Origin of the sequence: Pontimicrobium sp. SW4, assembly GCF_039954625.1 — a bacterium.
GTDB lineage: Bacteria > Bacteroidota > Bacteroidia > Flavobacteriales > Flavobacteriaceae > Pontimicrobium.
Genome location: NZ_CP157199.1, coordinates 57,672 through 114,358, shown reverse-complemented (window position 1 = coordinate 114,358; position 56,687 = coordinate 57,672). Strand labels below are relative to the sequence as shown.

General features: G+C 32.5%; 63 protein-coding genes and 1 tRNA gene (2 of these 64 cut by a window edge). 26 read left to right on the top strand and 38 right to left on the bottom strand.

The window, feature by feature from the left end; translation table 11 throughout:
* The 15 genes from ABGB03_RS00605 to trxA (ABGB03_RS00535) all read right to left on the bottom strand — a co-directional run.
* Window positions 1–153: the 5' portion of a 5-carboxymethyl-2-hydroxymuconate Delta-isomerase gene (locus tag ABGB03_RS00605; protein WP_347923945.1), read on the bottom strand. Its footprint begins 192 nt before the window's first position; the window shows 153 of its 345 coding nt (coding positions 1–153); it begins with the start codon at window positions 151–153; the stop codon falls past the left edge of the window.
* 6 nt (window positions 154–159) lie between these two features.
* On the bottom strand, window positions 160–1,185 hold the full coding sequence (locus ABGB03_RS00600; RefSeq protein ID WP_347923943.1) for a hypothetical protein: 1,026 nt from the start codon (window positions 1,183–1,185) through the stop codon (window positions 160–162).
* Window positions 1,186–1,208: 23 nt separating this feature from the next.
* Window positions 1,209–2,045, bottom strand: coding sequence for an NAD(P)H-binding protein (locus ABGB03_RS00595; RefSeq protein WP_347923941.1), 837 nt, complete (start codon window positions 2,043–2,045; stop codon window positions 1,209–1,211).
* Between the two features lie 22 nt (window positions 2,046–2,067).
* Window positions 2,068–2,574: a DUF1772 domain-containing protein gene (locus ABGB03_RS00590; protein WP_347923939.1), complete on the bottom strand. Its 507-nt coding sequence runs from the start codon at window positions 2,572–2,574 to the stop codon at window positions 2,068–2,070.
* Window positions 2,575–2,581: 7 nt separating this feature from the next.
* A complete protein-coding gene (locus ABGB03_RS00585; protein WP_347923937.1) occupies window positions 2,582–2,980 on the bottom strand; it encodes a DUF5367 family protein in 399 nt (132 codons plus the stop codon).
* Between the two features lie 92 nt (window positions 2,981–3,072).
* On the bottom strand, window positions 3,073–3,927 hold the full coding sequence (locus ABGB03_RS00580; protein ID WP_347923935.1) for an AraC family transcriptional regulator: 855 nt from the start codon (window positions 3,925–3,927) through the stop codon (window positions 3,073–3,075).
* Between the two features lie 148 nt (window positions 3,928–4,075).
* Complete coding sequence (trxA, locus tag ABGB03_RS00575; RefSeq protein WP_347923933.1) at window positions 4,076–4,393, bottom strand: thioredoxin; 318 nt, start codon at window positions 4,391–4,393, stop codon at window positions 4,076–4,078.
* A 237-nt stretch (window positions 4,394–4,630) separates the two neighbouring features.
* A complete protein-coding gene (locus ABGB03_RS00570) occupies window positions 4,631–5,452 on the bottom strand; it encodes a helix-turn-helix transcriptional regulator (RefSeq protein WP_347923931.1) in 822 nt (273 codons plus the stop codon).
* Between the two features lie 206 nt (window positions 5,453–5,658).
* The gene (locus ABGB03_RS00565) at window positions 5,659–6,234 is read right to left on the bottom strand and encodes a carboxymuconolactone decarboxylase family protein (protein ID WP_347923929.1); all 576 of its coding nucleotides are present in this window, start codon (window positions 6,232–6,234) and stop codon (window positions 5,659–5,661) included.
* A 23-nt stretch (window positions 6,235–6,257) separates the two neighbouring features.
* On the bottom strand, window positions 6,258–6,977 hold the full coding sequence (locus tag ABGB03_RS00560; RefSeq protein WP_347923927.1) for a cysteine hydrolase: 720 nt from the start codon (window positions 6,975–6,977) through the stop codon (window positions 6,258–6,260).
* A gap of 206 nt (window positions 6,978–7,183) precedes the next feature.
* Entirely contained in the window at window positions 7,184–7,375 is a 192-nt protein-coding gene (locus ABGB03_RS00555; RefSeq protein ID WP_347923925.1) for a hypothetical protein, read from the bottom strand.
* Window positions 7,376–7,554: 179 nt separating this feature from the next.
* Window positions 7,555–7,628: transfer RNA gene (locus ABGB03_RS00550), tRNA-Asp, on the bottom strand.
* An 80-nt stretch (window positions 7,629–7,708) separates the two neighbouring features.
* The gene (locus ABGB03_RS00545) at window positions 7,709–8,638 is read right to left on the bottom strand and encodes a DUF58 domain-containing protein (protein ID WP_347923923.1); all 930 of its coding nucleotides are present in this window, start codon (window positions 8,636–8,638) and stop codon (window positions 7,709–7,711) included.
* Window positions 8,638–11,214 carry a M1 family aminopeptidase gene (locus ABGB03_RS00540; RefSeq protein WP_347923921.1) on the bottom strand — a complete coding sequence of 859 codons (2,577 nt, stop codon included), beginning with the start codon at window positions 11,212–11,214 and terminating at the stop codon, window positions 8,638–8,640. The genes ABGB03_RS00545 and ABGB03_RS00540 overlap by 1 nt, the downstream gene beginning before the upstream one ends.
* 89 nt (window positions 11,215–11,303) lie before the next feature.
* On the bottom strand, window positions 11,304–11,621 hold the full coding sequence (gene trxA, locus ABGB03_RS00535; protein WP_167606491.1) for a thioredoxin: 318 nt from the start codon (window positions 11,619–11,621) through the stop codon (window positions 11,304–11,306).
* Between the two features lie 224 nt (window positions 11,622–11,845).
* Between trxA (ABGB03_RS00535) and ABGB03_RS00530 the strand changes: the two genes are divergently transcribed.
* On the top strand, window positions 11,846–12,277 hold the full coding sequence (locus ABGB03_RS00530) for an SRPBCC domain-containing protein (protein WP_347923919.1): 432 nt from the start codon (window positions 11,846–11,848) through the stop codon (window positions 12,275–12,277).
* Window positions 12,267–12,593 (top strand): metalloregulator ArsR/SmtB family transcription factor, encoded by a 327-nt coding sequence (locus tag ABGB03_RS00525; RefSeq protein WP_347923917.1) that lies wholly within the window; start codon window positions 12,267–12,269, stop codon window positions 12,591–12,593. The genes ABGB03_RS00530 and ABGB03_RS00525 overlap by 11 nt, the downstream gene beginning before the upstream one ends.
* On the opposite strand, the gene dnaE is transcribed toward ABGB03_RS00525, so the two are convergent.
* Window positions 12,590–16,969: a DNA polymerase III subunit alpha gene (dnaE, locus tag ABGB03_RS00520; protein WP_347923915.1), complete on the bottom strand. Its 4,380-nt coding sequence runs from the start codon at window positions 16,967–16,969 to the stop codon at window positions 12,590–12,592. The genes ABGB03_RS00525 and dnaE overlap by 4 nt on opposite strands.
* Before the next feature lie 153 nt (window positions 16,970–17,122).
* The gene (locus ABGB03_RS00515; protein WP_347923913.1) at window positions 17,123–17,614 is read right to left on the bottom strand and encodes a DUF6252 family protein; all 492 of its coding nucleotides are present in this window, start codon (window positions 17,612–17,614) and stop codon (window positions 17,123–17,125) included.
* Window positions 17,615–17,745: 131 nt separating this feature from the next.
* On the opposite strand from ABGB03_RS00515, the gene ABGB03_RS00510 reads away from it, so the two are divergent.
* Window positions 17,746–18,258 carry a 30S ribosomal protein S16 gene (locus ABGB03_RS00510; protein ID WP_347923911.1) on the top strand — a complete coding sequence of 171 codons (513 nt, stop codon included), beginning with the start codon at window positions 17,746–17,748 and terminating at the stop codon, window positions 18,256–18,258.
* A 60-nt stretch (window positions 18,259–18,318) separates the two neighbouring features.
* Entirely contained in the window at window positions 18,319–18,843 is a 525-nt protein-coding gene (rimM, locus tag ABGB03_RS00505; protein ID WP_347923909.1) for a ribosome maturation factor RimM, read from the top strand.
* On the opposite strand, the gene ABGB03_RS00500 is transcribed toward rimM, so the two are convergent.
* Window positions 18,832–19,296 (bottom strand): DUF2383 domain-containing protein, encoded by a 465-nt coding sequence (locus ABGB03_RS00500; RefSeq protein ID WP_347923907.1) that lies wholly within the window; start codon window positions 19,294–19,296, stop codon window positions 18,832–18,834. The genes rimM and ABGB03_RS00500 overlap by 12 nt on opposite strands.
* Window positions 19,297–19,455: 159 nt before the next feature.
* Here ABGB03_RS00500 and ABGB03_RS00495 point away from each other — a divergent pair, with 159 nt between their 5' ends.
* Window positions 19,456–20,172 carry a methyltransferase gene (locus ABGB03_RS00495; RefSeq protein WP_347923905.1) on the top strand — a complete coding sequence of 239 codons (717 nt, stop codon included), beginning with the start codon at window positions 19,456–19,458 and terminating at the stop codon, window positions 20,170–20,172.
* Here ABGB03_RS00495 and ABGB03_RS00490 read toward each other — a convergent pair whose 3' ends face one another.
* Complete coding sequence (locus ABGB03_RS00490) at window positions 20,173–21,051, bottom strand: arginine deiminase family protein (protein WP_347923903.1); 879 nt, start codon at window positions 21,049–21,051, stop codon at window positions 20,173–20,175.
* Window positions 21,052–22,359 (bottom strand): amino acid permease, encoded by a 1,308-nt coding sequence (locus ABGB03_RS00485; protein WP_347923901.1) that lies wholly within the window; start codon window positions 22,357–22,359, stop codon window positions 21,052–21,054.
* Between the two features lie 78 nt (window positions 22,360–22,437).
* On the opposite strand from ABGB03_RS00485, the gene ABGB03_RS00480 reads away from it, so the two are divergent.
* The 4 genes from ABGB03_RS00480 to ABGB03_RS00465 all read left to right on the top strand — a co-directional run bounded on the left by ABGB03_RS00480 (window position 22,438) and on the right by ABGB03_RS00465 (window position 26,507).
* On the top strand, window positions 22,438–23,523 hold the full coding sequence (locus tag ABGB03_RS00480; RefSeq protein WP_347923899.1) for an SRPBCC family protein: 1,086 nt from the start codon (window positions 22,438–22,440) through the stop codon (window positions 23,521–23,523).
* Between the two features lie 161 nt (window positions 23,524–23,684).
* The gene (locus ABGB03_RS00475; protein ID WP_347923897.1) at window positions 23,685–24,863 is read left to right on the top strand and encodes an acyl-CoA dehydrogenase family protein; all 1,179 of its coding nucleotides are present in this window, start codon (window positions 23,685–23,687) and stop codon (window positions 24,861–24,863) included.
* A 6-nt stretch (window positions 24,864–24,869) separates the two neighbouring features.
* Window positions 24,870–25,553, top strand: coding sequence for a hypothetical protein (locus ABGB03_RS00470; RefSeq protein ID WP_347923895.1), 684 nt, complete (start codon window positions 24,870–24,872; stop codon window positions 25,551–25,553).
* A 57-nt stretch (window positions 25,554–25,610) separates the two neighbouring features.
* A complete protein-coding gene (locus ABGB03_RS00465) occupies window positions 25,611–26,507 on the top strand; it encodes a serine/threonine protein phosphatase (protein WP_347923893.1) in 897 nt (298 codons plus the stop codon).
* 1 nt (window position 26,508) lies between these two features.
* Here ABGB03_RS00465 and ABGB03_RS00460 read toward each other — a convergent pair whose 3' ends face one another.
* The 7 genes from ABGB03_RS00460 to trmB form a co-directional block, all read right to left on the bottom strand.
* On the bottom strand, window positions 26,509–26,847 hold the full coding sequence (locus tag ABGB03_RS00460) for a 2Fe-2S iron-sulfur cluster-binding protein (protein WP_347923891.1): 339 nt from the start codon (window positions 26,845–26,847) through the stop codon (window positions 26,509–26,511).
* Window positions 26,847–27,911, bottom strand: coding sequence for an NAD(P)/FAD-dependent oxidoreductase (locus tag ABGB03_RS00455; RefSeq protein WP_347923889.1), 1,065 nt, complete (start codon window positions 27,909–27,911; stop codon window positions 26,847–26,849). The genes ABGB03_RS00460 and ABGB03_RS00455 overlap by 1 nt, the downstream gene beginning before the upstream one ends.
* Before the next feature lie 66 nt (window positions 27,912–27,977).
* Window positions 27,978–28,220 (bottom strand): NifU family protein, encoded by a 243-nt coding sequence (locus ABGB03_RS00450; protein ID WP_347926355.1) that lies wholly within the window; start codon window positions 28,218–28,220, stop codon window positions 27,978–27,980.
* Between the two features lie 5 nt (window positions 28,221–28,225).
* Window positions 28,226–29,359 carry an Mrp/NBP35 family ATP-binding protein gene (locus ABGB03_RS00445; RefSeq protein ID WP_347923887.1) on the bottom strand — a complete coding sequence of 378 codons (1,134 nt, stop codon included), beginning with the start codon at window positions 29,357–29,359 and terminating at the stop codon, window positions 28,226–28,228.
* A 121-nt stretch (window positions 29,360–29,480) separates the two neighbouring features.
* A complete protein-coding gene (locus tag ABGB03_RS00440) occupies window positions 29,481–29,810 on the bottom strand; it encodes an MGMT family protein (protein ID WP_347923885.1) in 330 nt (109 codons plus the stop codon).
* 3 nt (window positions 29,811–29,813) lie between these two features.
* On the bottom strand, window positions 29,814–30,443 hold the full coding sequence (locus ABGB03_RS00435) for a LysE family transporter (RefSeq protein ID WP_347923883.1): 630 nt from the start codon (window positions 30,441–30,443) through the stop codon (window positions 29,814–29,816).
* 3 nt (window positions 30,444–30,446) lie between these two features.
* Complete coding sequence (gene trmB, locus ABGB03_RS00430) at window positions 30,447–31,121, bottom strand: tRNA (guanosine(46)-N7)-methyltransferase TrmB (protein ID WP_347923881.1); 675 nt, start codon at window positions 31,119–31,121, stop codon at window positions 30,447–30,449.
* A 58-nt stretch (window positions 31,122–31,179) separates the two neighbouring features.
* Between trmB and ABGB03_RS00425 the strand changes: the two genes are divergently transcribed.
* Window positions 31,180–32,241, top strand: coding sequence for a glycosyltransferase (locus tag ABGB03_RS00425; RefSeq protein WP_347923879.1), 1,062 nt, complete (start codon window positions 31,180–31,182; stop codon window positions 32,239–32,241).
* Here ABGB03_RS00425 and ABGB03_RS00420 read toward each other — a convergent pair.
* Together ABGB03_RS00420 and ABGB03_RS00415 are read right to left on the bottom strand one after the other, a co-directional pair.
* Entirely contained in the window at window positions 32,215–33,258 is a 1,044-nt protein-coding gene (locus ABGB03_RS00420) for an ATP-binding protein (RefSeq protein WP_347923877.1), read from the bottom strand. The two genes, ABGB03_RS00425 and ABGB03_RS00420, sit on opposite strands and share 27 nt — an antisense overlap.
* Entirely contained in the window at window positions 33,258–33,941 is a 684-nt protein-coding gene (locus ABGB03_RS00415; RefSeq protein ID WP_347923876.1) for a response regulator transcription factor, read from the bottom strand. The genes ABGB03_RS00420 and ABGB03_RS00415 overlap by 1 nt, the downstream gene beginning before the upstream one ends.
* A gap of 211 nt (window positions 33,942–34,152) precedes the next feature.
* Between ABGB03_RS00415 and ABGB03_RS00410 the strand changes: the two genes are divergently transcribed.
* The 3 genes from ABGB03_RS00410 (at window position 34,153) to ABGB03_RS00400 (ending at window position 36,579) form a co-directional block, all read left to right on the top strand.
* Complete coding sequence (locus ABGB03_RS00410; RefSeq protein ID WP_347923874.1) at window positions 34,153–34,494, top strand: T9SS type A sorting domain-containing protein; 342 nt, start codon at window positions 34,153–34,155, stop codon at window positions 34,492–34,494.
* Window positions 34,495–34,607: 113 nt separating this feature from the next.
* The gene (locus ABGB03_RS00405; RefSeq protein ID WP_347923872.1) at window positions 34,608–35,522 is read left to right on the top strand and encodes a T9SS type A sorting domain-containing protein; all 915 of its coding nucleotides are present in this window, start codon (window positions 34,608–34,610) and stop codon (window positions 35,520–35,522) included.
* Between the two features lie 76 nt (window positions 35,523–35,598).
* Complete coding sequence (locus ABGB03_RS00400) at window positions 35,599–36,579, top strand: acyl transferase (RefSeq protein WP_347923870.1); 981 nt, start codon at window positions 35,599–35,601, stop codon at window positions 36,577–36,579.
* A 140-nt stretch (window positions 36,580–36,719) separates the two neighbouring features.
* Here the strand turns inward: ABGB03_RS00400 and tyrS are convergent, their stop codons facing one another.
* Window positions 36,720–38,015: a tyrosine--tRNA ligase gene (gene tyrS / locus ABGB03_RS00395; protein ID WP_347923868.1), complete on the bottom strand. Its 1,296-nt coding sequence runs from the start codon at window positions 38,013–38,015 to the stop codon at window positions 36,720–36,722.
* A gap of 72 nt (window positions 38,016–38,087) precedes the next feature.
* Between tyrS and ABGB03_RS00390 the strand changes: the two genes are divergently transcribed.
* A complete protein-coding gene (locus ABGB03_RS00390; protein ID WP_347923866.1) occupies window positions 38,088–39,098 on the top strand; it encodes an NAD-dependent epimerase/dehydratase family protein in 1,011 nt (336 codons plus the stop codon).
* Here ABGB03_RS00390 and ABGB03_RS00385 read toward each other — a convergent pair.
* Genes ABGB03_RS00385 through ABGB03_RS00375 form a run of 3 tightly spaced genes read right to left on the bottom strand, consistent with a single transcriptional unit; the run spans window position 39,046 to window position 41,583 of the window.
* Complete coding sequence (locus ABGB03_RS00385) at window positions 39,046–39,516, bottom strand: DUF4296 domain-containing protein (protein WP_347923864.1); 471 nt, start codon at window positions 39,514–39,516, stop codon at window positions 39,046–39,048. The two genes, ABGB03_RS00390 and ABGB03_RS00385, sit on opposite strands and share 53 nt — an antisense overlap.
* Window positions 39,516–40,856 (bottom strand): dihydroorotase, encoded by a 1,341-nt coding sequence (locus tag ABGB03_RS00380; protein ID WP_347923862.1) that lies wholly within the window; start codon window positions 40,854–40,856, stop codon window positions 39,516–39,518. Before ABGB03_RS00380 ends, ABGB03_RS00385 begins: the two co-directional genes overlap by 1 nt.
* A 1-nt stretch (window position 40,857) precedes the next feature.
* Window positions 40,858–41,583, bottom strand: coding sequence for a polyprenol monophosphomannose synthase (locus ABGB03_RS00375; protein WP_347923860.1), 726 nt, complete (start codon window positions 41,581–41,583; stop codon window positions 40,858–40,860).
* 76 nt (window positions 41,584–41,659) lie between these two features.
* On the opposite strand from ABGB03_RS00375, the gene ABGB03_RS00370 reads away from it, so the two are divergent.
* Window positions 41,660–42,307, top strand: coding sequence for a DUF4271 domain-containing protein (locus ABGB03_RS00370; RefSeq protein WP_347923858.1), 648 nt, complete (start codon window positions 41,660–41,662; stop codon window positions 42,305–42,307).
* Between the two features lie 25 nt (window positions 42,308–42,332).
* Window positions 42,333–43,079, top strand: a complete 747-nt coding sequence (locus ABGB03_RS00365; protein WP_347923856.1) for a uroporphyrinogen-III synthase — start codon at window positions 42,333–42,335, stop codon at window positions 43,077–43,079.
* 78 nt (window positions 43,080–43,157) lie between these two features.
* Here the strand turns inward: ABGB03_RS00365 and pckA are convergent, their stop codons facing one another.
* Together pckA and ABGB03_RS00355 are read right to left on the bottom strand one after the other, a co-directional pair.
* A complete protein-coding gene (pckA, locus tag ABGB03_RS00360) occupies window positions 43,158–44,768 on the bottom strand; it encodes a phosphoenolpyruvate carboxykinase (ATP) (RefSeq protein ID WP_347923854.1) in 1,611 nt (536 codons plus the stop codon).
* A gap of 70 nt (window positions 44,769–44,838) precedes the next feature.
* Window positions 44,839–45,225, bottom strand: a complete 387-nt coding sequence (locus ABGB03_RS00355; protein WP_347923852.1) for a DUF423 domain-containing protein — start codon at window positions 45,223–45,225, stop codon at window positions 44,839–44,841.
* Between the two features lie 87 nt (window positions 45,226–45,312).
* Between ABGB03_RS00355 and ABGB03_RS00350 the strand changes: the two genes are divergently transcribed.
* Complete coding sequence (locus ABGB03_RS00350) at window positions 45,313–46,677, top strand: saccharopine dehydrogenase C-terminal domain-containing protein (protein WP_347923850.1); 1,365 nt, start codon at window positions 45,313–45,315, stop codon at window positions 46,675–46,677.
* 58 nt (window positions 46,678–46,735) lie between these two features.
* Window positions 46,736–47,206, top strand: a complete 471-nt coding sequence (locus tag ABGB03_RS00345; RefSeq protein WP_347923848.1) for an Lrp/AsnC ligand binding domain-containing protein — start codon at window positions 46,736–46,738, stop codon at window positions 47,204–47,206.
* A 45-nt stretch (window positions 47,207–47,251) separates the two neighbouring features.
* Here ABGB03_RS00345 and ABGB03_RS00340 read toward each other — a convergent pair whose 3' ends face one another.
* Both ABGB03_RS00340 and ABGB03_RS00335 read right to left on the bottom strand, forming a co-directional pair.
* The gene (locus tag ABGB03_RS00340; protein WP_347923846.1) at window positions 47,252–47,947 is read right to left on the bottom strand and encodes a zinc metallopeptidase; all 696 of its coding nucleotides are present in this window, start codon (window positions 47,945–47,947) and stop codon (window positions 47,252–47,254) included.
* Window positions 47,948–48,163: 216 nt separating this feature from the next.
* The gene (locus tag ABGB03_RS00335) at window positions 48,164–51,199 is read right to left on the bottom strand and encodes a class I tRNA ligase family protein (RefSeq protein ID WP_347923844.1); all 3,036 of its coding nucleotides are present in this window, start codon (window positions 51,197–51,199) and stop codon (window positions 48,164–48,166) included.
* Between the two features lie 134 nt (window positions 51,200–51,333).
* On the opposite strand from ABGB03_RS00335, the gene ABGB03_RS00330 reads away from it, so the two are divergent.
* Genes ABGB03_RS00330 through ABGB03_RS00320 form a run of 3 tightly spaced genes read left to right on the top strand, consistent with a single transcriptional unit; the run spans window position 51,334 to window position 53,144 of the window.
* Entirely contained in the window at window positions 51,334–51,675 is a 342-nt protein-coding gene (locus tag ABGB03_RS00330; RefSeq protein ID WP_347923842.1) for a helix-turn-helix domain-containing protein, read from the top strand.
* On the top strand, window positions 51,672–52,211 hold the full coding sequence (locus tag ABGB03_RS00325) for a DinB family protein (RefSeq protein WP_347923840.1): 540 nt from the start codon (window positions 51,672–51,674) through the stop codon (window positions 52,209–52,211). Before ABGB03_RS00330 ends, ABGB03_RS00325 begins: the two co-directional genes overlap by 4 nt.
* Window positions 52,212–52,232: 21 nt before the next feature.
* On the top strand, window positions 52,233–53,144 hold the full coding sequence (locus ABGB03_RS00320) for a DMT family transporter (protein WP_347923838.1): 912 nt from the start codon (window positions 52,233–52,235) through the stop codon (window positions 53,142–53,144).
* Here the strand turns inward: ABGB03_RS00320 and ABGB03_RS00315 are convergent.
* Window positions 53,141–54,067, bottom strand: a complete 927-nt coding sequence (locus ABGB03_RS00315; protein ID WP_347923836.1) for a 2-dehydropantoate 2-reductase — start codon at window positions 54,065–54,067, stop codon at window positions 53,141–53,143. The two genes, ABGB03_RS00320 and ABGB03_RS00315, sit on opposite strands and share 4 nt — an antisense overlap.
* Before the next feature lie 67 nt (window positions 54,068–54,134).
* On the opposite strand from ABGB03_RS00315, the gene ABGB03_RS00310 reads away from it, so the two are divergent.
* The 5 genes in view from ABGB03_RS00310 to truB are tightly spaced (at most 48 nt apart) and all read left to right on the top strand, a layout consistent with a single transcriptional unit that may run on beyond the window.
* Window positions 54,135–55,013 (top strand): permease-like cell division protein FtsX, encoded by an 879-nt coding sequence (locus tag ABGB03_RS00310; RefSeq protein ID WP_347923834.1) that lies wholly within the window; start codon window positions 54,135–54,137, stop codon window positions 55,011–55,013.
* A gap of 4 nt (window positions 55,014–55,017) precedes the next feature.
* Window positions 55,018–55,371 (top strand): hypothetical protein, encoded by a 354-nt coding sequence (locus ABGB03_RS00305; RefSeq protein WP_347923833.1) that lies wholly within the window; start codon window positions 55,018–55,020, stop codon window positions 55,369–55,371.
* A gap of 2 nt (window positions 55,372–55,373) precedes the next feature.
* Window positions 55,374–55,640, top strand: coding sequence for a DUF3098 domain-containing protein (locus ABGB03_RS00300; RefSeq protein WP_347923831.1), 267 nt, complete (start codon window positions 55,374–55,376; stop codon window positions 55,638–55,640).
* A gap of 48 nt (window positions 55,641–55,688) precedes the next feature.
* Window positions 55,689–56,483 (top strand): undecaprenyl-diphosphate phosphatase, encoded by a 795-nt coding sequence (locus ABGB03_RS00295; protein WP_347923829.1) that lies wholly within the window; start codon window positions 55,689–55,691, stop codon window positions 56,481–56,483.
* A 1-nt stretch (window position 56,484) separates the two neighbouring features.
* Window positions 56,485–56,687, top strand: partial view of a tRNA pseudouridine(55) synthase TruB gene (truB, locus tag ABGB03_RS00290; RefSeq protein WP_347923827.1) — the 5' portion only. The gene runs 493 nt beyond the window's last position; 203 of the gene's 696 nt are visible here — the first part of the coding sequence; its start codon is at window positions 56,485–56,487; its stop codon lies beyond the right edge, outside the window.

Genomic DNA, 56,687 nt, shown 5'->3' with positions numbered 1-56,687 from the left:
ATTATAATACTCAAAAGGATTTATTCTTACCTTAATATCTCCTTTATCAAAAAGATTAGTCGATTCTGCTATGTCGTAAACTTTTTTCATAATCTCATTTGGAGATTTTAATGTAATAATATTTTCTGAGCAGTCTATTATAAAGTGTGGCATATTTTTTTATTTAATAACTGTAATTATTCTATCTGCAATCTGTTTTGCAGTTGTTATTTGTGATACGTTTTTATATAACTCTCCATCTTTTCCAGAATGGTGACCATGACCGATAAGTTCCATTAAGTTATAAGTTTTAGATTCAAAATCTTTAGCAGACACTTCTGCCTCATAAATTAATGATGGTTGTCCTACTTGCCCAGAGCCAGAATAAATTTTATCCTCAGGGAATTTATCTTTTGTGTAATATTCATTCCAATCGTAAGATTGATTTAGTTCAACTAATATCTTATAATTCCCTTTGGTTATTTTACTCTTTGAATTAATAATAAAATTACTTGTTGGTGTTGCTCCTGAATACGCATCTATATCGCTAGAGTTTCCTAATGGCATATAAAGCCCATCTTCAGCTTTAACACTACGCTTGTGAGACCAATAAGGTAGAGCTTCAGGTCTTCTTACTATAGCCGACTCCCATTTACCGTCTTTTTTCTTTCCAAAATCAAATGTGCTGGAAGAAATGACTCTTGAAATGTATAAAGTTTGAATATAGTTTCCATTGATATCTTCTATCCAAATTGCAAACAATGGATATTGAAACGCACTTCCTTTTTTTAATTCAACACTAACCAGCTTATCTCCTTCTGGTTTCTTTAAATCTATAACCTGATAATCAAAATTCACCTCTTTTTTACCAAGTTGTTCATTACGAATTTGATTGCCAAAAGCATATAGATTATTTAACAGTGGAAAATCAAAATAAACTCCAATCACTAATAAAATTCCAACAACTATTATTAACAGACTTTGTAGTTTTTTGTACTTTGAAAGTCTCTTACCAATTAAATAATTCTTTAAAGACAATTTATTGTTGATAATATGAAAGACGATAGCCAACATAAACAACAAAGCAAAAAATGTATGTACTGATGCTACATTTTTTTTAAAAGGCAAAAAATACATCAAGATACCTGATCCTATTAAAACCAATAATAAAATCAATAATATATTGCCTAACAGACGTCTATTCATACCAAATAACTTAAAATTGTATGTTATTTACTTGGGTTCCAAACACCTAATTGAGCATTTTCTTTTACATACTCTGAGAAATCTTTCGGTTTTCTTCCTAAAACTTTTTCAATGTCATTTGTCACTTCAGAATTGTTAGGGTTCCCTAAAACCTCAGAGAATAAATATTCAATTAACCAAATAAAATCATTAGCAACACCTTGTTGCTTCATTACACTCGTATATGCAGGCAATGCAATAGGTGTAAATGCAATATCTCTTCCTGATGCTTCTGCTATTTCTTGTATCACTTCTTTAAAAGTTAATTGTCTTTGTCCTGTGAGCTGATAAATTTTATCGTTATGTTCTTCATGCAGTAATGCTTCAACGACTACATCAGCAATATCATCAGTATCTACATAAGGTACTTTAGCTTCTGCTTGTGGTAAAGCAACAAAGCCTTCTAAAATTGGTTCTAAAAAAAAACTCTCGCTGAAATTTTGGTTGAACCAGCTTGCACGAACAATGGTATAATCTATTCCTGAATGAATAATTACTTGTTCACACAGTTCTGCCTCTCTTTCACCCTTTCCAGATAGAAGTACCAATTTCTTTACTTTACTTTTCTTTGCAACTTTAGTGAGTTCTTCAATAGCTTCCAATGCTCCTGGGATAGCTAAATCCGGTTGAAAAGTTATATATACTTTATCCATTCCTCGAAGTGTTCGAGCCCATGTTTTAGAATCATTCCAATCAAAAATAGGGTCAACAAATCTAGAACCAATTCTAACGTTGTGTCCCGCTTCCATAAGTTTACCTGCTACTTTTCGGCCAGTTTTTCCTGTGCCTCCGATTACTAAAATGCTACTTTTATTTTCCATTCGTTTTTATGATTTATTATTTTTAAATATTATTTTTTGTGATTTGTATAAGACTAATTATCAACATTATAAAAGAAATGATTGATGATAATGTTCTAATTAAATGAAGACGATTCCATTTAACTTCAAACTTGTCTCTTAAGCTTTTTAAATCTTTACTACTTGCTAAACTTAAATCTGTTTTGCCCAATATTTCATTTAATGGAACATTCCCAAAAATGGTTACCATTAAAACTCCAAAAAGGTAAATTCCTATTGCTAAGATTAATAATCCAATTATTGGGTTTGATGTATTACTAAAGACATATATGTTGATTAGTCCTAGAAATAAAGGCCCAAAGAAAACAATGAAAAATATTGGATTTAATATTGTTCTATTCATTTGTTGAAAAGATGCTAAATACCCAAAGTCATTTAACCTTCCAATTCCAAGTGTAATACTATTAGACCAAGTGAAACACAATCCTGCAGATAGCCCAGTTAATACTATAAGTGCAATAATCCCTATATTTTCAATAGTTAAATCCATAGTTTTATTATTTTAATTGAATTTTATGAGGATATTCACGGATATACCAGTATAATGTGGCTACTATTAAAAATTCAAAAGCTATAATCCAGAATCCTAAAGATGTAAAAAAACTATAGTGATTCCCTCCATTGGGAATGACAAATACTGGAACAGTTATTAATGCATCCAAAGCAACAGCAGTTAACAACATTGTCTGACCGACTATAAACCCATGAGTTTTGCTATCACTTTTGTAATAATATGTACAACCTAACCACACTAATGGCATAACCACAACAAACAATACAACATTTGCCTGTAAATCAGGATCTTCCAAAATGGGAACATAATAAGAAGTCGAATAAAAAAGTATAGCAATAATCCATATGGCTATACCTATTAAAATGGCTCGTTTAGTTTTCATGTCTTTTCTATTTAAAAGTTACATGACAAAACTATTGCCAAGAAGAAATTATGGCTTGTCTTAAAAGAATTAAGATTTGTTCGAAAAGTAATTTACTTGATTTGGCTTGGTCTGTATCCAAATTTTTTAGCAAAAGCATTGGAGAACGAACTTAAACTATCATAGCCAACATGCCATGCAGCCTCTTGAACAGTTGCTTCCTGATTTCGCATCAATTTATGTGCCGTCGTGAGACGTTCGTTTTGAAGGTATTTAAAAACTGGTACACCAAATAGCTCCTTAAAGTCTTTTTTTAGTTTGAAGGTGTTCAATCCAATTTCCTTTGAAAGCTCCGTTAAAGAAGGAGGATTATCTAAGTTTTCCGAAAGAATTGTTTTTGCTTTAATTAGTTTTTCACGTTCTGAAGTTTTAATTTTTTCAGTTTTCATTATTGCAAGTTGACCAAAAAAATGAGAGAGTAACGCTGTAATTTGACTCCTAAAAAACATCATTTTAGTTTTTCCTTCATATTGAATATTGAATATAGAATCGACAATCGTTTGCATTTCAGGAGTCATATAAAATGCTGGTCCTTCTACATAATGGTCAGAAGGGTTTACTAATTGATTAAGCATTTCGCTAAACAACTCACCTTCATCATTAGGCAGTGCTTCAATAGCACTAATAGATGTTGCAATTACCAAACATTCCAACTGTTTTGATGCTGTAACCGTATGTATAAACTCCACGTTATCTTCGGCATAAAATGAAAGTGCTAGTCCTTTTGTATAACTAAATTCTTTCTGCTTATCACCATATTTTACAGATAAATCTACATTACCAGAACCATAAAATGCTACTGCTATAATAGGCTCGTCAAAAAAACAAGAATCAACAGTTGCTTTTTCTGCTTTGGCTTCCTCGACTAAAATTATAAAATCATTTATATTAATAACGTCTCTAGTCATGATTCCGTTTTTTAAATTTATAATTTTCTTCTTTTTAATATAAACAAAGTAATCAAATAAATTAAGACATTTACCCTAAATTTTTCATAAAAGAAACTAATCTCTTTTGAGATTAGTTTCTTAAGGATTATCTAATTAAATCTATGTATTAATCTAGTAAGGCGTCCAATTTTTCTCTCAATACAGATTCAAGTTGCAAACCATTAGTTCTATCTACTATTTTCGAGTTTTTTAAAAAGAATAATGCAGGAATACTTCTAACACCAAACTGAGCCGCCAATTCACTGTTTTTATCAATATTTACTTTTTGTACTTCAACTTTTCCTTCGTATTCTTTAGATAGCTTATCTATTGTTGGTAATAGTGTCTGACAAGGCCCACACCACTCCGCGTAAAAATCTAAAAGTATTGGCTTTTCTAGTGCAATTAATTGGTTGTAATCATCGTTGTTTTCTATAGTTCTCATATCAATATTGTTTTAATTAAATTTAAATTGAGTGATGTAAGAATTACGTCGTCTATTATTCCATAAATAACTTTTCGTATTTGTCATCAAATCCAAGTTTGAAATACTTGATTTCTTTTTGTTTTCTTTTGCTATTTCCATAAAATATAATTGTTATGTTATTATGAAGCAAAGATCTGAAGTTAAGCCTGTTAATTGTTAGGCAAGGTTTCCCTAGTGGTTAGCAATTATTCCCAACTACATGGTTTCTTTAAAAACTGATGGAGATATGCCTTCTTGTTTCTTAAAAAAACGACTAAATGTCTGAATATCATCATAGCCAATTTTATAAGCAATTTCCTGAACTTGCATACCAGTATAACGTAAAAGTCGACGAGCTTCTAGCATTTTTCGTTCTTGGATGTATTGCAATGGAGTTTTTGAGCCTAGTTTAGAGAAAATATTCGATAAGGTTTTTGGTGATTTGTTTAATAATTCAGCATATTCAGCAACAGTATGTTTTGTTTTGAAATACTGTTCAACCAAAAAGTTAAATTCTCTAACTATATCAGTTTCCATCTTTTCCTCTGGATATTGAAATTGGGCCTTAAATAAGCGTGTGCATAAAATTAAATAACGTTTTAACATCATTTGTAACATATCAATTTGTAAGTTATCTTTAGATTGCATTTCTATACTAAACATAGTCCAAAGTGTCTCAAATTGAAGGTGATCCTTTTCTGGAATTGTTATTATTGGTAATTGTGATGCACCAAAAAATAATAATCCTTTACAGCCAACTTCAGTGTCATGATCGATGACACAATAAAATGGTCTGTTGAATCTTAAGAAACGTGTAGATTCTAAATGATTTACTGCCACCTTGTGAAACTCCGTAAGAAAAACTATTTGGTTTTTATTGAAAGTATATAACTTCCCATCTATAACCAGTTCATTAGCATCACCTTGAAACCATAAAATTGTAAGGCTCCCTTCAATAATTTCTGAAAACACAGTACAATCGTGTTTTTCAAGAGTCATAAACTGTAGGTATTCATTGGTGTTTCCTATAAATTTCATAGGCGTAAACGCAAAAGCAATGATTTGTTATTAAATATTGTATGCCAAGATACTAAACTTTATGTATAACTACAGAGCAAAAAAAAGCATCAACCATAAAATGATTGATACTTTTTCGCTATTAATCAACACTTAAACACTACAATATTTAGATAGATGTTAAACTTTCTTTATCTGTCTAGATGTTCATAATAACATCTAGTTTGTTAATTAGGCTTCACCCATTTTCTACTTAAAAATGCTGTATCTACAGGAGTATCAAATACGTGGTTAAAATAATTACTCATGGTTTTTACACCTATACCAGCAATTACACCTAGAATATGATTTTCAGTATAACCAGCAATTAAAAAGGCATCGATATCTTCTTGAGATGGATTTCCACGCTTCGCAGTCATCACACGGCTGAATGTACTTAACGCTTTATATTTAGCATCTTTAATTTTTGTGTTGTCTCTAATGGCGTTAGTAACCTCAGTTGGTACTTCACTCATTTTATCTGCCACAAAACTATGTGCCGACATGCAATAGTCACATTCATTTTCAAAAGCAATAGATAAGAAAATAATTTCTTGCTCCTGAGATGTAAATCCTGCATTTTCTCTAAAGGTTTTATACGAATGGCTATACGCGTCAAATAATGCTGTATTGTTGGCCATTGTGGCGTACATGTTAGGAATCATTCCCAAACCTTTTTTTGTTGCTTCCAAAATTTTGGTAGAAATAGCATCTGCAGTTTCAATTGTTTTAAACTCTAAAGCTATTTTTGAGATAGTACTCATATCTTCAATTGTTTTAATAAATATTATTTATCTAATTTGTTTACAAGTTCTTCAGTACTATATACATGACTTGCAATAAATCTGAAATTAGTTTGAGCTGCTGCATTACCATCATGCCCTGGTATAATTGCCGATGCTGTTGCATCGCCAACTACCGCTACTTCAAAGCCGTCCTCAATAAGTTCTCTCATATGGGCTTCTACACATAAGTTGCCAGACATTCCAGCTAAAATAACTTTGTCGATTTTTTGTTTTCTTAATTGCAAGCTTAAGTCGTTTTGTTCTGGTCCAAATACTTTATGAGGCCCAACAACTGTTACAAAATCTTTTTCGATGTACTTTTTATAGCGCTCTAAGAAATCGGCTCCTGAACCCTCAAAACCTTCTGTAGATAATTGGTCATCACGATCGAACATATTAATGTTATGCATTAATGTTTCTAAGGCTCCTTCAAATTGCCAATGATGATCGTGTTTATAATAATAGTGAGGAGAGATAAATACTTTAATCCCATTAGCCTCAGCTAATTTAAAAAGTGTTTCTAAGTTTTCAACCGTGTTGTTTGCAGTCACGCTTTCACCAACAACACCCCAAGTTACTCCTTGTGGACTTAAAAAATCGTTTTGTGGATCTGTGATTACAATAGCTGTCACACTGTCGATATCGAATTCATTGTCTGGAAGTTGTGCAAATGCACTTGTAACTCCCATAAGTAGTGCTAATGTTACAATTACTTTTTTCATGTTTTTTTATTATTAATGTTTATAAATAATTTGATGTAGCAAAGATGCAACGAGAATGAAAGGAGTTGCTAGGTAGAGTTTCCCGATGAGTTGGCAGTTTTTCCCTTAATCCAACTTGGAGTTTTTAAGTGGATTTTTCTATTTCATATTTACCTTTTCCACATTACTCAGAAATGACTGCTTCTGTATCATCTTTAGTTTCTCTTTTAAATTGTACTATCATTTAGTATGGTAGCTTCTCTTTTATTGTGCTTGCTGGTTACATTAATAAAGAATTCATCTTGAATGGTAGGAGAATAATATAATCTCTGTTTTTGTGTGTAAAAAATAAACATAAAACCAGTGATAACAACTATTACTACAGCAATAAGGGCTCCATTTCTAGTCTTATCATCCAATTTTTTAAACCTACTCTCCAACATGCTCAAATATAAGTAAAAACAAAAAAGCCTCTCCAATAAAGGAAAAGCTTCTCAAAGGTCTGTTTCCAGACTACTTGCCACATCTCTGTGACACAACACAACTACTTTTAATTGCTAAAAAAAGCCTCAACTAGGTTAAGGCTTTAGCAATCTTGCGGTCTGGACGGGACTCGAACCCGCGACCCCCTGCGTGACAGGCAGGTATTCTAACCAACTGAACTACCAAACCGTTGCATTATTGCGGTTGCAAATATACATTGCATTTTTTATAACACAAATGTTTTTTAATAATTTTTCAATAAAATCGCCCTAAACAAATTTTTGTCGTTCTAACATATAGGTAGTGAGTATTTTATTAAAACTCTCATTTATATCAGCCTCAACGTATTTTATTTGATACTGCCCACACTTTAGTTTAATATCCTCAAAATAATTAGCAACTGCTTTTTCATAATTCTCTTTAATATTTTCAGCGTATAAGTCTATATGTTCGCCTGTTTCTACATCTACAAAGCGTTTAGGCGCATTATCAAAATCAAAATTGAATTCCTTTTCTTTATCCATCACGTGAAACAAAATAACTTCATGCTTATTATACTTTAAATGTCTTAATGCATCAAAAAGCTTCACTTCATCAATACCATCTTGAAACATATCGGTAAATAAAAAAATCAGTGAACGTCTATGAATTTTTTCTGCTATTTGATGAAGGTATTCGTAAGTATTAGTCATTTTTTTAATAGATTTTGAAACCACCATATTGGCTAACTGATCTAACAGCATTCTATGATGTCGTTCACTCCCTTTCTCTGGTGAATAATAATCATACTCATCGCTATAAATACTTAGCCCAACAGCATCTCTTTGCTTTTTTAAAATATGCATGATTGATGCGGCAGCTAAGGCTGAAAAACCTATTTTGTTCAACGAATCGATTGAAAATTGCTTTAGCTCAGGATAGTGCATTGAGCTACTATTATCCACTATAATATGACATCGTAAATTGGTTTCTTCATCATAACGTTTTGTAAAAAGCTTGTCTGTTTTTGCAAATAATTTCCAATCTATATGACGTGTACTCTCACCACGATTGTATATTTTATGTTCAGCAAATTCCGCAGAAAACCCATGAAACGGACTTTTATGCATCCCTGCAATAAAGCCTTCAACTACTTCCTTTGCTAGTAATTCTAGATTTTTAAACCCTGATGTTTTATTTACTTCGTCTCTTAAATTCATTATTCTTTGGTGCTTTCAAAAATAGTTTGCGCTCTAAAAATTGGATCTGCTGCTTGAAGCAATTTGTTTTTTAATATAGGACTAAAATTAGGGTTTTCGCTTAAAAACGTTTCAATAACTTCTTTTGCATACGCTGAATTATACCTTCCTATGGTACTACTAAGCCATCTTTTTGGAAAAAATATATCTCCTGTTAGCTGAATTTCCTCTAGCAACTCCAAACTCTGCTTTAAATGTTTTTGACCACTTGCTTGACGTAATGGATGGTGAATATTACCCAAGGCTCTCAACACCCAAGACTCTTTTGCTCTGTTATCAGCATCTTTAAACGATTCGAATAACTTATCGCGAGTTTCTTCATTATTTGATAAGGATGGCAATAAAAATTGAAACCTCTCTAGCTTATCTTGGTTGGTAATTTCTGCTTCAGCAGTTTTTAAAATATTTTGTGTTTCTGGATGGTTATATAAGGCTAATGTTGAAGCTAAATTAGTGTAATCGTCTTTATTTAATTTTAAATTTGAAATGGTTGCGGTCTTATTCCAAATATTGTATAAGAATCCTTGTCCTTTTTTTGAATATGCAATCGCTTTATAAAGACCGAAAAGTGTTTTTTTAATTCCTGATTCTTCTGTTCCTTCCAAACGTTGCCTTACATCAGTTTCTAATGCTTCTTGAACGCTTTCTCGTTGTCTTTGAGTTAAATATATCCAGAATATACTTTGCAATTTTCCAGAAACCAATCGAACTAGCACTTCTTCTTGTTCTTCTAAAATAGCACGCTTGAATAGATTAAAAGCTACTATTGGTGACACATCATTATTTAATGTTTTTTCATATAAGTTTATGTAAGCATACCCTCTTGCAACTTCATTTTCAAGATTTAGAAAAGCATCCAGATTTTCTTGTTGAACAGGGAAAACTCCATATCCAAATCCATTAAAATTATAAATGATATTAAGCGGTTTTGGCAACCCAATGGCTTCTTCAACAATGATATCTTGTTTTTGCATTCCCACGTTTATCACGTGTATAGAATCTGTATACACGAGTCCGATTTCAAATTGTTGCGGCCATATTTTGTCACTTTTATCTTCTGCTTTTTGAACTATTTTAAATTTAGAAATTGTATTATTTGAATCATAGGTTAGATTATCAGTGATTATTGGTCTTCCAGATTGATTTACCCAAACATCACTCCAAGCTTTCATATCAATATCTGTTTTCTTATCAAGAATAGACACTAATTCATTCCAATCGGCATTGCCATTGGCATACGTTTTTATATACTCTTGTATGCCTTCTTGAAAGGCTTGCTTTCCCATAGTGGCTTCTAATTGACGCATCATAATTGGTGCTTTGTTGTAAATAATGTTTCCATATAAAGAACCTGCGTTTTTCAAATTATCTAAATGTTGACGGATAGGTGTAGCACCTTTTGTACGATCTTCGGCGTATGCACTAGAATAATGCGACAACACAAACTGTAAGTCGTGGTTAAACTCCGGAAAACTAGGATTGGCAATTTTATCTGCCATAAAGTTGGCAAATACTTCTTTCATCCAAACATCGTTAAACCATTTCATGGTCACTAAATCCCCAAACCACATGTGAGAAACCTCGTGGGCTATCAATTTCCCTCTACCTAACTCTGAACTTTTTGTGGCAGTTTCATCTAAAAACAACGTAGATTCTCTATATTGAATAGCGCCCACATGCTCCATACCTCCATATTGAAATCCTGGGATTGTTGCAAAATCTAATTTTTGAAACGGAAATTTATAATCGGCATAATCTTCTAAAAACCTAACTGCTTCATAATGTAGTCTAAAGATTTCTGGAATACTTGCAGTAACTTTTGCCGAATCGGTTTCTCGATATAACAGATTCATTTTAAAATCATCTATAGTTTTTTGAGTCGTCTCGAAAGCACCTGCAACGAACGAGAATAAATAGGTGCTCATTTTATCGGTAGGAATATATATGTGCTTTGTTTTATTTTCTTCTTCAATAGTATCTTTCAATAGTGCACCACATAATACGTTCCAGTCTTTAGGTGCTGCAATATTTAAATGGTAAACTGCTTTTAAATCTGGTTGGTCAAAACATGGAAACAATGTACTTGCTCTATCTGGCACAAGTAAAGTATATAAATATTCCTTATTTCTGTTCAGAGATAATTCGCCAGCATTAAAAGCAACTTCAATGATGTTTTCACCTTCTATTAAGTAAGTAGCATCAATTATTAAATGCTCATTTTCATGCTTAATATCAATATCGTTTCCATTGGCATTAACGCTTAAAAGTAAGGACTTGTCTGCGTTGAAATCTAAAATAAGTGGTTGTTCTAAATTTTGAATGGTAGTTTCCAGTTTTAAATTGGAAACTACAGGTGCATCTAACGATTCTGGAATATCAAAGGTTAAATGATACTCGATATTTGAAAGCTGTTCTACTCTAAATTCTGCTAAATCCAACGATATACCTTTAGCTAATAAAGCAGATTCGGTAACTTTATCATTATTACTACATGCTACCAAAAAAAGGGCTAAAAGCCCTAAACATATTTGCTTCATAATACAACTATAAAAGTAAGAGGTACTAAAAATAGAAAAGGTTTAGCGCATTGCCAAACCTTTTCTATAAGCTTATTTGTTAAATTAATTTATAACAATGAGTCTATTGCTTCTGTGTAAGCATTTTTTGGAGCTACACCAACTTGTCTTCCTACAACTTCTCCATCTTTAAATACTAAAACTGTTGGTATATTTCTAACACCATATTTCGCTGCAAATTCTTGATTTGCATCTACATCTACTTTTCCAACAACAGCCTTGTCTGCATATTCTTCACTTATTTGGTCAATGATAGGTCCAACCATTCTACATGGTCCACACCAAGCAGCCCAAAAATCTACCATTACTGGCTTGTCGCTTTTTAAAACCGTTTCTTCAAACGTTGCATCTGTTATTTCTAATGCCATAATATTTTAATTTAATTGTGTATTACTACTAATTTATATGCAAAATTAGTCAAAAATTTTGCCAAAGCTTACAACTACACTATTTGTTTTGTTTATTTGGAAATTGATTGACACTATAATAATTAAAATAACAAAAAAATTATACGCAACTAAATAGTTGCGTATTAAATATATATGTTTTAATTTAGCAACCAATTAGTTGCGTATAAATAAAACGAATAATTATGAAAGACATTATTAAAAAGGAAGTACTATTAAATCATTCTATTGATGCTGTATGGAATGCCATAAGTAAAGCTGAAGAAATTTCAACGTGGTTTATACCAGCAGATTTTAAAGCTGAAGAAGGCTACAAATACACCTTTACTTCTCCACCAAACGAAAAAGGCTGTACGGTGATTAGCGGAGAAGTGAAAAATGCAAATCCTTACATATTAATTTATACGTGGATAGTTGGTGACACTAAAACAGAGACTACTGTAAAATGGGAGCTTGAATCCACCAAAAATGGCACGAAACTATATCTTGAACATTCAGGTATTTCAAACTATCAAGGAGATACAGCAATAGCAATATTTGAAAGTTTTAGTGGAGGCTGGGATAATTGCATCAATGAATTAACAGAATTTTTAAAAGAAAAAGTTGATGCAAGATAATATTACAAAACTATTTAAAGCAATCGCAGACCCAACAAGGCGTGATATTTTTCACGCCTTAGTGATTGCTACTTCAGCATTGTCAATTACTCAAATTTCTAACCAGTTTGAAATTACAAGACAAGGTGTAACGAAACACATTAAAACTTTGGAAGATGCAGGCTTAGTACATATTAATGCACTAGGTCGCGAACGTTTTTGTAATGCCAATGCAAAGCCGTTAGAAGAAGTAAATAAATGGATTAAATTTTATGAGCAATTTTGGGATGACAAGTTAGGTAAGTTAAGTGATTTTTTGGATAGTAAAGATTCTTAATTCAACTTATAAAACACTTGTTGACTCTCTAATTCCTCAAGTAATTCTTGCGATATTTTTACTTTTTGTTTTCTACTAGGCATTTGTAATTTAATTTGCTCTTTATTATCGTAAATCACAAAATTTAAATGATGATTCCCTTCGTGCATTCTTAACAAGTCTTTAATGCTTTTTATACGATCTTCTTGAATGTCTTTAATATCAAATTGAATAGATAGTTTCTTTGCATAACTATCCATTACATCATGCAATAATTGGAAACTATTATATTGAATTCTTGGTTCACCTTTCTTTCCTGTGTCTCTATTTACCCATCCTTCTTTAATATAAGCTCTCACATACACAAAATTACTAACCATTAAAAAGTGTCTGAATTTTAAATATTCTTCTCCAAAAATTCTAAACTCATAAGATTCCACATAATCTTCGATAGTAAATAACGCCCAGCCTTTTCCTTGCTTACTTACACGATGTTGCACATCTGTCACTACGCCACCAAAAGTCAACTCTCTATTTACATAATTTTCAAGGTCTTTAAATAAAGACACTTCAGCATTACAGAATGTGGTCATTTCAATTTTGAAATCGTCTAATGGATGTCCAGAAATATAAATACCAACTACTTCTTTTTCACGTGCCAGTTTTTCCATAGTTCCCCATTCTTCACAAGGAGGCACTTCAGGTTCCGGAATTTGAACATCACTAGATTCTCCAAACAAACTTACTTGAGCTGAATTTTCGTTTTCTTGATATTTATTTGCGTATTTAATTGTTTTTTCTAGAAATGTTATACCATCTCCTTCATCAATAAAATATTGTGCACGATGTGTTTCTTTAAAGCAATCAAAACCACCAGCATTAGCAAGATTTTCAAATGCTTTTTTATTAGCTGCACGCAAATCAATGCGTTTTGCTAAATCAAAAATGGATTTATATGGCCCATCTTTTTTCCGGTTTTCTACAATGGTTTTTACAGCTCCATGACCAACACCTTTAATCGCTCCCATACCAAAACGAACTGCATTATCTTGGTTTACTGAGAACTTATAATAGGATTCGTTCACATCTGGACCAAGCACGTTTAATTTCATGCGCTTGCATTCTTCCATGAAAAAAGTCACTTGCTTGATATCGTTCATGTTATTTGATAACACAGCAGCCATATATTCGGCTGGATAATGCGCTTTCAAATAAGCAGTTTGATAGGCTATCCAAGCATAACATGTTGAGTGCGATTTGTTGAAGGCATAACTTGCAAAAGCTTCCCAATCTTTCCAGATTTTTTCGAGTTTCTCCTTGTCCATTCCTTTTGCAGCAGCTTGCTCTATAAACTTAGGTTTCATTTTATCAAGAACCGCTTTCTGCTTTTTCCCCATGGCTTTACGCAATACATCTGCTTCACCTTTGGTGAAATCTGCCAACTTCTGCGACAATAACATTACCTGCTCCTGATAGACTGTAATACCATAGGTTTCCTTAAGGTATTCCTCCATTTCCGGAAGGTCATATTCTATCTCTTCATCGCCGTGTTTACGTGCAATAAAACTTGGAATGTATTCCATCGGCCCAGGACGATACAAGGCGTTCATTGCAATAAGGTCATCAAAAACGGTAGGTTTTAAATCCTTCATGTGTTTTTGCATCCCTGGAGATTCGTATTGGAAAATCCCTACGGTTTCTCCTCTTTGGAACAACTCATACGTCTTTTCATCATCAATTGGGAAATTGTCAGGATCTAAATCTACATTATGTTTGGCTTTTACAATTTTTACGGTATCCTTTATAAGGGTTAAGGTCTTTAAACCAAGGAAATCCATCTTCAACAATCCAGCATCTTCCACAACCGAGTTGTCAAATTGTGTGACATACAAATCCGAATCTTTGGCTGTTGCCACTGGAACATAGTTTGTAATATCACTTGGTGTTATAATAACGCCACAAGCGTGAATTCCTGTATTTCTTACAGAGCCTTCTAAAATTCTTGCAAGATTTACCGTTTCGGCCTCAAGATCCTCACCATCTGCTATATTTAATAGCTGATTAACTTTTTCTAAATCTTCAGCACGAAACATCCCTTTAAGTTTCTTTTCGTCTGCACCAAAAATCTTCCCAAGTTTAGACATGGTAGGAATGAGTTTCGCTATTCTATCAGCATCAAATAATGGTAAATCCAATACTCTAGCTGTATCACGAATGGAGGACTTTGCAGCCATAGTTCCATAAGTAATAATTTGCGCTACTTGATTAGCTCCATATTTATCTATGACATAATCCATAACACGTCCACGACCTTCATCATCAAAATCGATATCAATATCAGGCATACTTACACGATCTGGATTTAAGAAACGCTCAAAAAGTAAATCGTACTTTAAAGGGTCAATATTGGTAATCCATAAACAATAAGCCACTACAGAGCCTGCTGCTGAACCACGTCCTGGACCAACAGATACATCCATATTTCTCGCTTCTCGAATAAAGTCTTCAACAATTAAGAAATATCCTGGATACCCTGTATTTTCAATAGTTGCGAGCTCAAAATCTAGTCGTTCTTCTATTTCTTTTGTGATTTCTCCGTAACGTTTTTTAGCACCCTCGTAAGTAATATGTCTTAAATAAGCATTCTCTCCTCGTTTGCCTCCATCTTCTAAATCTTGCTCATCCTTAAATTCATCAGGAATACCAAATTCTGGCAGTAATACATCTCTAGCTAGTTCAAAAGCTTCCACTTTGTCCACGACTTCTTGAATATTGACAATAGCTTCAGGAGTATCTTTAAACAACGCTTTCATTTCTTCAGAAGACTTAAAAAAGTATTCTTGATTTGGTAAGCCATAACGATAGCCTCGACCTCTTCCTATTGGAGTCCCTTGCTTTTCACCATCTTTTACACACAATAAAATGTCATGTGCATTAGCATCATCTTGCTCACAATAATAATTGTTATTTGTTGCGACCAACTTTACATCATGCTTATTTGCGAACTCTTTTAATACTTGATTAACACGTCTTTCATCCTCTTGATTGTGTTGCATAATCTCAAGATAGAAATCATCTTTAAACTGGTCTTTCCACCAAACCAAGGCTTCCTCAGCTTGCTTTTCACCAACATTAAGAATCTTACTCGACACTTCTCCATAGAGATTTCCTGAAAGAACTATAATGTCATCTTTGTATTGTTCTACTACTTTTTTGTCAATTCTTGGCACATAATAAAAGCCATCTGTGTAGGCAATGGATGCCATTTTCACCAAATTTTGATAGCCGTTTTTATTTTTGGCTAACAGCACAATTTGGTAACCATAATCTTTGTGTGACTTGTTTAAATGGTCTTCACAGACAAAAAATTCACAACCAATAATTGGTTTTATTTCTTCACCAACTGGAGCTTCTCCTTTTTCAAGAGCTTCTTCGTTTTGCTCCTTGATAATTCTATTATGGTTTTTCACTTCTTTTACAAAATGAAATGCTCCCATCATGTTAGCATGATCTGTTAATGCTACAGCATTCATGTTATGTTTAGCTGTAGAAGCAACCAAATCTTTAATACTAATAGTGGACTGTAATACCGAAAACTGCGAGTGATTATGAAGATGCACAAAGTTGGCATTTTCTAATTCTGAAACATCAACAGAGCTTTCAATGTTTTCAATCTCTTGTGTCTCCTGTAATTGTTCATGAATTTTAGCAGATGCTTTCTGGAGATTGATATGCTTTAATCCAATAAGTTGAATTTCCTTAGGATTAGCTATGGAAAAATTTTCAAAATAATCTGGCTGAACATCCAGTTGTTCTTTAGTGTACTGTTTTCTTCTAATTAATTCTAAAAAACAACGTGTGGTTGCCTCAACATCGGCAGTTGCATTATGCGCTTCGTTAAAAGCTTCTCCAAATAAATATTCGTGCAACTCTGTAAGTGTTGGTAATTTAAATTTCCCACCACGACCTCCTGGGAGTTTACATAATTCGGCAGTATGTTCCGTACACGTATCTAAGACAGGAAGTTCCAACAATTTAGTTGCAGTATCTTCTCGAAAAAACTCACAACCCATGATATTTAAATCAAAACCAACATTTTGTCCGACAACAAATTTCGATTTATTAAGTGCTTCGTTGAATTTTTCTAAAACCTCAGCTAATGGCAACCCTTGCTCCTGTGCCAATTCGGTAGAAATACCATGTATTTTTTCGGCATCATAAGGAATATTAAATCCGTTGGGTTGTATTAAATAATCTTGATGTTCAATACAGTTTCCCATTGCATCATGCAGTTGCCATGCAATTTGGACAGCTCTTGGCCAATTATCAGTATCGGTAATTGGAGCATTCCAACGTTTTGGTAACCCTGTTGTTTCTGTATCGAAAATTAAGTACATAAATTCCTTTTTTATTTCCTTTTAGAGGAAAAAGTAAGATGATAAAATTACGTAGAATTAATGCTTTTTTAAAGTGAAGTTATAAACAGTTTTGAACAAAAAAGTAATTATGGATTAAATACTTTTATTAATTTATTTTTAAGTTTTTATATTCTAGTTGATTTGTAACAAACCACCAGCTAAAGGCACTTTGTAGAATACACCTTTGTTAAAGTTAATTACTTTTAATCCATCTGCTGTATAAGCATAAAACCAAAACGTCCCATATAAATTTTTTGGGTCGTCATTATCTATGTCTTCAACAATAATTTCACCACTTGTTGGGTATGTCCCTAAACTTGGGTCTGGGGCATTCTTGGTGGAATAAACTGTTCCATCAAAATCTTTAAAAATTGCAACGTTATCACTATCTAACCCAAGACTAAATATTCCTCTAGTATCGCTTGTAGTTATTAGTTGAACTGTTTCTCCAGAGTCTCTACCCTCAATAACAAAACCTCCATTATCAATATCTGCTGCAAAAAAATCTGAACGCCACAACTCATTATTCTTATTTGCTTGCATAGCAGGTGAATTAAATCTAATTTCATCACTACAACTTAACATTGTAAGAATAACGATAAGGACTGCATTTAACTTTTTCATAACTAAGTAACGATTATAAGCCATCAAAAGTATAATAAAAAAGTAAACTAAATAATTGTGAATTAGAAAAATATAGTATCTTTGCGCTCTCATTAATAATCGAGGTCGAGAACCTCACAAATTAATTTTTTATGTCAGTTAAATTAAGACTACAAAGACACGGTAAAAAAGGAAAACCTTTTTACTGGATTGTTGCAGCAGATGCAAGATCAAAAAGAGATGGTAAATTCTTAGAAAAAATAGGAAGTTACAATCCAAATGTAAACCCAGCAATTATAGATTTAAATGTTGATAGTGCTGTAAAATGGCTTCAAAATGGAGCACAACCTACTGACACTGCAAGAGCAATTTTATCTTATAAAGGCGCAATGCTAAAAAATCATTTAGCAGGTGGTGTACGTAAAGGTGCTTTAACAGAAGAAGAAGCTGAAAAGAAATTTCAAGCTTGGTTAGATGAAAAGGCAGCTAAAGTTGAAGCTAAAAAAGATGGCCTAGCTAAAGTAGACGCTGAAGCTAAAGCAAAAGCTTTTGAAGCTGAAAAAGCAGCAAACGAAGCTCGAATTGCAGCGGCAGCTCCAGTTGTGGAAGAAGCAACAGAAGAGGCTCCAGCTGAAGAAGTACAAGCTACAAACGAAGAAGAATAAAAAATTATTTTTTATACTTTTAAACCCAGACCTTTGTGTCTGGGTTTTTTATTTAATTATATGAAGAAAGAAGATTGTTTTTATTTAGGTAAGATTGTTAAAAAATACAGCTTTAAAGGAGAACTTTTAGCTAAACTAGATACAGATCAACCTGAACTATATGAGCATTTGGATGCTATGTTTGTTCAAGTAAGAAATAACTTAATTCCTTTTTTTATTGAAAGTTCGCAACTTCATAAATCTGAATTATTACGCATTAAATTTGAAGAAGTCGATACTGAAGCGGATGCTGAAGCCTTATTAAAAAGTGAATTGTATTTACCGTTAGAATTCTTACCAAAATTAGAAGGAAATAAATTTTACTTTCACGAAGTGATTGGATTTAAAATTACTGATAAAAACTTTGGTGAAGTTGGAACTGTTAAGGCTATAAATGATTCCACAGCACAAGCTCTTTTTGAAGTAGATCGCGATGGTATTGAGATTTTAATTCCAATGAATGACGAGTTTATCGTAGAAGTAAATAGAGAAACAAAAACTATTTTAGTTGAAACTCCAGAGGGATTAATAGATTTATACTTCTAAGGTTTCCCTTACCTTTAGGCTATTCATTTTATAATGAAGTAAATCTCGCTGCTCTACCAACAGTCTACATAAAGATAAAGATAAATTAAACTCCTGTAGTAAGTCATTGTAATTATCAATACCCCATTCTTTCATACTACATATTTGGTCAATCAATTCTGGAGTATTATTTTCCTTAAGCAAAGGCCTTAAATTTCTCCAAAAAATATAATAAGCTCTACTTAATTTGTTTAGCCCTTCAAAATTTTTAGGCTTCTCTCCTAGGTTAATAGTTTCACTTCGTAATGTTCTAACAAATTCATTTCTTTCGAAAGCGAGCTCCCTAAAAAAAGATTTTAAATTATCATCATCAACAATATCATGGGCATCTAAATAAATTTTTTCAGCCTCATAGTTCATCATTAATAAATTATTTGCCTTAGTTATAACTTTTTCTGAATGCTTTATTTTCATATTCCTACTTCTAAACATTTATATAAATATAACTCAAAAAGAAGGCTTAAATTATAAACTTTCACATGATTTAATAATAAGTTTTCAACATTTAAATAATTGTCCTTTCAATAAAGTTGAAGTCGAAATTATTAATACATTTAGCCTCAAAAACTTAATATGTCTTTTAAGCCTTTTCTTTTTAAAAAATTTAGTGTTAATCAAGATAGATGTGCCATGAAAATAGGCACTGATGGTCCATTACTTGGTGCTTGGGCATCAGTAAGCCAAAACCCTTTTTCTGTTTTAGATATTGGCTCTGGAACAGGTGTTATAGCGCTAATGTTGGCTCAAAGATGTTATGCTGAACTTATTGATGCAATTGAAATTGACGATGATGCTTACGAACAATGTACAGAGAATTTCGAAAACTCTCCTTGGAATGATAGATTGTTTTGTTATCATGCATCGTTAGAAGAATTTACAGAAGAAATAGATGACAAATATGATTTGATTGTATCTAACCCTCCTTTTTATTCTGATGATTATAAAAGTGAAAATGCACAACGCGATACTGCTCGTTTTGAAGTCGCTATGCCTTTTAAACATCTTTTAGAAAGTGTATCGAAATTACTTTCAGAAACTGGAGTGTTCTCAGTAATAATTCCTTTTAAAGAAGAAAGTGAATTTATTGATTTAGCAAGTAATTCAGGGTTGTTTCTCAATAGAACAACAAGAGTTAAAGGCAATCCTTCATCAGACATAAAACGAAGTCTTATGGAGTTTTCATTTACTGAAAATAAAAGTCAAATAGATGAGTTAATCATAGAAACTGAACGTCATCAGTATACTGAAGACTATATCAATCTAACAAAAGATTTCTATCTAAAAATGTAATTAATAAGACCTCAACATTGGTCGCGTTAAACAAGTTGGTCCACCACCTCCTTTAACACTAATATCTTTCCCTTTATAGATAGTCACATTACATCCAGCTTGCTCTAATAATAGCTTAGTTTTTGGATTCCCATCAACCATTAAACATTGTCTTGGTGCAATCGCTAGCACATTACAACCCATAGATTCAAATTCTTCATCAGGAACTTCAATCAATTGAAAGCCTCTGTCTAATAATTCATTTCTAAATTTAATTGGCATTAAAGGTGAATACACCACTGCTAAATCTTTATCTACTGGACTTAAAATACTCATTAAATGAAATACATCGCTTTTCCCTTTATAATGAGGTAATTCAGCAACTATCACTTCAATTGCTTTTGGTTCTAACAGCGATTTCAATTGCTTTATTCCTTCTGGATTTGTTCTGTAAGTATGTCCAACAGCCAAAGTTTTTTTATCCAACCACGCCACATCACCTCCCTCTAAAGTCCCTGGAGCTTCAATAATTCCTAGTATGGGGATATTGTTTTGTTTATAAATATCTAAATGTGATTGAGGCTCATTAATCCGTCCACCTTTTCCCATATTGCAAATAATCATACCATAATCTGTAGCGATAGAAGCATCTCTGCAATATAGAGAGTCAATCTGTACATTTTGATTAAATGGGAAATGTTCTATCTCTATATTATTATCTATAAAATAATTTTCAAACCTATTGTATTCTTCCAGCGCATTGTCAAAGTATGGACGAGATAGGTAATTAAGTTCCCGCCATTGTTCACTTATATGAATATCAGATATGAAAGCATTCTTTACAGGTTTAATAAAAACTGATTCCAATTTTAAATATTCAGAATGATGAGTTGTTTTCATTTATTCATTTCTTCGGTTCCATTTCATAATAACATACATTGGAACTCCACACAATAATAATAAAAATCCATAAAAAACAGTATCGTTACCAGAACCATAAATTGCCCATAGTGAATAAGCAATTCCAAGCATCCCAAGTGATATTGTTCTCATCCAACTACTTATGTGAATTTTTCTTTCAATAAGAACTAGTATATATGCTGCAGCAACAAACAAGTAGGGTATTAAGTTAGAAAACACTACAATTCCTGCTATGAAATTAAACTGATCGACCAATCCATCAGACAAATTCATTAGCATAATAGATGAAGTTAATAGTCCTCCTATAATTAATCCCATTGCTGGTGCACCATTTTTATTTTGCTTACCAAATACTTTAGGAAATAGCTTATCCTGTGAGGCTGCCATTGGTATTTGACCTGTAAATAAAATCCATCCATTTAAACAACCTATTGCAGATATTGCAATTCCACCTGCTACAAAATATCCACCAAAATCACCACCAATTAATACTGCCGCATCTGCAAAAGGTGATGGAGATTTAGCCAATACATCCATTGGTAAAACTCCAAAAAGCACAAATGTGCTCAAAATATAAACCAAAGCAACAATTATTGTCCCTAAAAGCGTTGCTTTAGGAATTGTTTTTTCTGGGTTTTTAATATTTGCTGCTGGTATTGAAGCTGATTCAAGTCCTAAAAAGGCATACAATGTAGCAGCCGCAACTACTGGGAATATTGCAAAATTGCTTTCGGTTGTTAAATTAAACGAAGGGAAATTATTAATATCAAATAGAAATAATCCTACTATAATCACAAACGCTAATGGCAGCAATTTTAATACAGTAGTTATAACCTGTACTTTTCCAGACTCTTTAATCCCTCTAGTATTAATCCATATAAATAACCAAATAAAGGACAATCCTGTCAACACCCTAATTATTGGGTCACTATCAAGAATAGGAAAAAAGAAGCTCAATGCACCAACTATAGTAATTGCTAATGCTGCATTGCTTACCCAAATTGAAATCCAATAACCCCAAGCCACCAAAAAACCTATAAAATCTCCAAATCCAGCTTTAGAATAAGTATATGGCCCACCACTTTTATTTACAATTATTTTACTAAAATTTCCAAATATTTTTGCCAAAATTAATGCTCCTACCGCAGTAAAAATCCAGCCTAAAAAGCTTATACTTCCGTATGATGCAAGTGTGGCAGGCAGCAGAAAAATTCCTGCTCCAATCATGCCTCCTACAACATATGAAGTGGATGTAACTAATCCTATTTTTTGTGGTTTAGATTCCATTTATTGAGTTTAAAAAAGAGGTAACGTTTAATTGTGTAAATTAGGAGCGCAATACGAATATACAATTATATTATTTTGATGAAGAAATATCATATCAATCCAGATATCAAAAAGGCTGAAACGCTTCCTGCCTTGTTTTACAAGGACACAGCTACTTTTGAGATTTCAAAGGAACAAATATTTCTTAAGTCGTGGCAATTTATTGGTGATGAAAACTTAGTGAGACAACCTCAATCTGTATATCCATTTGTGTTGTTAGATTCGTTTTTAACCGAACCAATGTTGTTAACTCGTGACAAAGATGAACATATAAGTTGTTTGACAAATGTTTGTACGCATCGAGGAAATGTGGTGGCATTACATTCTGGAAAATCAAAAAAACTAACGTGCATGTATCATGGTAGACGCTTCAACCTTAAAGGTGAATTTGAACATATGCCAGAATTTAATGATGCAGAAGACTTTCCAAGACCATGTGATAATTTACATCAATTTCCTTTAAGAAAATTTGGACCATTGTTATTTGCTGGCTTAAATCCTTTATTTGATTTTCAAAAAGTGATTGATAAAATGAATGAACGTATTGGGTTTTTACCTCTTGATGAATTCAGTCTGGATAATTCCCTTTCAAAAGACTTTTTAGTGCATGCACATTGGGCATTATATTGCGATAATTATTTAGAAGGGTTTCATGTCCCTTTTGTACACGAAGATTTAAATGCTGTGCTAGATTATGGAAGTTACAAAACAGAAGTTTATGAATATTGCAATTTACAAATAGGCTATACAGATGAAGCTACTGAAGTTTTTGATTTACCTAAAGACCATATAGATTATGGCAAAAATGTAGCAGCTTATTATTATTGGGTATTTCCAAATATGATGTTTAATTTTTACCCTTGGGGACTATCAGTAAACATTGTAAAACCCCTTGATATAAATCGTACAAAGGTGTCTTTTATCTCTTATGTATACAATCCATCTAAACTTGACAAAGGCGCAGGAAGTAGTCTTGAAAAAGTAGAACGTGAAGATGAATTTGTTGTTGAACATGTACAAAAGGGTGTGCGTTCATCATTTTATAAAGCTGGACGATTTTCACCTACAAGAGAACAAGGTGTGCATCATTTTCATAGTTTGCTTGCTAGATTTCTAAACGCTTAAAATTCTTCTAAAAATTCTTAATGATTCGCTTTGCTTTAGTTAAATTTGGCATATTATTATGCCTAATAAAAATAAAGGTTGATTATTAATGAAATGAGGAACTAGTGAAATGAGCATTTATGCGAATTACATCTGACCTCTAAAACAATATTATCTATCAGATGAAACCAGATTTATTTGAAGCTCCAGATTACTACAATTTAGATGAGCTTTTATCAGAAGAACATAAGTTAGTGCGCGATGCTGCCAGAGAATGGGTAAAACGTGACGTATCTCCAATTATAGAGGAATATGCACAAAAGGCTGAATTCCCTTCTCAAATTATAAATGGATTAGCAGAAATTGGTGCTTTTGGACCATACATTCCAATGGAATATGGAGGCGCTGGACTAGACCAAATATCGTATGGATTAATTATGCAAGAAATTGAACGTGGTGATTCTGGCGTAAGAAGCACTGCCTCTGTTCAATCATCATTAGTAATGTATCCTATTTGGAAATATGGGAACGAAGAACAACGTCAAAAATACCTGCCAAAATTAGCTTCAGGAGAATGGATTGGTTGTTTTGGTTTAACCGAACCTGACCATGGTAGTAATCCTTCTGGAATGGTCACTAACTTCAAAGATAAAGGTGATCATTACCTATTAAATGGTGCTAAAATGTGGATTTCAAATGCTCCTTTTGCACAAGTTGCAGTCGTTTGGGCTAAGAATGAAGAAGGCAGAATCCACGGATTGATTGTTGAACGTGGTATGGAAGGGTTTTCTACACCTGAAACACATAACAAATGGTCTTTACGCGCAAGCGCTACTGGAGAACTTATTTTTGATAATGTAAAAGTGCCTAAAGAAAATTTATTGCCTAATAAATCTGGATTGGGAGCACCTCTTGGATGCTTAGATTCTGCACGTTATGGAATTGCTTGGGGAGCTATTGGTGCTGCAATGGATTGTTACGACACAGCACTTAGATATAGTAAAGAACGTATACAGTTTGGAAAGCCTATTGGTCAATTTCAATTGCAACAAAAGAAATTAGCAGAAATGATTACTGAAATTACCAAAGCGCAATTATTAACATGGCGCCTTGGTGTATTGCGTAATGAAGGTAAAGCGACTTCAGCACAAATTTCTATGGCAAAACGCAATAATGTAGATATGGCAATTAATATTGCTAGAGAAGCTAGACAAATGCTAGGAGGTATGGGGATTACAGGAGAATATTCAATTATGCGCCACTCTATGAATTTAGAAAGCGTTATTACATATGAAGGTACTCATGATATTCATTTGCTAATTACAGGTTTAGATATTACTGGCTTGAATGCTTTTAAATAAAATACTATGTTTAAAAAAATTATACAGTTAGTTTTAATAATATTACCTTTTTTAGGGTTTTCACAAAATAAGTCATTTGAAGAAGTAAATATTGACGCCTTCATTAACGAAACTCAATATAGTGGAGATTCAGCTAATGACTTAGAGGTTATTTGGTGGATTCCAACTGAATATTGGAATGTGATTTTTGCTCAAGACCCAATGGCTTCTGCAGCTGAGCTTGATGCTATTACCGATATGCTTAAAGAATTTGTTATTGTAATAACAATAAAGGGTAAAATGGGTGTGTTTGGTGGAATTACTTATGACAAAAAAGAAAATATTAGATCCTTAACCGAGGTTAGTATTAATGGTGAGAACCTTTCAATGATTGAAGAAGATAACATTACACCAGATATGGTTAATTTTGTTGGAATGATTAAACCCATGATGGAGAATATGATTGGGCCAATGGGAGAAAACATGCAGGTGATGCTATTTGAAAACCCAAAAAACAAATCGTTGTTACCTATTAATCCTTATTCTACCGATGAATTGAAATTTTCATTAGGTGACTTTGAAAAAAAGGTTAAATTACCTTTAAGTTGTTTATTAGAGGACAAACAATGTCCTGATGACAATGAAGCTTTAAATGGTAAGTGGAATTTCTGTCCAATCCACGGAAGTAAGCTTATAAATAAAAAGCAATAATACATACTATCAGAAAAGTGAGTTTTAAAACTCGCTTTTTTTATTGATATTTACATCATGTCATCAAAGAAACGATTAGATAGAGCTTATAAAAATGCTAAAATTCTAAATTTTAACGACTCTAGTAAATTCATTTTATTTAGTGATTGCCATAGAGGCGATAATAGTTTTGCCGATGATTTTGCTAATAATCGGAATATTTATTTCCATGCCTTAAAGCATTATTATGCAGAAGGCTTTCAATATTGTGAACTAGGTGATGGTGATGAATTATGGGAAAATATATCTTTCGAGCCCATCTTAGAAGCACATAAAAACGTGTATATGCTTATGAAACAATTTCATGAGCAAGAACGTTTGCACATGATTTGGGGAAATCATGATATGGTGTATCGTGACCCAAAATATGTTGAGAAGCATTTATCTACCTATTTTGATGAAAAAATAGGGGAAGATGTTGAGCTATTTTGCAATATCCAATATCATGAAGGAATTATTTTAAAGCATTCAGAAACTAATCAAGAGTTATTTTTAACGCACGGTCATCAAGCAGATTGGTGGAATTATACGTTTTGGAGATGGAGTCGATTTTTAGTTCGTGTTTTGTGGAAACCACTAAATGTTATGGGAATTGCAGACCCTACAAGTCCAGCAAAAAATTACAAAGAACTTATTAAGGTTGAACGTAGAACAAAAAAATGGATTGCCGAGAATAATAACTTAATAACCATCGTAGGTCATACACATAGACCTCGTTTTCCAGAACCAGGTGATATTGCTTTTTTTAATGATGGTAGCTGTGTACATCCAAGAAGCATTACTGGTATTGAAATTGAAAATGGTGAAATCTCACTAATTAAATGGCAAATTTCCACAACAGATAGTGGCACTCTTAAGATTGTAAGAGTACTTTTGGAAGGGCCTCAAAAACTAATTGATTATAAAACGGAGTGATTTAACTCTCAGGAGCCAGTTCTACTTTTAAACCGTTCATTTCTGGTGTCATTTGAATTTGACAACCTAAGCGAGAATTATCTTTTACATAAAATGCTTCAGAAAGCATAGCATCTTCATCATCTTGCTTTTCAGGTAATTCTGTATCACTTAACACATAGCATTGGCAAGAAGCACACATTGCCATACCACCGCAAACACCTATAGTACCTTCTGGTGCAAGCTCATAAGCACGAACTACCTCCATTAAATTCATTGCCATGTCTGTAGGTGCATCAATATTATGAGAAACACCTTCTCTATCTATAATTGTAACTTTTATATCTTGACTATTTCCCACTAATTAATTTTTTTAACAACAGCTTTTGGTGCTTCTTTTCTTGTGCCATCAAATCCATCAATACCGCTTACAGTCGTATATTTTAATACATATTTCTTGCCAGGATTAATTATTTGATAAGCAGCTTGACACATTAGTGTAGCCTCATGGAAACCACACAAAATTAATTTCAATTTCCCAGGATACGTATTTACATCTCCAATAGCAAAAACCCCAGGAATATTAGTCTGGTAATCTAAAGCATTATTAACCTTAATAGCATTTTTTTCAATTTCCAGTCCCCAATTTGCAATGGGGCCAAGTTTTGGAGACAAACCAAAAAGAGGTATAAAATAGTCACACTCAATATTAAATTCTTTGTCCTCTTCACCAGATTGCTTGACTGTGACACCACTTACATGAGTATCATCACCAACAATGTCAATAACCTCAGCTGGAGTTACAAGGTTTATTCTTCCTTGATTTTTTAATTCTTGAACTTTTTCAACAGAATCTAAATGACCTCTAAATTCATTTCTTCTATGAATTAGTGTAATACTAGATGCAACATCACTCAAAAAGATACTCCAATCTAAGGCTGAATCTCCTCCACCTGCGATAACGACACTCTTATTTCTATAGATTTCTGGGTCTTTAATTATGTACTCAACTCCTTTATCTTCAAAGTCTGTAATATTCGGTATTAAAGGTTTTCGTGGTTCAAAACTACCTAAGCCTCCAGCAATAGCCACGATAGGAGCGTGATGTTTAGTCCCTTTATTTGTAGTTACAACAAATGTACCATCGTCTTGCTTTTCTATAGTTTCAGCACGCTCACCTAAGGTAAATCCAGGTTCAAACTGTTTGCATTGTTCTATCAGCTTTTCTGTTAAGTCTCCAGCAAGAATTTCGGGATATGCTGGGATATCATAGATCGGTTTTTTCGGATATATTTCAGAGCATTGTCCTCCAGGTTGTGGCAAAGCATCTATTAAATGGCATTTTAATTTTAGTAATCCTGCTTCAAAAACGGTAAATAATCCTGTAGGTCCAGCTCCAATAATAAGTATGTCTGTAGAAATCATTAAGAGTGTAATTTAAAGTCGCAAAAATAATTATTTTGGAAATAAAAAAATGTGATAAAAGTCACCTTAGATTTCTATATTAATTACGCTTTCAATTTGCGGTGCGTATTTCTTGATAGTCATTTCAACGCCAGATTTAAGTGTCATTTGATTAACGCTACAGCTTGTACAAGCGCCTTCAAGCTGCACTTTTACAAATTTATCATCTTCAATAGATAACAGCGAAATATCGCCTCCATCACTTTGTAAAAATGGACGGATTTCATCTAGTGCTTTTTCTATATTTAACCTAAGTTCTTCTGACGTCATCATAACTATTTATTTACAGCTGAACATCCAGCCATTGTGGTTATTTGTATAGCTTCAGTCGGAGGTAAATCTGTATTTCTATTTACTACTTCCTGAACTACATTCCTTGTTAAACTTTCAAAAGCTTCCTCAATAGGTGTTGCTATTTGTAATGCTGCTGGTCGCCCTACATCTCCTGCTTCTCTTACACTTTGCACCAAAGGAATTTCACCTAAGAATGGAACTTTTAAATCTTCAGCTAAATTTTTAGCTCCTTCTTTCCCAAAAATATAATATTTATTTTCTGGCAATTCTTGTGGTGTGAAATACGCCATGTTCTCTACCATTCCTAATACAGGAACGTTAATATTTTCTTGCTGAAACATAGCAACTCCTTTTTTGGCATCAGCTAAAGCCACATTTTGTGGTGTGCTCACAACTACAGCCCCAGTAATTGGAAGTGATTGCATAATACTTAAATGTATATCGCCAGTTCCAGGAGGTAAATCGATAAGTAAAAAGTCTAATTCTCCCCAAGCTGCATCAAAAATCATTTGATTTAAAGCTTTTGCTGCCATTGGACCCCTCCATATAACTGCTTGATTAGGTTGAGTAAAAAATCCGATAGATAAAATCTTTACGCCATAATTCTCGACAGGCTTCATTTTAGATTTTCCATCAATATTAACTGCTAAAGGTCTAGCCTCAGCTACATCAAACATTATAGGAATAGAAGGTCCATAAATATCTGCATCCAGAATACCAACTTTAAACCCCATTTTTGATAATGTAACTGCCATATTTGAAGTTACAGTAGATTTTCCAACACCTCCTTTTCCAGAAGCAACAGCAACAATGTTTTTAATTCCCGGTATTGAATTCCCTTTAATCTGATTTACAGACGCTGGAGGAGCTTCCACTTTTATATTCACTTTTACTTTTGCTTTTTCGTACACCAAATCGTGAATCGTTTTCATGATATCCACTTCTGTACGTTTTTTTGCTTGTAAGCTTGGATTTTTTATAGTGATGTCAACAATAACTTCATCTGCAAAAGTCACTATATTTTTAACCGCACCGCTTTCAACCATATTTTGTCCTTCACCAGGAACAGTAATAGACTCTAAAGCCTTAAATATATCTTGCTTATTTAACTTCACTTTATCTTATTTAGATTTATTCTAAGACACAAATATACTGCGAAATGTTTAAAATGAGAAGTACTTATATTGAAATGATTTATCGGTGGATTGTGTTTTATTATGCTGTCGTTTTATATAATCATATCTCCTTTGAAGGATCCCAAAAAACTTTTTCTAAGTTCTGAATTTGATTATCAACAACCTCAATGCCTTCACTCTCTAAAAGTTGCTGCATTAAATTAGTACCATCAAAATAATGTTTCCCAGTTAACAGTCCTTTTCTATTTACCACGCGATGTGCAGGAACATCTTTACCACTAGAACCATTCATGGCATAACCAACCATTCTTGCGCTTCTTGCTGCCCCTAAATATGTAGCAATAGCTCCATAACTTGTTACTTTTCCATAAGGAATAAGCTTTGCCACTTCATAAACTTTATCAAAAAAGTTAAGGGTTTCTGGCTTCATCTCTTAAATTTCTTTAATAATATTAATCAATGTAAAAACAGCTATAATTCCAGTAATAGTACCTATTATGTAGTTCATACTTTTTTGAGATGTCAACTTTTCATTTTTAATCTTATCGAAAAAGAAGATATATATGTAAAGCATTACAAATGTCCCTGAAGCTGCTCCTGCTACATAAGATATAATACTATAAGTTTCAAAAGTTAACCAGCCAAATGACGCTAAAGTCAAGGTCATATATGCTTGGTAAGGAATAGGAAATACGTTTAAAGCAGATAAAAGCATTCCTTGAAAAAATCGTCTGTGCTTACTCCTTACATTAGCCTCAACATCTGGCTTAGGTTGTTTTCTCGCTAACAACAAAAAATAGATGGTTATTAAAACGAATATGACAAAGGCTACTCGCTGAAGAATAGTAATGACTTCGGGATGATTGCTCAAATATTTTGCAAAAATAGCTGCAAGATACGTTTGTAAACACACAACAACACAAACACCAATAGAAAATAAAATGCCTCGATTTGCATCTTCTTTTAAGCTTATTTTTGCAGCTGTCATATTAAGCAATCCTGGAGGAATTACACCAACAAATGCAATAACTAAACCTAAAAAGAAGATAAAAGTAATATCCAACGTTTACTTAATTTTGAACCTAATATACGTAATTGGTTTGTTTTGCTCTAAATATTGACTTTCATAAAAAGTTTGAATGCTTGTAACTTCGTCTGGACTACCTTCTTGTTTGTACACATTATGGTTAGCATAAAGCACCTCATGACCTTCTCCATGTAATAGCCCTAATGTGTAACCATGCATAAACTCGCTGTCAGTTTTTAGGTTAACCACACCTTCTGGTTTTAATACTTTTTTGTAGCGTTTTAGAAATTCTGTATTAGTCATTCTGTGTTTTGTACGCTTGTATTTTATTTGAGGATCTGGAAAGGTTATCCAAATTTCATCTACTTCGTTTTCAGCAAATGCATATTCTATAAGTTCTATTTGTGTTCTTATAAAAGCTACATTTTCAATGTTTTCTTCAATAGCAGTTTTTGCTCCTCTCCAAAAACGAGCACCTTTAATGTCTATCCCTATGAAATTTTTTTTTGGATATTTTTTCGCCAATTCAACACTATACTCACCTTTCCCACAGCCTAATTCTAAAACTAATGGGTTATTGTTTTTAAAAAAATGTTGCCTCCAATTACCTTTTAACTTATAGCCCCCTTCAACCAAATCTACTCTAGATGGCTGAAACACATTATTAAAGGTCTCGTTTTCTTTAAACCGTTTAAGCTTATTTTTACTTCCCACTTTATCTATAAAATTTTGACAAAATTAAGCAAACAAATTAGCTTTATCTTTGTTTTTAATGAATTTGAAAAAACGAATTTTAATTGCTCCTTTAAATTGGGGGCTTGGTCATGCCACTCGCTGCATTCCAATCATTAATGCCTTACTTATTAATGGGTTTGAACCAATTATTGCTAGTGATGGTAATGCTTTATCGCTTTTACAAAAAGAATTTGCTGAATTAGAATGCATTGAATTGCCTTCTTATGATATTGAGTACTCAAAAAAAGGAAATCACTTAAGGCTTAAAATATTAAAAGATGCCCCAAGGATTTTGAAAGCCATTAAAGCTGAACATAAAATTATTCAGAATTTGGTTGCAAAAAACAATATTGATGGGATTATTTCGGATAATAGGTTTGGCGTTTACTCAAAAAAGATACCCTCTGTGTATATGACACATCAATTAAATGTCTTGAGTGGAACTACCACTTTGTTGAGTACTAAATTACACCAGAAAATCATAAAGAAATTTGACGAGTGTTGGATTCCTGATTTTGAAGGATATAATAATTTAAGTGGAGAATTAGGCCATTCTTACAACACCTTGAATACAACAAAGTATATTGGTGCTTTAAGTAGGTTTAGCAAAATGAATCTGCAAAAAAGGCATGATTTAATGATTTTATTATCTGGTCCAGAACCTCAGCGAACAATTTTAGAAAAAAAATTGCTTTTGGAATTAACAGATTATAATGGGAATGTAATTTTTATAAAAGGAGTTATTGAATCTAAACAAAAAATAATAACTCAAAATAATTTAACAATCTATAATTATATGACGTCAAAAGAACTTGAAACAACTATAAATGAAACTGATCTTATTATATCTCGTTCTGGATATACGACCATTATGGATTTAGCCAAACTAGAAAAAAAAGCGTTTTTTATTCCTACTCCAGAGCAGTTTGAGCAAGAATATTTAGCTAAAAAATTTGATAAGGAAGGTGTCGCTCCTTTTTGTTCTCAAGATAATTTCACTTTAGAGAAGTTAAACAACATAATAGCTTACAAAGGCTTTACAAATATTGAGAAAACAGCAGACTATAATGAATTATTTAGTCTTTTCGAGTGTAAATGAAAATTCACTTCCAATACCATATTCGCTTTCTACATATAATTTCTCCTCATGTGCTTCAATAATGTGTTTCACAATAGCAAGTCCTAAACCTGAACCTCCTTCTTTTCGAGAACCGCTTTTATCCACTCTATAAAAACGCTCAAATAGTCTTGGTATATAATTTTTTTCAATACCTTCTCCATTATCAGTTACCCTTACTATTACCTTATTTTTAATTAGGTTTTCTATACTAACTTCTGTAGTCCCATTTTTTTCTCCATATTTAATAGAGTTTACCACTAAATTTGATAATACTTGCTGTATACGCTCCTTATCTCCATTTACCATAATTGGATGTTTATAATCCATATCGAAGGTAAGTGCTATTTTTTTCTTGGCAGCCTTCATTTCAAGTAGTTCAAAAACATTTTCAACTAATTCTACAATATCAAATGACCCAATATCTAACCTTAAATCACCAGCTTCAAACTTGGTAATCATATCCAAATCTTTAATAATATATATTAAACGCTCAACACCTTTTTCTGCTCTTGTTAAATATTTTTCCCTAATAACTTTATCATCAGCGGCACCATCTATTAAGGTTGAAATATAACCTTGCACCATAAACAATGGTGTTTTGAGCTCGTGAGAGACATTGCCAATAAATTCTTTTCTATATTGCTCACGTATTTTAAGAGCTTCTATTTCTATTTTCTTATTCTTGGCGTATTTATCAATTTCTTGAGTTAAAGTTGCCATGTCTGTTGTTATTCTACTTGTACTAAAAGAGCTAGATTCCAATAAGGTAAGATCATCATAAATCTTTTTCACTCTCTTGTATATGAACTGTTGCACACGATACTGAATAATAAAAAAAGACGTTAAAAAACTAGCTATTGCAAAGACTGAAATAACCAATACATCAAGTGAATGTTGAGCATATAAAAAAACACTCACTAAGAGTGTTAAAATTGCAGTTATAAATATTGCCGATTTAAACGCAAATTTATATGATCTTTTAAAGGTTTTTGCCATTAACTTACAAACTTATACCCTACTCCTTTAACTGTTTTAAATGTGTTGTCACCTATTTTCTCTCTAAGTTTTCTAATGTGAACATCAATAGTTCTTCCGCCTACAACAACTTCATTTCCCCAAACTTTATCTAAAATTTCGTCTCTTTTAAATACTTTTCCTGGTTTAGAGGTCAATAAAGATAATAATTCAAACTCTTTTCTTGGCAGTACAATTTCTTTTCCTTTTAATAAAATTTTATACTCATCCCTGTCAATAGTTAAATTACCAATTTTTAAAACATTTTCTTGTTTTTCTTGCTCCTTGTAACGACGCAATAAAGCTTTAACTTTACTTACTAACACTTTAGGTTTAATAGGTTTGGTAATATAATCGTCTGCTCCTGCATCAAATCCTGCTACTTGCGAGTAATCTTCTCCCCTTGCTGTTAAAAAAGTGATGATTACATCTTTAAGTTCAGGAATTAATCTAATTTGCTCACAAGCTTCAATACCATCCATTTCAGGCATCATAACATCTAAAATAATAAGCTGTGGCTTTTCTTTCTTTGCCTTTTTTACAGCTTCTACTCCATTTTCAGCTTTAATAACTTTGTATCCTTCAGATGACAAGTTATAACCAACTATCTCTAGAATATCTGGTTCATCATCTACAAGAAGTATTTTAATGCTTTTTTTTTCCATTAATTATCATATCATATTAGATGCTGCAAAGATAAAATTAAACAAAAAGAATAAGACTAAAACGCCGTTTAATAACATTTTGGTAACATGCAAATGATATTATTTTAACCTTTTCGATAAAAAACAGTTTTTTTTAACATCATTTTGGTATAGCTTTTGCGACTGTTTTATTACTTTTACTATTAATGATTAATAGCAGAACCCTTTTTATATGAAAAAAAACTACATTTTTAAATTTTTATTTTTAACGATGCTATTTGCATCTGTGTCCTCTTATGCGCAATCTAATGATGGAATTGCTACTAAGAATACCACCGAAAATATTGAGGGTTTAACCATTTTTCCAAACCCTGTAAATAACGGAAAAGTATATATTAGTACTAAGTACAATCTTGCTAAAAATATTGAAATTTTTGATGTACTAGGCAAAAAAGTAATTTCTCAAGTGCTATATGGTAAAGAGCTTAAAATACAAGACCTTAATCCAGGTGTGTACATTTTAAAAATTAAAGAAGGAAAACTCTCTGCCACGCGTAAATTAGTAGTAAGATAATTTAATAAAACATTATATTTATGTAAAAAGCAGCCTTTTATGGTTGCTTTTTTGCGTTTAAACCTAAAATTCTTCCTATATTAGTAGTCCTTAATTAATTAAATCCTCGTTTTATGAAAAAACTTTACTTTTTATTTAGTGCCCTTATTATAACCTCTTTATCTTTTGGACAGAAAATAAATGAATTTGAACCTAACCCAGCAGGAACGGATCCATCTAATTCTACTTTTGAACTAAAAGGAACTCCAAATACTACTTTTGATTTATGGATTTTAAGCATCGAAAATGATGCTGGCTATAACGGAATTGTTGACAGAGCATCAAATGTGACTGGAAGTTTTGATGCTAATGGTTTAGCTGTTGTAACGATGCCTGATTTAGAAAATCCTTCCTTCACAGTAGTTTTAACTGATGCATTTACTGGCAGCACAGGAGATGATTTAGATCCATCAAATGATGGGACTTTTGATACTTCTTCACTTGGATCAATACTAGATGCTGTAGGAGTATCTGATTCTGGAGGTGATGACCCTACTCTATATGGAAATATACTAGGTGGAACTGATATTTTATATAATGGTGAATTCGAACCTCTTTTAGCTTTTAGAGATGGAACCACTGAAGATTGGTATAACACCGTGACAATAAATTTTGGTCAGCCAGATGAGGAAGTTGTTGTATTTGATGCAAGTGGTAATTTTGTCGATAAAAATCAGTTTGACACAGACCCTACTGGTGGGCCCTCGTATGGTACTCCAAATGCATCTAGATCAGTTGCATCAACCAAAGAAAACCAAATAGAAGGTTTTGAGTTATATCCTAACCCTTCTTCAGAAGCATTTGTAAATATTTCAAGCAACAATCGTACACCAATGAAGGTTAGTGTATTTGATATTCTTGGTAAGCAAGTAATACAAAGAACCATTACTAATAACCGTTTAAATGTTTCTAATTTAAATACAGGTGTATATATTTTAAGAGCAGAACAAGACAATGCTTTTACGACACGAAAGCTTATAATAAATTAATTTAGTTTTTTATATTTTAAAAAAGCGTTACCAATGGTGGCGCTTTTTTATTTTACATATTTTTGTCGAGAACATTATGGTACTAGCAAACAATATATTTAATATTACCTCCCAAAGTCAATTTGAGGAAATAGCTTTAAGTATTTTCAAATATCAATTTGAAAATAATAAGGTATATCGTTCGTTTTGTGATTTACTATATAAGCATCCTAGTGAAATAAAAACTGTTAAGGAGATTCCTTTTCTCCCTATACAGTTTTTTAAATCGCATCAAGTACTTAGTTCACATAAAAAAATTCAAGAAACTTTTTCAAGTAGCGGTACTACAGGACAAATAACTAGTAAGCACTTTGTAACTGATATTGCTTTGTATGAACAAAGTTTTCGAAAAGGGTTCCAACATTTTTATAGCAACATAGAAGATTATGTAGTATTGGCTTTGTTACCTTCTTATCTTGAACGTGATGGCTCATCATTAATTTATATGGTTAATGATATGATTACATATACAAAACAACCTGAGAGTGGTTTTTATTTGAATGATTTAGAAGCCTTAAAAAACACCTTAAATGACTTAGAATCACGAAATAAAAAAACCTTATTAATCGGTGTATCTTTTGCTTTATTAGATTTTGTTGAGAAATATCAACTTAAGCTCAACAATACCATCATCATGGAAACTGGTGGTATGAAAGGCAAACGAAAAGAACTCATTAGAATTGAACTACATGACGTTTTAAAACAAGGTTTTGGTGTAGATAACATACATAGCGAGTATGGCATGACTGAATTATTATCGCAAGCATATTCTAAAGGCAATAGTCTCTTTAAACCACCACCTTGGATGATAGTGTTAACTCGTGATACTGAAGACGCCTTAGCTATTCAAGAACATGGAAAAACTGGAGTCATCAACATTATCGATTTAGCAAATATCAACTCTTGTTCATTTATTGCTACGCAGGATCTTGGAAAGGTATATAAAGATGGTTCTTTTGAGGTTTTAGGACGATTTGACAACTCCGACATTAGAGGCTGTAACCTCATGGTGCTTTAATTTTTTTATTTAAAAATACTGAAAGGTTTTGTGATAAGTACGTACTTACTAATGTAGCTTGGTAAAATTGCTGCAAAAAAGAAAAATTAGGTTGGTTAGTTTTTCGAAGTCTGGTTGTTATACAACCAGACTTCTTCTTTTCATATAACTTTAAGGATATAAGTATTTCGCTTTCCTTTATTTAGAATTACATATGTATCGTTAATTAGATCGGCGGTTGTGATTTTATAATCTTCATTTACTTTTTCTTTATTGACTGATACTGAATTCTCTTTTAAAGCACGTCTTGCCTCACTGTTTGAGGCTAAAAAATTTGTTTTAGCAGCTAATGCTCCAATCATATCTAAGCCTTCATCTATATCTGATTTTGCAATATCTGCTTGTGGTACACCTTCAAACACATCTAAAAAAGTGGCTTCATCCAATGTTTTAATATCTTCCTTAAAACTCTTACTAAATAAAATATTTGATGCTTTTTCGGCATTTTTAAAATCTTCAACCGAATGTACCATACATGTAATCTCTTTTGCTAAACACTTTTGCAAAATTCGTAAATGAGGTGCTTCTTGATGCTCTTTTACTAAAGCATTAACAGCGTCTTCAGTTAAAAACGTAAATATTTTAATGTATTTAACAGCATCTTCATCACTAGAATTTAACCAATATTGATAAAACTTATATGGTGATGTTCTTTTAGCATCTAACCAAACATTTCCGCCTTCGGATTTCCCAAATTTAGACCCATCGGATTTTGTAATTAATGGACACGTAATAGCAAAACCTTTACCATTACCAATTCTTCTTATAAGTTCAGTTCCTGTAGTAATATTGCCCCATTGGTCACTTCCTCCCATTTGGATTGTACAATTATTAGTTTTGTATAGATGTAAAAAATCATACCCTTGAACTAATTGATATGTAAACTCTGTAAAGCTCATACCTTCAGAGGCTTCTGATGAAATTCTATTCTTGACAGAATCTTTACTCATCATATAATTTACAGTAATATGTTTACCAACGTCTCTAATGAAATCTAAAAACGAGAATTCTTTCATCCAATCGTAATTGTTAACCAACACCGCTGCATTTGCCGCGTCACTTTCAAAATCTAGAAAATGTGCCAATTGGTTTTTAATAGATTCTTGGTTATGGCGCAATGTTTTTTCGTCCAATAAATTACGTTCACTAGATTTTCCTGAAGGATCACCAATCATTCCTGTTGCACCGCCAACTAAAGCCACTGGTTTATGGCCACAACGTTGGTAATGCGCCAATAACATAATTGGCACCAAATTACCAATGTGCAAAGAATCGGCAGTTGGATCAAAACCAACATAAGCACTACGCATGCTTTCCATTAAATGCTCTTCAACTCCAGGCATGGTATCGTGTACCATTCCTCTCCATGTTAATTCTTCAATAAAATTCTTTGCCATTTGATTTAAAAATTTGAACAAAGATAATTTTTTAAGCAATGATGAGAAAAGAAAAAACAGTAATTTAGTTCTATGATATTAGTTACAGGCGGAACAGGTTTAGTTGGAAGTCATTTACTCTATAAATTAGTTGAAAGTGGCGAAAAAGTAAAGGCAATTTATAGGAACAAAGAAAAAATTAAAGCTGTTAAACGCGTTTTTTCTTATTATTCAACTAACTATGAAGTCTTTTTTTCAAAAATTGAGTGGATTGAAGCAACTCTAAATGATATTCCAAGCTTAGAAATTGCTTTTAAAAATGTAACTCATGTATATCATTGCGCTGCGTTTATTTCTTTTGATACTAAAGAATACCAAGCTTTAAGACAGATTAATATTGAAGGAACAGCAAACATTGTTAATATTAGCATTTCTCATAAGGTAAAAAAAATCTGCTATGTAAGTTCTATTGCAACTATTGGCAAAGAAGAAAACAACAAGTTAATTACTGAAGAAAGTCACTGGAATCCTGAGGCAGAACAAAGTGTTTATGCTATTACAAAATATGGTGCCGAAATTGAAGTGTGGCGAGGCACTCAAGAAGGTTTAAATGCTGTTATTGTAAATCCAGGTATTATTATAGGCCCTGGTTTTTGGAAAGGTGGTGGAAGTGGTAGTTTGATTAAGATGGTTTATAGAGGTGTTTCTAGATTTACAAAAGGTATTACTGGCTATGTGGATGTTATGGATGTTGTTAATTCGATGATGCAATTAATGGAGAGCAACATAACTAATGAGCGATTTATTTTAGTATCTGAAAATTTATCTTACCAAGATTTTTTCACAAAAACAGCAACCCACTTAAAAGTTAATGCTCCAAATAAAGAAGCTTCAAAATTTTTATTAAGTCTAGCTTGGAGATTAGATTGGTTACGTAGTTTTTTATTGAACAAAAAGCGTCGCCTTTTTAAACAGACTACCAAAACGATTACTAGAAAAGCATATTTTAGCAATAAAAAAATAACAGAAGCCTTAAACTATCGTTTTAAAACTATTGACGAATCTCTAACTGAGACGTGTCAATTTTTTTTAAAGGAATTGTAGAGATTCCTTTCTTATTAAGCGAATCTCTTTGATCTCGTAATTCTTTTCTTTGTTCAGCTTCAATATTATTAAGTGAGTCTAAATGTTCTTTTTCTTTGGTTAGTCGCGCTTTAACGTTATTATAAATTTCCTCGTAAGTATCTAAATTATATGCATAATACTCATTACTTAAAACAAATTGTATACTATCTATGTCGTATTTCTCGAATATAAAACTTTCTGGCATGATGCCATTATTTTCAAGCACTTTCTTATTCACTCCTTTTGAAGCTGTTAAAATTGACATATCGTATAATATGTTAACCATTTTTTCCTTTTTAATCAAGTTTTTAGGTTTTTTTGGTTTTTCAATACGATTAGAATTACAACCTATACAAACTAAAATACATACAATCGCAAAAATTTTATAATGCTTCATTACCTATTAAAAGTTAATCGTTTGGCGGCTTTTACCTCATGGAAATTTGAATTCTCATAAACTAATTGTCCATTTACCAAAGTATGTGTTATCCTCGATTTAAACGTTGTCCCTTCAAAAGGAGACCATTTACATTTATACAGCACATTCTCTTTTTCTACAGTCCAAGGATCATTATCATCAACAATCACAATATCTGCAAAATAACCTTCCTTAAGATAGCCTCTTTTTTCTATCTGAAACAATATCGCTGGGTTATGGCACATCTTCTCAACTAATTTCTCAATAGAAATCCTTCCTTGATGATGTGCTTCAAACATAGCTACAAGTGCATGTTGTACTAATGGTCCTCCAGAAGGTGCTTTTGTATAAACGTTATTTTTTTCCTCTAAAGTATGTGGGGCATGATCGGTAGCAATAACATCAAGTCTATCATCTAATAATGCTTCCCATAATTGGTCTCTGTCAGTTTCTGTTTTAACCGCAGGATTCCACTTGATTAAAGCCCCTTTTTCATCGTAATCTTTGTCTGAAAACCATAAATGGTGTATACAAACTTCTGCTGTGATTTTTTTATCTCTCAACGGAATTTTATTAGAGAACAAGTTTGTTTCTTTTCCAGTAGATAAATGAAATACGTGTAGTCTCGCTCCGGTTTTCTTTGCAAGTTCTATAGCTTTAGAAGAAGATAAATAGCAAGCTTCTTCACTTCTAATAATTGGATGGTATTTTAATGGAATATCATCTCCATATTTTTCTACATATTGTTTTGTGTTCTTTCTTATTGTCGCTTCATCTTCACAATGCACACTAATTAGTAAACTTGTGCTTGAAAATATTTTTTCCAATACTTCAGGATTGTCTACCAACATATTCCCTGTGGAAGAGCCTAGAAAAAGTTTCAAGCCAGCAACGTTTTTTGCATCTACTTTTAAAATCTCCTCTAAATTGTCATTAGTTCCACCAAACATAAAAGAGTAATTTACAAACGATGTTTTAGAAGCAATTTCAAATTTATCTTCCAATTTCTCAATAGTGGTCGTTTGAGGATTTGTATTAGGCATTTCTATAAATGAAGTAATTCCTCCTGCAGCTGCAGCTCTAGATTCTGTAGCAATAGTTGCTTTATGTGTTAACCCTGGCTCTCGAAAATGCACTTGGTCGTCAATAACTCCTGGTAGTACATATTTATTTTTAGCATCTATTATTTGAGCATCTAATACATTAATTGAATTACTTATTTCTTTAATAACTTCACCTTCAGTTAAAATATCTCCATTAGTAATGCGTCCTTCGTTTACTATTCTAGCATTTTTAATAAGTACTTTTTTATTACTCATGTTATCTTTTTCTAAATAAACTTTTAAACTTCATAGAAATAACTCCAAATATAGCCTCAGAAATTATGCCACTGCTTAATTTTGATTCACCTTTTGTTCTATCAGTGAAAATCACAGGAACTTCAGTGATTTTAAAGTTTTGCAGATAAGCCTTAAATTTCATTTCAATTTGAAATGCATAACCTACAAACTTCACTTTATCTAAACCAACACTCTCTAGAACTTTTCTTTTGTAACATACAAAACCCGCAGTAGTATCATGAATTTTCATTCCAGTAATTATGCGTACATATTTTGATGCTAAATAGGATAGTAAAACTCTTGACATTGGCCAATTAACAACATTCACACCTGTGGCATATCTAGACCCAATAGACATATCGGCGCCATCAATATAGCATGCTTCATATAATTTTGGAAGGTCTTTTGGATTATGAGAAAAATCAGCATCCATTTCGAAAATATAATTATATCCTTTTTCTAAGCACCATTTAAACCCATGAATATAAGCAGTTCCTAAACCAGATTTTTCCTTCCTAACTTCTAAAAACAGATGTTCTTTAAACTCTTTTTGAAGTTCTTTTACTTTTAATGCCGTCAAATCTGGAGAGTTATCATCAACAACCAAAACATGAAATCTCTTTTCTAATGAAAATGTTGCCCTAATAATGGCTTCAATATTCTCAATTTCATTAAAAGTTGGTATAATAACAATTGCGTCTTGCATTAAAAAACTAATTTTAGCAAAAGTAAGTTTTTTACAGCATTAATTTTATAGAAATATTCTTCATAATTTAGCAATTATGTTACGCGAAATAATCTCAAACGAGTGGTTTACTGTTTTCTTTGTTTTATGCCTATCTATTTTAGCATTGGCTAAACGATCTTTTTCGACAAGGTTTAATGACTTTTTATTGCTTGTAAGTAACTCAAAGTATTTAAAAATATATGCTAGAGACCAAAAATTTATTGATCAATTTGATGCTTTATTATTTATAAATTTAATTATTTCATTATCTCTTTTTTGTTTTTTAGGCTATTCAACCTTTGTAGAAAATATTACTTTTAACATAATCTTGTTCTTAAAAATTTTATTAGGTATTGGAGCTATCATCCTTATTAAAGTTTTATTAGAACGTATTATTGGGAGTCTTTTTGAAATAGATACACTCATGGATTCATATCTTTTTCAAAAAACAAATTACAAGAATTTTACTGGATTATTATTGCTTCCCATTAATATATTGTTAGTGTTTACTATTCCTTTAAGCGTCAATGTCTTTTTTGTAATATTTGGATTATTATTCTTAATCAACTTAATAGGCTTTATTACATCTTTTAAAACGCACCAAAAAACAATAATAAATAACATTTTCTATTTTATTTTGTATCTTTGCGCACTTGAAATCGCACCTTATGTAATTTTATATAAGCTATTTATTAATAGTTAATTAAGTGTAAAAGCTAAGTCAACCTATGAAAGTAAAAACAATTTTGGTTTCTCAACCAGAGCCTAAAGTAGAAAATTCTCCTTACTTTGATTTACAAGAAAAGCAACGTGTAAAAATTGACTTTAGACCTTTTATTCATGTTGAGGGTGTCTCTGCAAAAGAAATAAGATTACAAAAAGTAGATCTTAGTAGCTATACTGCAATTATTTTAACCAGTAGAAATGCTGTAGACCATTTTTTTAGAGTAGCAGATGAAATGCGCTTTAAAGTTCCTGACACTATGAAATATTTTTGTCAATCGGAAGCTGTTGCGTTCTATTTACAGAAATATGTTGTGTATAGAAAAAGAAAAATTTATGTTGGAAAGCGCAATTTTCCAGATTTAACACCTTTAATTAAGAAGTATAAAGATGAAAAATTTTTACTTCCAACAACAGATAAAGTAAAGCCTTTAGTTCCTGAAACTTTAAATAGTTTAGGAGTCGTATGGAAACAAGCAACTTTCTACAAAACTGTGATTAGTGATTTATCTGATTTGGCTAATGTGTATTATGATGTTTTAGTGTTTTTTAGCCCTTCAGGGATTGATTCTCTATTCCATAATTTTCCTGATTTTCAGCAAAAGGAAACACGAATTGCTGTTTTTGGAAATACAACCATTGAAGCAGTTGAAAACAAAGGATTAAGAGTGGACATTGCTGCTCCAACTCCTGAAACGCCATCCATGACTATGGCTTTAGAAAAATATATTCAAACGGTTAATAAAAAGTAACTTAACTTATTATACTTTATATAAAAAAGGGTGATTTTAATAAATCACCCTTTTTTATATAAAGTATGTCTAGGTATCTTACCTTACATTAGGAGCTCCTGCTAAAATTTCTTCATTAGCAAACTCCTCAAATTTCTTGAAATTTTCTCTAAATGATTGAGCTAATTTATCAGCTGTATCATAATAGCCTTTGTCATTATTCCAAGTTTGTCTTGGACTTAATACGTCAGATGGTACATTTGGGCATGTTCTAGGCTGCGCAACTTTAAAAACTGTATGAATATCATAATTATCTTTATTTGCTGCTTCTAAAGATCCATCCATAGCAGCAGTAATCATTGCTCTTGTATATTTAAGTTTCATTCTAGTTCCGACACCGTAAGGACCTCCAGTCCATCCAGTATTAACTAACCAAACATTTACACCTGCTTCTTGCATTTTTTTACTAAGCATTTCGGCATATTTTGTTGGGTGTAATGGCATAAATGGTGCTCCAAAACAAGCTGAAAAACTAGGTAAAGGCTCATCAATTCCAGCTTCAGTTCCAGCAACTTTTGCCGTATATCCAGAAATAAAATGGTAAGCTGCTTGTCCTGGAGTTAATTTTGAAATTGGAGGTAAAACTCCAAAAGCATCTGCTGTTAAAAAGAAAATGTTTTTTGGATTTTTACCTATTGAAGGTGTTTGAATATTATCAATATGATAAATTGGATAGCTTACCCTTGTATTTTGAGTAATTGAAATATCTTTAAAATCTACATTCTTATCTTTATCTAGAATGACATTTTCAAGTATAGCACCTCTCTTAATTGCATCATATATTTCAGGCTCGTTATCTCTTGTTAAATTAATAACCTTGGCATAACAACCTCCTTCAAAATTAAAAACAGTGTTTTCATTAGTCCAACCGTGTTCATCATCTCCAATTAAACTTCTATTTGGATCTGTAGATAAGGTTGTTTTACCTGTTCCCGAAAGTCCAAAGAAAATAGCTGTATCTCCATCTTTACCTACATTTGCACTACAATGCATAGGCAACGTATTCTTAAATACTGGTAATTCAAAATTTAATGCTGAAAAAATTCCTTTTTTAATTTCTCCAGTATACCCTGTACCTCCAACAATAGCAGTTTTTCTAGTAAAGTCTAAAATCGCAAAATTATGTTGACGCGTTTTATCTACCTCTGGAATTGCCATGAAACTAGGAGCATTAATAACTGTCCATTCTGGTTCAAAACCTTCTAACTGTTTCTCAGTTGGGCGTAAAAACATATTATAAGCAAACATGTTACTCCAAGGATACTCATTAATTACTCGAATATTTGTATGATAATTCTCGTCGGCACATGCATAACAGTCTCTAACATAAACTTCTTTATCGGAAAGATAATTAGTTATTTTATCATACAATTTTTGAAACGCATCACTCTCAAAAGGAATATTAATATTTCCCCACCAAACTCTATCTCTAGTAATATCGTCTTTTACGATAAACCGATCTTTAGGAGAACGACCTGTAAATTCGCCTGTATTAATAGCTAATGCTCCTGAGGAAGTTTCCGTACCTAAACCTTTAGCTATTGTTATATCGTGAAGTTGGTCTGGAGTTAATTGATAATTTACTTTTGCATTTGTGATTCCATATTTTTCTAACGAAATCGATTTCGAAGTATGGGTGTTATCCACCATAATTATGTGTGTTGTTTAAAGTACAAAAATATAAATTTTTATAAAAGCATGATTTAAAAACTTAATATTATTATTCTTTAATTTTAATAAAACTTATAAGCATAACGATCCAAGATAGAATAAGCAAGAAACCTCCTATTGGAGTTATAAAAGCAATAGATTTAAAATCGAAAGATGTAAGTGTATTAGTTGCTAAACCATAAATGGATCCCGAAAACAATATTACTCCTATAATAACTAAATAAAGTATTCCTTTTTTTAAGTTCGTTTTTAAATAGGCTGTATGTGCTACAAACAATAACAATAGAGCATGATACATTTGATAACGAACACCTACTTGAAATGTTTCGATTGCATCTTTGTCGACTACTTTCTCTAATCCATGCGAAGCAAAAGCTCCTAAAATAATAGCAATTACTCCAAAAACACTTCCCGTAATTAGTAGTTTTTTGTTCATATTAAAATCTGTTTTATATTTTTATAACACCTACAATTTACTACATTCGTAGTAGCAAAAAATCAAAATTACGCAACTAAATTGACTATGCGAAACATATTAGTTATAGGTTCTGGAAAATCATCATCTTATTTAATAAAATACTTTTTAGATAAATCTGAATCTGAAAACCTACATATTACAATTGGAGATATTTCTTCTAAAAATGCTAAAAAACTTATTGGAAATCATAAAAACGCTAATGCTATTGCACTTGATGTTTTTGATAAAGAAGCTAGATCTAGCGCAATAAATACTGCAGATATTGTTGTGTCCATGCTTCCTGCAAGATACCATATTGAAGTAGCAAAAGATTGTATCAAGTTTGGTAAAAATATGGTCACTGCATCTTATGTAAGTGAGGAGATGCAGGCTTTAGATGATTCAGCAAAGAATAAAGGTCTTATTTTTATGAATGAAATAGGTGTGGATCCAGGAATTGACCATATGAGCGCCATGCAAGTTATTGATAAAATTCGTGATAAAGGTGGTGAAGTCATTCTGTTTGAATCCTTTACTGGCGGATTAGTGGCTCCAGAAAGTGATAATAATCTTTGGAATTATAAATTTACATGGAATCCAAGAAATGTGGTCGTTGCTGGGCAAGGAGGCGCAGCAAAATTTTTACAAGAAGGCACTTATAAATACATTCCTTACCATCGTTTATTTAGACGTACCGAGTTTTTAGATGTAGATGGTTATGGTCGTTTTGAAGCTTATGCTAACCGTGATTCTTTAAAATATCAAAGCGCCTATGGTCTAGATAGTGCTAAAACTTTGTATCGTGGCACTATGCGACGTGTTGGTTTTAGTCGCGCTTGGCAAATGTTTGTAGTACTTGGAATGACTGATGATAGCTACACTATAGATGATAGTGAAAACATGAGTTATCGTGATTTTATTAATGCCTTTTTGCCATATAGTCCAACCGATTCTGTAGAGTTAAAATTTAGACATGCTCTAAAAATAGATCAAGATGATATTGTTTGGGATAAACTTGAAGAGTTAGACGTTTTTAATCCTAATAAAAGGGTTGAATTAAAAAAGGCTACACCTGCTCAAATTCTACAAAAAATACTCATGGATAGTTGGACTCTTAACGAAGATGATAAAGATATGATTGTGATGTATCATAAGTTTGGCTATGAGTTAAAAGGGGGAAAATATCAAATAGATTCTACTATGGTTTCCATTGGCGAAGACCAGACGTATACAGCTATGGCAAAAACTGTAGGGTTACCAGTAGCCATAGCTACACTTGCCATATTAAATGAAAAAATAACCACTCCAGGTGTCCAAATCCCTATTTCTAAAGAAGTATATGAACCTATTTTAAAAGAATTAGAAGACTTTGGAATTATATTTAAAGAAAAAGAAGTGCCTTATTTAGGATATAATCCTTTAAGCATATAAGCTTTCAATCTCATATCCTTTTAGTACTTTTACGTTTTAATATGTCATATAAAAACGAATGAAGTTTATAAATCAAAACTTACATATAGACGGTATCGATAAAAAGATACTTCGTGCCTTAATGAATGATGCCAGAACCCCTGTTCTGGAAATTGCACGTCAAGTTGGTATTTCTGGTGCAGCTATACATCAACGCTTACGAAAATTGGAGAAGTCTGGTTTATTGGCTGGTTCAAAGTTTATGATTAATCCAAAAACTTTGGGTTATACAACAATGGCATTCGTTGGCATTTTTTTAGACAAAGCTATGAGCAATCCTGATGCTGTAAGACAACTTAAAAAAATTCCTGAAGTACTGGAGTGCCACTACACAACTGGAAATTGGAGCATTTTTGTAAAAATTTTGTGTAAAGACAATGAGCATTTAATGCATGTACTAAATAGTGATATTCAAACTATTTCTGGTGTTTCGAGGACAGAAACTTTTATTTCTTTAGACCAACAAATAGATAGACAAATCAAAATATAAAAAAAGCCTCTAGTTTTAGAGGCTTTTTTATATAATCTTGTTCTTTTAATCTCTTCCTCCAAATACTTGAAGTGCCCAATATAACAGTGAAGCAAGCGCACCAATGGCAGCAACTAAATATGTTCTTGCAGCCCATTTAAGTGCATCTTCCGACCCTTTATACTCTTCTTGAGAGACCATGTTTTTGTTCTTTAACCATGCTAAAGCTCTATTACTAGCATCGTATTCTACAGGAAGTGTGATAAAGCTAAATAAGGTTGCAAAACCCATAAACACAACTCCAGCCACAGCAACCCACCATCCTAATCCTATTCCAGCAGCGCCTCCTAAAACAAGTCCACCAATAACTAACCATTGTGACATCCCAGAAGTTACACTAACAATTGGTACTAAAGCTGATCGCATTCCTAAAGCACTATAGGCTTTCGCATGTTGTACAGCATGACCACATTCGTGAGCAGCTACTGCAGCTGCCGCAGCATTACACTGATTGTAAACAGCTTCACTTAAGTTTACTGTTTTATTTTTAGGATTGTAATGATCTGTCAATTGACCAGCAACCGAAATAACCTCGACATCAAAAATACCATTATCTGCCAGCATTTTCTCAGCAATTTCTTTACCAGTCATACCATTACGTAATTGTACTTTTGAGTAGTATGCAAATTTTTTCTTTAATTGATTACTTACTAACCAACTTACAAGAGCAATCGCTCCAATTAATATATAATATCCAAACATTTGTTTCTAAATTTATTAATGTAAATGTAGTATATCCCTAGCAAAAAATAAGCCAAATTTTCGTTAAGAAATTTTGTCAGTCTATACTTAGTTTTCCTTCCCTTGAAAAGGGAAGGTGTCACATAGTGACGGAAGGGTTATCAACCACCTCGTCTTCATTTCGTTTCACAGAAATGAAGCCACTTCTCCTTAAAAAGGAGGAGAGTTTTTTATTCGTTAGCCAACAATATTCACAATTTTACCAGGAACTACAATTACTTTTTTAGGTTCTCGACCTTGTAATTGCTCTTTAGTTTTGTCGTTTGCCAATACAGCTTTTTCAATGTCATCTTTACTTAAATCTAATGATAGCTCTAATGTGAAACGCATTTTACCATTAAACGAAATTGGATAATTTTTAGTACTTTCTACCAAATGACTTTCATCAAATTTTGGAAAATCTGCTGTTGAAATCGATTTGTCATGACCTAACTGATTCCATAATTCCTCAGCGATATGAGGTGCATAAGGTGAGATTAACACCAATAACGGTTCTAAAATTTGTTTGCTTGTACACTTTTGAGCAGTGAGCTCATTACATGCAATCATAAAGGTAGAGACTGATGTATTAAAAGAGAAATTTTCAATATCTTCTTCTACTTTCTTTATGGTTTTATGTAATGTTTTTAGGGTGTCTTTAGTTGGTGCAACGTCTGTAACTTTAAAACCATTGTCGTCATTATACAACTTCCATAATTTTTTAAGGAAACTATGCACGCCTGTAATTCCAGCCGTATTCCAAGGTTTGTATTGCTCTAATGGCCCAAGAAACATTTCATACAGACGCAAGCTGTCTGCTCCATAATCGATACAAATTTGATCTGGATTGACCACGTTGTATTTAGATTTGGACATTTTTTCGACGTCGCGTTTTACCTTGAAAGTTCCATCATCTTCATAAATGAATTCTGCATCCTTAAAATCCTGATTCAACGGGTGCTTTTTAAAAGCATTAACATCTAATTCATCTGACGAGTTAACAATATTTACATCTGCATGAATTTGATTAATAACATATTCAACATTTACATGTTCTGATCCTGGGAAATTCTCTAATATTGCCTTTTGAACAAAATCAATTTTATTTTGATAAATATTCGAAGATTCAAAGCTATCGACCTTTGATTCAGAAATAAAAATCGCATTATTCAGAATCAATTTTGAGCAAAACTCCTGAACTTCCTTGCTGTCATAAATGTTATTATCAGATTGGTTAATTTGTAGTAAAGCTCGATATACAAAAGCACTAGTCCCCAAAATCATTCCTTGGTTAATCAATTTTTTAGCAAACTCATCATGAGGTACTAGACCCAAATCAAACATAAACTTTTGCCAGAAACGGGAGTATAATAAATGTCCTGTGGCATGTTCGCTTCCTCCTATATATAGATCGACTTGCTGCCAATAGTTAATGGCATCTTGAGAGAATATTTCCTCATCATTTTGAGGATCCATATAACGATTAAAATACTGTGAGCTTCCTGCCCAACCAGGCATTGTGTTTAATTCAAGAGGATAGACGCCATTATGAGACCCTTCGACTGCGCTCAGGGTGACAAGGTCATTTGAGACTACTTTATTATTTTTTGTATCCCAAGCCCAATGTGTGGCGTTTCCTAAAGGTGGTTCACCCGTTTCGGTTGGTAAATATTTTTCTACTTCTGGTAAAGTGATTGGTAAATACTCAACATCAATCATTTGTGGCATACCATTGACGTAATACACAGGGAATGGCTCTCCCCAATAACGCTGACGAGAAAACACTGCATCACGCAATCTGTAATTGGTCTTTCCTTCGCCTTGACCTAGTTTTTCTAATTCATAAATAGCTGTTTTTACAGCTTTTTTATACGTCAACCCATTTAAAAAATCACTATTTGCAATAATGGTATTGTCTTTATCTGCAAAGGCTTCTTTAGAAATATCTACACCTTCAAAAATATTAGGAATAGGAATATTAAAGTGTTTAGCAAAATCGTAATCACGTTGGTCACCACAAGGTACTGACATAACTGCTCCTGTCCCATAACCAGCTAACACGTAATCGCCAATCCAAATGGGAATTGGTTCTTTGGTAAAAGGATGCTCAGCATAAGCTCCTGTAAACGCACCGGAAATGGTTTTTACATCTGCCATTCTATCACGTTCACTACGTTTTGCAGTTGCTTCAATATAAGCCTCAACCTCAGCTTTTTGTTCTGGTGTAGTGATTTTTGACACTAGTTCATGTTCTGGAGCTAAGGTCATAAAAGACACACCAAAAATGGTATCAGGACGTGTTGTAAATACAGAAATTTGATGAGACCCTTCGACTGCGCTCAGGGTGACATTTGGCAATACATTAAAAGTAACCGAAGCACCAACCGATTTTCCAATCCAATTGCGTTGGATTTCTTTTAGTGGTTCTGGCCAATCAATGGTGTCCAACCCTTGAAGCAAACGTTCAGCATAAGCAGAAATACGCATACTCCATTGTGTCATTTTTTTCCTAATAACTGGATGTCCTCCACGCTCAGACACACCATTGACAATTTCGTCATTGGCTAGCACTGTTCCTAAGGCAGGACACCAGTTTACTTCGGTTTCAGCTAAATAGGTTAATCTGTATTTTAGTAAAATTTCTTGTTGTTGTTCTGATGAATAATTGTTCCATTCATCCGCTGTAAATATTTCTACATCATCATCACATTTAGCATTGACATTTGCGTTTCCTTCAGCTTCAAAAACTTTAATCAGTTCTGATATGTTTTCAGCTTTATCAGAATCGTTATTATACCAAGAATTAAACAGTCGAATGAAAATCCACTGCGTCCATTTGTAATAACTTGGGTCAGACGTTCTGACTTCACGAGACCAATCGAATGAAAAACCAATTTGGTCTAACTGACGACGATAGGTTTTGATGTTTTCTTCGGCAGTAATTGCTGGATGTTGGCCAGTTTGAATGGCATACTGTTCTGCAGGCAACCCGAAACTATCATACCCTTGAGGATGCAGCACATTAAACCCTTTATGACGTTTGTAACGTGCATAAATGTCACTAGCAATATACCCTAATGGATGTCCAACATGCAATCCTGCTCCAGATGGATAAGGGAACATATCTAACACATAATATTTTGGCTTTTCTGACTTGTTTTCCGCTTTAAACGTTTGGTTGTCTGCCCAATATTTTTGCCATTTGGCTTCTATCTCGTTGAAATGGTATTTCATCGTATTGCTTTCCGTAATTAAAAGCGCAAATTTACGGTTAATAAAGAAAACAGTAAAACCTTTAAGAAAATTAGTAATTATTATTTTGTAAGACGCTACATATTATGTAACATTGCTACTTTAAATGTAGCATCATGAATAATAAATCACAGCCAACCCCTGGAAAACCAGTAAGAGGATCGAAAACAGGTCAGCCAATAATGGTGATTTTTGATTTGTTAGGTAGAAACTGGTCAATGGGTGTTATTTGGCATTTAAATAATGGCCCAAGTACTTTTAGAGCATTACAAGCTTATTGCGAAAATATCTCCCCTACAACTTTAAATAAAAGAATAAAAGAATTAACTCTTGCTGGTTTTTTGGAAAGAACAATTAATGGCTATGTATTAACTAGTCAAGGGAAAGAGTTATTTAACTTAATTGAACCCTTAGGTAAGTGGTCCAAAAAATGGGCGAATACATATAATTTAAAATGAGAACTATTAAAAAACCTAAACCGTCAGAATATCCAAAATATTCACATATTTACATGGATTTATTACAAGACGACGAAAACATACTTGACCAACTGTGGCAAAATTTTTTAACAATTAAAAGCTTTATATATAAATTGCCTGAAGAAAAGCTCTACTTTAGATATGCAGACAATAAGTGGACGATTAAAGAAATTTTAGTTCATCTAATTGACGACGAACGAATTTTTACTTATCGTGCTTTAAGATATGCAAGGAATGACGATACTCCTTTGCATGGTTTTGAAGAAAACAATTATGCTATTTATTCGAAAGCTAATGAACGAAGTTTAGATAGTATTTTTGAAGAATATGAATCTGTAAGAAAAGCAACTTTAACTCTTTTTAATTATTTACCTGAAGATAGTTTTTTAAGAAGTGGTTCTGGAATAGACACAGATGGAAGCATTATTAACAAAAGAACAGTTAGGGCATTAGCCTATCATATTGCTGGCCATGAGCTAAGACATTTTAAAATTATTAAAGAGCGATATTTATAACCATTATCAAAATAAAGACTATTGAAAAGCAATCTTTTTAAAGCCCATTTAGCATTACTTGGGGCTAATGTTATATATGGAGCAAACTATATTATAGCCAAAGGCATTATGCCAAATAAAATTGGCCCTTCGGCATTTGTTTTTTTAAGAATTATTGGAGCTGGAATTCTTTTCTGGGTCATAAAATCATTTATTAAAGAACGTATTGACAAAAAAGATATTTTTAGATTAGCGCTTTGTGGCTTGCTTGGAGTTGCTACCAATCAATTATTATTTTTTCATGGTTTAAATTTAACCTCACCAATCGACGCTTCCATTATTATAACCTCGATTCCTGTGATGGTTTTAGTGTTTAGTGCCTTAATTCTGAAAGAAAAAATAACTAAAAACAAACTTATAGGCATCACCGTTGGTGGTATTGGAGCTGTCTTACTAATTTGGTATGGTAAAAGTGCTGCTGGAACGAGTTCTACATTAGGAAACTTGTTTGTTTTTATCAATGCTTGTTCCTATGCTTTATACTTAGTTATTGTAAAACCAATGATGAAAAAATACAATGCATTAAATGTGATTAGTTGGGTGTTTTTATTTGGGTTTGTGTTTATGTTTCCATTTGGAATAGGGGATTTTCTTGCTACTGATTTTTCCTCTTTTGATTTAAACACATACTTAGCTGTTAGTTTTGTGGTTGTTTTCACCACCTTTTTAGCTTACTTATTTAATATTTATGCGTTAAACTATGTATCGCCTTCGGTTACTGGAAGCTATGTGTATTTACAGCCAGCTGTTAGCTTTATAATGGTAAGTATTTATGCATATATTTTGATGCACGAAGAGTATGCACAAGACATTAATTTAGTAAAAATATTAAGCTGTTTACTTGTCGTTTCTGGCGTTTATTTAATAAGTAGAAAACCCCTAAAGCAAAACTAACTTAGTCCTCGAGCTTTTCTTTCCTGTGGTAATAAACAATGATATATAAATGAGTTTGCTGGAGTTAAAAGATGAAGTTCTTTTCCTTGTTTTACGATATAGCCATTAAAATTTTCTAGTTCACTTGGGCGTCCAGCCATAAAATCTCGTTGCATAGATGCTGTGGTCCCATGATTAAAATTATCTATAATTTTTAACGTCATTTCAATATCATTATTGGTTAACGCAATCCCTTTTGCATTCGCTATTGCTACAATTTCATTAGCTGTTTGATACATAATTTGTCTTAAATAATCATCCTTTCTAATCTCTCCATAAACCACGCGTGTGATAGCTCCAATACCACTTATTGTTGTAATAAAAAGAAACTTTTTCCAAATATCTAATTGGATGTTTTCTGAAATAGTGCTTTTAAACCCTGCTTTATCAAAAGCTGATTTCACTTTTTTTACTCTAGATGTGAGCTTACTATCATATTCACCAAAAACAATTTCCGGTTCAAAAGCAAAGTGATTAATAACACCTGGCGCTTCAATTTTACTCACTATTTTACACAGTCCTGCAAGTACGTTTTCTTGCGGAAGTATATTTCGTAATCTATCGGCATTATCAGCGCCATTTTGCAATGGCAATACCATCGTATTCTTAGTAATAACATCTTTAAGCCCTTTGGCTATAGCCTCAATTTGCCAAGACTTTACACCAAGAATGACTACATCTGGATTTTGTATGGTCGAAACGTCATCAGTAACTTTAGGATGCACCACAAAATCACCATTAACACTTTTTACTTTTAATCCATTACCTTTTATAGCTTGAAGTGTTTTACCTCTAACAATAAAAGTAACATTAAATTCAGCTTGTGCTAATTTTCCCCCAAAATATCCTCCAACACCACCAGCACCTACAACAACAATGTTCATATGTTTTAGTTATTATAATTATAGATTAAAGATACTTTTATATTTTTACGCTAACAAGAAAAACTTTATGAGTTCAGCATTTGAAAAACATCAAAAACGTCGGTTAATATCTTCATATTTCTCAGTAGTCATTAGTATTGCTTTGGTGTTGTTTTTATTAGGATTGTTAGGCATGTTGGTCTTGAACGCTAAAACTATTTCGGATAATTTTAAAGAGCGTGTCGTGATGACCATTTACTTAAATGATACTGCTAAAGAGGTTGAAATAAATCAACTAGAAAAGAGTTTAACGCTTGCAAATTATGTAAAAGAAACTAAATATTTGTCTAAAGAAGACGCTGCAGATTTTATGAAAGGCGAATATGGTGAAGATTTTTTGGATGACATTGGCCATAATCCTTTACAAAACTCCATTGAAGTTAATTTAAAAGCAGATTTTGTCACCGAGCAACGATTAGATAGTATTTCGCAAGCAACGCTAACCAAGAAATTTGTGGACGATGTGCGTTACGATAAAGATTTAGTATCAATGATGAATAGCAACGTTAAACGCATTAGTTTTTGGGTGTTAATTATTAGTGCCTTATTTACACTTATTGCGGTGTTACTTATTAATAGTTCTATTAGATTAGCTGTATATTCAAAACGGTTTACTATTAAAACCATGCAAATGGTTGGAGCTACCAAACAATTTATAAGACGTCCATTTGTATGGCGTAGTGTTAAACTGGGAATAATTGGTGCTGTTCTAGCATTAATAGGAATGGCAATTGTATTGTATTACGTAAACAAGACGTTTCCAGAGTTAAAATTACTTAGAAATGAGTTACTACTTGTTAGCTTGTTTATTGGTGTATTTTTAATTGGGATTTTAATTACTTGGATTAGCACATATATTGCAACTCAACGTTTTTTAAACTTAAAGACTGACCAGTTATACTATTAATACTATGAAAAAAGTTATTATTGTCATATTACTTTTTTCTTTGTTTACTGTTTTTTTGGTTGTAAGATCTTGTATTGTTAGTAATATTACATTAGATGATAGTGTTGTTGTAACTACCACTATTATCAAAATTACTGAAGGTTCTAGTAATGATATCGTATTTCATGACAATGGAGGAGATAGGTATTATATCAATAGAGGTTTAGAGCGAGGATTAAATTTAGACGATCTTAACACTACTGTTTTAAATAAAACTGTTACTTTGCATTTAGCAAAAGTTTTTGGTGGTATGGCTACTTCGGAACATATTTCGCAATTAGTCATTGGAGATACTATCATTTTTACTGAATTTGATTAACTATGGGAGAACAAAAGCGAAAACAAGACACAAAAAGTAATTTTCTATTTGGAAAGAAGAATTATAAATTCATGCTTATTGGCATTGCTTTTATTGCTGTAGGTTTTATTCTAATGTCTGGTGGTGGTAGTGATGACCCAAATGTGTTTGATGAGAGTATATTTCATTGGAGACGTATTAGATTAGCACCAACACTTGTACTTATTGGATTTGGTATTCAAGTTTATGCGATTCTACTCAATCCTGATAAAACAGATTCTAAAAAATAAAATTCTCTTTCATATTTTAAGGTCACCCTATTTTAATACATTTGCCTCATGGAAGTAATTGACGCTATTTTATTAGGAATTATACAAGGGCTTACCGAATTTTTACCTGTATCATCAAGTGGTCATTTAGAACTTGGCAAAGCTATACTTGGAGACAATTTAGTTCCAGAAGAGAGTCTCTTATTTACAGTCGTTTTACACTTTGCTACTGCCTTAAGCACTATTGTGGTTTTTAGAAAAGACATTTACGATATCATTAAAGGCATTTTTGCTTTTAAATGGAATGAAGACACCAAATTTGTAGCAAAAATTGCAGTGTCAATGCTACCAGCAGCTATTATTGGCTTTACGTTTGAAAGTGAATTATCTGCACTTTTTGGAGGTAACATCAAACTAGTTGGTTTTATGCTAATCATTACAGCGTTGTTACTCTACTTAGCTGATAAAGCAAGAAATACCAGTAAAAAAGTATCGTTTTCTAACGCTTTAGTTATTGGTTTTTCGCAAGCCATTGCCATGTTGCCAGGAATTTCTCGTTCGGGAGCAACTATATCGACGTCAGTTCTTTTAGGAAATGACAAAACAAAAGCTGCACGCTTTTCATTTTTAATGGTAGTTCCTTTAATTTTTGGTAAGATAGCCAAAGACGTGCTTAGTGGAGAGCTTACTTATGATAGTCAGAATTTCACTGCCTTATCTATAGGTTTTGTAGCAGCATTTATTTCAGGATTGTTTGCTTGTACTTGGATGATTGCTTTAGTCAAGAAAAGCAAGCTAAAATACTTTGCTTATTACTGTGTTATTGTTGGTTTAATTGCAATAGGAGTTTCTTTTTACAGTTAATATGAAAACTTTAGAAGATTTCAAAAACGGTCAAATATTACTAATTGATAAACCTCTAAATTGGACCTCTTTTCAAGTAGTAAATAAGTTACGATGGCATATTAGAAAAACCTTCGATATAAAGAAAATTAAGGTTGGTCACGCAGGCACTTTAGACCCTCTAGCCACAGGATTATTAGTGATTTGTACTGGAAAAATGACTAA

What these genes read in the sequence shown, in the direction of transcription:
- ABGB03_RS00540 (WP_347923921.1), bottom strand. Translation starts at nt 11,214, where the DNA reads ATGAAGCAAATATGTTTAGGGCTTTTAGCCCTTTTTTTGGTAGCATGT.
- ABGB03_RS00565 (WP_347923929.1), bottom strand. Translation starts at nt 6,234, where the DNA reads ATGAGTACTATCTCAAAAATAGCTTTAGAGTTTAAAACAATTGAAACT.
- ABGB03_RS00325 (WP_347923840.1), top strand. Translation starts at nt 51,672, where the DNA reads ATGAGAACTATTAAAAAACCTAAACCGTCAGAATATCCAAAATATTCA.
- ABGB03_RS00330 (WP_347923842.1), top strand. Translation starts at nt 51,334, where the DNA reads ATGAATAATAAATCACAGCCAACCCCTGGAAAACCAGTAAGAGGATCG.
- ABGB03_RS00390 (WP_347923866.1), top strand. Translation starts at nt 38,088, where the DNA reads ATGATATTAGTTACAGGCGGAACAGGTTTAGTTGGAAGTCATTTACTC.
- ABGB03_RS00415 (WP_347923876.1), bottom strand. Translation starts at nt 33,941, where the DNA reads ATGGAAAAAAAAAGCATTAAAATACTTCTTGTAGATGATGAACCAGAT.
- ABGB03_RS00310 (WP_347923834.1), top strand. Translation starts at nt 54,135, where the DNA reads ATGAGTTCAGCATTTGAAAAACATCAAAAACGTCGGTTAATATCTTCA.
- ABGB03_RS00475 (WP_347923897.1), top strand. Translation starts at nt 23,685, where the DNA reads ATGAAACCAGATTTATTTGAAGCTCCAGATTACTACAATTTAGATGAG.
- ABGB03_RS00480 (WP_347923899.1), top strand. Translation starts at nt 22,438, where the DNA reads ATGAAGAAATATCATATCAATCCAGATATCAAAAAGGCTGAAACGCTT.
- rimM (WP_347923909.1), top strand. Translation starts at nt 18,319, where the DNA reads ATGAAGAAAGAAGATTGTTTTTATTTAGGTAAGATTGTTAAAAAATAC.
- trxA (WP_167606491.1), bottom strand. Translation starts at nt 11,621, where the DNA reads ATGGCATTAGAAATAACAGATGCAACGTTTGAAGAAACGGTTTTAAAA.
- ABGB03_RS00580 (WP_347923935.1), bottom strand. Translation starts at nt 3,927, where the DNA reads ATGACTAGAGACGTTATTAATATAAATGATTTTATAATTTTAGTCGAG.
- ABGB03_RS00495 (WP_347923905.1), top strand. Translation starts at nt 19,456, where the DNA reads ATGTCTTTTAAGCCTTTTCTTTTTAAAAAATTTAGTGTTAATCAAGAT.
- ABGB03_RS00380 (WP_347923862.1), bottom strand. Translation starts at nt 40,856, where the DNA reads ATGAGTAATAAAAAAGTACTTATTAAAAATGCTAGAATAGTAAACGAA.
- ABGB03_RS00485 (WP_347923901.1), bottom strand. Translation starts at nt 22,359, where the DNA reads ATGGAATCTAAACCACAAAAAATAGGATTAGTTACATCCACTTCATAT.
- ABGB03_RS00340 (WP_347923846.1), bottom strand. Translation starts at nt 47,947, where the DNA reads ATGTTTGGATATTATATATTAATTGGAGCGATTGCTCTTGTAAGTTGG.
- ABGB03_RS00510 (WP_347923911.1), top strand. Translation starts at nt 17,746, where the DNA reads ATGTCAGTTAAATTAAGACTACAAAGACACGGTAAAAAAGGAAAACCT.
- ABGB03_RS00500 (WP_347923907.1), bottom strand. Translation starts at nt 19,296, where the DNA reads ATGAAAATAAAGCATTCAGAAAAAGTTATAACTAAGGCAAATAATTTA.
- ABGB03_RS00350 (WP_347923850.1), top strand. Translation starts at nt 45,313, where the DNA reads ATGCGAAACATATTAGTTATAGGTTCTGGAAAATCATCATCTTATTTA.
- ABGB03_RS00590 (WP_347923939.1), bottom strand. Translation starts at nt 2,574, where the DNA reads ATGGATTTAACTATTGAAAATATAGGGATTATTGCACTTATAGTATTA.
- ABGB03_RS00345 (WP_347923848.1), top strand. Translation starts at nt 46,736, where the DNA reads ATGAAGTTTATAAATCAAAACTTACATATAGACGGTATCGATAAAAAG.
- pckA (WP_347923854.1), bottom strand. Translation starts at nt 44,768, where the DNA reads ATGGTGGATAACACCCATACTTCGAAATCGATTTCGTTAGAAAAATAT.
- ABGB03_RS00370 (WP_347923858.1), top strand. Translation starts at nt 41,660, where the DNA reads ATGTTACGCGAAATAATCTCAAACGAGTGGTTTACTGTTTTCTTTGTT.
- ABGB03_RS00560 (WP_347923927.1), bottom strand. Translation starts at nt 6,977, where the DNA reads ATGAAAAAAGTAATTGTAACATTAGCACTACTTATGGGAGTTACAAGT.
- ABGB03_RS00375 (WP_347923860.1), bottom strand. Translation starts at nt 41,583, where the DNA reads ATGCAAGACGCAATTGTTATTATACCAACTTTTAATGAAATTGAGAAT.
- ABGB03_RS00525 (WP_347923917.1), top strand. Translation starts at nt 12,267, where the DNA reads ATGCAAGATAATATTACAAAACTATTTAAAGCAATCGCAGACCCAACA.
- ABGB03_RS00545 (WP_347923923.1), bottom strand. Translation starts at nt 8,638, where the DNA reads ATGAATTTAAGAGACGAAGTAAATAAAACATCAGGGTTTAAAAATCTA.
- ABGB03_RS00365 (WP_347923856.1), top strand. Translation starts at nt 42,333, where the DNA reads ATGAAAGTAAAAACAATTTTGGTTTCTCAACCAGAGCCTAAAGTAGAA.
- ABGB03_RS00600 (WP_347923943.1), bottom strand. Translation starts at nt 1,185, where the DNA reads ATGAATAGACGTCTGTTAGGCAATATATTATTGATTTTATTATTGGTT.
- ABGB03_RS00440 (WP_347923885.1), bottom strand. Translation starts at nt 29,810, where the DNA reads ATGAAGCCAGAAACCCTTAACTTTTTTGATAAAGTTTATGAAGTGGCA.
- dnaE (WP_347923915.1), bottom strand. Translation starts at nt 16,969, where the DNA reads ATGTACTTAATTTTCGATACAGAAACAACAGGGTTACCAAAACGTTGG.
- ABGB03_RS00400 (WP_347923870.1), top strand. Translation starts at nt 35,599, where the DNA reads ATGGTACTAGCAAACAATATATTTAATATTACCTCCCAAAGTCAATTT.
- ABGB03_RS00515 (WP_347923913.1), bottom strand. Translation starts at nt 17,614, where the DNA reads ATGAAAAAGTTAAATGCAGTCCTTATCGTTATTCTTACAATGTTAAGT.
- ABGB03_RS00450 (WP_347926355.1), bottom strand. Translation starts at nt 28,220, where the DNA reads ATGACGTCAGAAGAACTTAGGTTAAATATAGAAAAAGCACTAGATGAA.
- ABGB03_RS00385 (WP_347923864.1), bottom strand. Translation starts at nt 39,516, where the DNA reads ATGAAGCATTATAAAATTTTTGCGATTGTATGTATTTTAGTTTGTATA.
- ABGB03_RS00300 (WP_347923831.1), top strand. Translation starts at nt 55,374, where the DNA reads ATGGGAGAACAAAAGCGAAAACAAGACACAAAAAGTAATTTTCTATTT.
- tyrS (WP_347923868.1), bottom strand. Translation starts at nt 38,015, where the DNA reads ATGGCAAAGAATTTTATTGAAGAATTAACATGGAGAGGAATGGTACAC.
- ABGB03_RS00595 (WP_347923941.1), bottom strand. Translation starts at nt 2,045, where the DNA reads ATGGAAAATAAAAGTAGCATTTTAGTAATCGGAGGCACAGGAAAAACT.
- ABGB03_RS00410 (WP_347923874.1), top strand. Translation starts at nt 34,153, where the DNA reads ATGAAAAAAAACTACATTTTTAAATTTTTATTTTTAACGATGCTATTT.
- ABGB03_RS00530 (WP_347923919.1), top strand. Translation starts at nt 11,846, where the DNA reads ATGAAAGACATTATTAAAAAGGAAGTACTATTAAATCATTCTATTGAT.
- ABGB03_RS00585 (WP_347923937.1), bottom strand. Translation starts at nt 2,980, where the DNA reads ATGAAAACTAAACGAGCCATTTTAATAGGTATAGCCATATGGATTATT.
- ABGB03_RS00455 (WP_347923889.1), bottom strand. Translation starts at nt 27,911, where the DNA reads ATGATTTCTACAGACATACTTATTATTGGAGCTGGACCTACAGGATTA.
- ABGB03_RS00305 (WP_347923833.1), top strand. Translation starts at nt 55,018, where the DNA reads ATGAAAAAAGTTATTATTGTCATATTACTTTTTTCTTTGTTTACTGTT.
- ABGB03_RS00570 (WP_347923931.1), bottom strand. Translation starts at nt 5,452, where the DNA reads ATGAAATTTATAGGAAACACCAATGAATACCTACAGTTTATGACTCTT.
- ABGB03_RS00355 (WP_347923852.1), bottom strand. Translation starts at nt 45,225, where the DNA reads ATGAACAAAAAACTACTAATTACGGGAAGTGTTTTTGGAGTAATTGCT.
- ABGB03_RS00465 (WP_347923893.1), top strand. Translation starts at nt 25,611, where the DNA reads ATGTCATCAAAGAAACGATTAGATAGAGCTTATAAAAATGCTAAAATT.
- ABGB03_RS00470 (WP_347923895.1), top strand. Translation starts at nt 24,870, where the DNA reads ATGTTTAAAAAAATTATACAGTTAGTTTTAATAATATTACCTTTTTTA.
- ABGB03_RS00295 (WP_347923829.1), top strand. Translation starts at nt 55,689, where the DNA reads ATGGAAGTAATTGACGCTATTTTATTAGGAATTATACAAGGGCTTACC.
- ABGB03_RS00425 (WP_347923879.1), top strand. Translation starts at nt 31,180, where the DNA reads ATGAATTTGAAAAAACGAATTTTAATTGCTCCTTTAAATTGGGGGCTT.
- ABGB03_RS00315 (WP_347923836.1), bottom strand. Translation starts at nt 54,067, where the DNA reads ATGAACATTGTTGTTGTAGGTGCTGGTGGTGTTGGAGGATATTTTGGG.
- ABGB03_RS00335 (WP_347923844.1), bottom strand. Translation starts at nt 51,199, where the DNA reads ATGAAATACCATTTCAACGAGATAGAAGCCAAATGGCAAAAATATTGG.
- trxA (WP_347923933.1), bottom strand. Translation starts at nt 4,393, where the DNA reads ATGAGAACTATAGAAAACAACGATGATTACAACCAATTAATTGCACTA.
- ABGB03_RS00490 (WP_347923903.1), bottom strand. Translation starts at nt 21,051, where the DNA reads ATGAAAACAACTCATCATTCTGAATATTTAAAATTGGAATCAGTTTTT.
- ABGB03_RS00420 (WP_347923877.1), bottom strand. Translation starts at nt 33,258, where the DNA reads ATGGCAAAAACCTTTAAAAGATCATATAAATTTGCGTTTAAATCGGCA.
- ABGB03_RS00405 (WP_347923872.1), top strand. Translation starts at nt 34,608, where the DNA reads ATGAAAAAACTTTACTTTTTATTTAGTGCCCTTATTATAACCTCTTTA.